Raw genomic sequence first — 53343 nt, forward strand, 5'->3', positions numbered from 1 at the left:
CCCGCAAGGCGCAGGTAACGGCGATGATTCGCTTCGGCGGCGGCCTGAGACTCGTACAGCGGCAGATCATCGTGCAGGCGCAGTTCGATTCGCTGGAAGCGGCGAAGTGGCTTCAGGACAACATCAGGGATCTGTACGGCCACGAGGCCGCGCTGACGCAGGTCCCCCGCCAGACCCCGAGCGGCACCGTCCAGCGGTACCTGATCCACGTCGACCGCGGCGGCGCGGCGCTCGCCCTGCAGACCGGCCTGCTCGACCGGCGCAAGCAGCTGGTTCGTGGCCTGCCGGCGGAGATCATCAACGGCAACATCGCGCAGGTGAAGGCCGCGTGGCGCGGCGCGTTCCTCGCTCACGGCGGACTGTCCGATCCGGGCAAGGCCAGCTATCTGGAAATCACCTGCCCGTGCAACGAAGCGGCCCTGGCCCTGGCCGGCGCCGCGCGTCGTCTGGGCATCAGCGCCAAGCCGCGCCAGCTGCGCAGCTCCGAGCGCGTCACCCTCAAGGACCCCGACGCGATCGAGCGCATGCTCAACCTGATGGGCGCCCCGCGCTCCGCACGCGAATGGACCGGCAAGCGTTCCGACGGTGAGGCGCGCGGCAAGGCGAACCGCCTGGCCAACTTCGACGACGCCAACATGCGCCGCAGCGCCAAGGCGGCCGCCGAGGCCAGCGAGAAGGTCCGCAAGGCGTTCGAGATCCTGGGCGACGATGTTCCCGACAATCTCAAGGCCGCAGGCCAGTTGCGCCTCGACCACGGCGACGCCAGCCTCGAGGAGCTCGGCCGTCTCGCCGATCCGCCCATCACCAAGGACGCGATCGCCGGGCGCATCCGCCGTCTTCTGCAGCTTGCGGAGAAGACCGCCAAGTCCCGCGGCCAGAGCTTCTGACCGTTGTGCGGCGGGTCGTCGGCATCAGGCGACGGCCCGCCGCTTTCGCATGCCAGCAACGCATGCGCCCGAATACGAAACACACCGCCTCGCGAACAGCGAATGGCGGTGTTTTTGTTCGTTCGGCCTTGTATCATCGCTAATGGCGTATCCACGTCACCACTCTTCCCGCGGAACGGGACGCGAGCCCCGCGACGCGCGGTTAGGAAAGGATATTCATGAAGACACTCAAGGATCTTGGAGATCTCAAGGGCAAGCGCGTTCTGGTGCGCGCCGATTTCAACGTCCCGCTGGACGGCACCACGATCACCGACGACGGCCGTATCAAGGCCGCCCTGCCGACCATCAAGACGCTGCGCGAAGAAGGCGCGAAGGTCATCCTGATGGCCCACCTCGGCCGTCCGAAGGGCAAGGTCGTTCCCGAGCTGTCTCTGGCTCCGGTCGCCGCCCGCCTCGGCGAGCTGCTCGGCATCACCGTGCCGCTGGCCAAGGACACCTACGGCGAGGACGCGCAGGCCAAGGTCGCCGCGATGAACGATGGTGACGTGGTGCTGCTCGAGAACGTGCGCTTCAACCCGGAGGAGACCAGCAAGGACCCGGCCGAGCGCGCCGCCTACGCCAAGAAGATCGCCGCCCTCGGCGAGGCTTTCGTCTCCGACGGCTTCGGCGTCGTGCACCGCGCGCAGGGCTCCAACTACGACGTGGCCGCCGATCTGCCGGCCGCCGCCGGCCTGCTGGTCGAGAAGGAAGTCAAGGCCCTGTCCAAGGCCACCGAGAACCCGGAGCGTCCGTTCACCGTCGTGCTCGGCGGCTCCAAGGTCTCCGACAAGCTCGGCGTCATCGAGAACCTGCTTGACAAGGCCAACCGCCTCGTCATCGGCGGCGGCATGGTGTTCACCTTCCTCAAGGCCAAGGGCTACGAGGTCGGCACCTCCCTGCTCGAGGAGGATCAGCTCGACAAGGTCAAGGGCTACATCGAGACCGCCGAGAAGAACGGCGTCGAGCTCGTGCTGCCGACCGACATCGTCGTGAACCCGGGCTTCCCGAAGTCCGACGCCGACGTCGCCCCGGAGGTCGTTCCGGCCGACGCCATCCCGGCCGACAAGATGGGCCTCGACATCGGCCCGGAGTCCCAGAAGCTGTTCCACGACAAGATCGTCGACTCCAAGACCGTCGTGTGGAACGGCCCGATGGGCGTGTTCGAGATCGCGGCCTTCGCCGACGGCACCAAGGCCGTGGCCCAGGGGCTGGTCGACGCGACCAAGGCCGGCGCGTTCACCATCGTCGGCGGTGGCGACTCCGCCTCCGCGGTGCGTAACCTCGGCTTCCCGGAGGACGGCTTCTCGCACATCTCCACCGGCGGCGGCGCCTCCCTCGAGTTCCTTGAGGGCAAGGAGCTGCCGGGCCTGAAGGTGCTCGAGTAGTCTTTCCCGACAAACATGACGAACGGCTCCCTGATCCGGGGAGCCGTTCGGCTTTTGACCGTGCCCGGAAGGGCGCACAACCGAAAGGAACGCATATGGCGTCACGCGTCCCGCTGGTGGCCGGCAACTGGAAGATGAATTTCAACCATCTGGAAGCCACCTATTTCGTGCAGAAGCTCGTCTGGCTGCTGCGCGACGCGCATTTCGACTACCGGCGCTGCGAGATCGCCCTCATGCCGTCCTTCACGTCCATCCGCAGCGTGCAGGTGCTGGTGGAGGCGGACGACCTGAAGATCCGCTACGGCGCGCAGTCGGTGTCCGTCACCACGCAGGGCGCGTTCACCGGCGACGTGTCCGCCGACATGCTCGCCGCGCTCGGCTGCACCTATGTGATCGTCGGCCATTCCGAACGGCGCAAATACCATCCCGAGGACGACGCGAACATCGTCGACCAGGTGCGCGCCGTGCTCGCCGCCGGCATGCGGCCGATCCTGTGCGTCGGCGAAAGCTACGAGGAGCGTCGCCAGGGCATCGAACTCGACTTCGCCGTCGGCCAGGTGCACGACGTCACCCGCGACCTGTCGCGCGATCAGGCCGCCAAACTCATCATCGCCTACGAGCCGGTGTGGGCCATCGGCACCGGCATGGTCGCCACGCCCGACTCCGCGCAGGACGCGGCCCGCGCCATCCGCGAGGACCTCGCCACGACCTTCGACGAGACGGTCGCCGACGCCGTGCGCATCCTGTACGGCGGGTCGGTCACCTCGAAGAACGCGGTCGAGCTCATCGGCGAGCCCGACGTGGACGGATTCCTCATCGGCGGGGCCGCGCTGGATGCCGACGAACTCGCCACCATCGCACGGCTCACCGCGCGGGCGACCTCCGCACGATAGACGTTCGGGCCGTCGGCGGGGACAGCCGGCCAACCGCCGGCTGTGATACGGCATTGTTCAGCACCTTGCGCTATGGTATAGGGCAGTGTGATTTTGAACTGGAGGTTCTCATATGTCCGCTTGGGCCATCGTCAAGCTCGTGCTGCAGATCATTCTCGTCGTCTTCAGCCTGCTGCTCACCCTGCTTATCCTCATGCATAAGGGCAAGGGCGGCGGCCTGTCCGACATGTTCGGCGGCGGCCTGACCCAGAACGCCGGCTCTTCGGGCGTCGCCGAGAAGAACCTGAACCGTTGGACCGTCGTCATCGCGCTGCTGTGGGTGGCGATCATCATCGCCCTCGGCCTGATGACGAAGTTCAACCTCGTCTGATAGTCGCATATGCATCGTCATGAGCCATGATCCGTTCGATCATGGCTCATTTTCATGAAGGAAAGGATTCGCTTATGGTTACCGCAAACCGCAACCGCGTCGTCATCGTCGGCACCGGACAGGTCGGATCGACCGCCGCGTTCTCGATCGTCACGCACGGTCTGTGCAACGAACTCGTGCTCATCGACCACTTCGCGCCGAAGGCGCTGGGGGAGGCGCGCGACCTCGACGACGGCAGCGAGTTCCAGGACCGTCACGTCAAGGTGCGCGTCGGCGACTACGCCGACTGCAAGGACGCGGACATCGTCGTCATCACCGTCGGCCGCAAGCCGCCGGCGAACTCCAACCGCATGGCCGAACTCGGCTTCACGGTCGGTCTGGTCGGCGACGTGGTCGACCAGGTCATGGCCTCCGGCTTCAACGGCGTGATCGTCATGGTCTCCAACCCGGTCGACGTGATGGCATGGTACGCGTGGAAGCGCTCCGGCCTGCCGCGCACGCAGGTGCTCGGCACCGGCACCGCGCTCGACACCTCGCGTCTCAAGACCATCATCGGCGAGGAGACCGGCCTCGACCCGCGCAACGTGGGCGGCTTCGTCATGGGCGAGCACGGCAATTCGCAGTTCGCCGCATGGTCCACCGTCTCGCTCGGCGGCAAGCCGTTCGCGAAGTTCCTCGCCGACAACCAGAGCCGCTTCTCGTCCGTCTCCACCGCCGAGGTCGAGGAGAAGACGCGTCGCCGCGGCGATGATATCGTCAAGGCCAAGGGCGGCACCAACTTCGGCATCGCCTCCACCGTCGCCGGCATCGTGCAGACGATCCTGTGGGACGAACGCCGTATCGTGCCCGTCTCCACGCTGCTCGACGGCGAATACGGCGAACACGACGTGTTCCTCGGCGTGCCCACCGAACTGCGCGCCAACGGCGCGAACGAGATCGTCGAACTCGACCTGACCGACGACGAGCTCGCCAAGCTGCACCGGTCGGCCGAGATCGTCCGCGAACACTGCGAGGGCCTGCTGTGACGGGCGTGACCGCACGTGACGGCGACATCCGTATGGTCGTCGCCGACCTCGACGGCACGCTGCTGCACGGCGGCGCGACGTTCGAGGAACGCTACCTCAGCGACCGTTCCGTCGACGCCGTCCGCCGGCTGCACGACGCCGGCTACCGGTTCGCGATCGCCACGGCCCGCCCGGTCAGCACCGGACTCGCGTTCGCCGAAAAGCTGCCGGCCGATGCGGTCATCTATCTGAACGGCGCGCTCATCGACTTCGGCCCGGCGCATTCCGACTTCGATCTGCTCACCGGCAAGCGCCCGGCCCCCGACGGCCACCTGACGAAGATCGGCTTCCCGTCCGCCCGCGCCTGCGAGGTGTGCCGGGGCTTCCTGCGCGAGCTGCCGGGCCTCAAGGTCGGCATCGTCATGGACGACGTGCGGTACACGAACTTCGACGTCAGCGTCTACTGGAAGACACAGACGTGGCGGTACACCGACTTCTCGGACGGCGACGTGCCCACCGGCGTCGCCGACAAGCTGATCGTGTTCCCCGACGCCGAACAGTGGACGCGACTGGAGACGCTGGTGCCGGACGACTTCGACGTGCACGTTTCCGAAGGCACGATGTGGATGCTCATGAGTCCGCAAGCCAACAAGGAGCATGCGCTGCGGATCGTCTGCGACCGGCTGGACGTGCCGTTGGCGCGGACCGTCACGTTCGGCGACGATGTGATCGACATCGCGATGATGCGCGAGTCCGGACTCGGCGTGGCCGTCGCGAACGCGAATCCTGACGTGCTCGCGATCGCTGACGAGACCTGCCCGGCGAACGACGACGACGGCGTCGCGCAGTGGATCGAGACACATCTGCTGTGATCCGCGGCCGTCACGCGGCCCATGCGATCGATAAGGATGCGTGACCGAGCCGAGGTCGATCCGTCCGTCTGTACCGTGTCGTCGCGGCCGGAGTGCGCATTCCACGTAACGGAATCGCGCGCGCCGGCTGTAACGGCTGCACGCTAACCTGTTGTGCGGTAACGAAACATGCGAAACAGGAGTGAATATGTCGCTGGCCATCCGAGTCATCCCATGTCTGGACGTCGATGCGGGGCGCGTGGTCAAAGGCGTGCATTTCGAAAACCTGCGCGACGCCGGCGACCCGGTCGAACTGGCCGCCGAATACTACCGTCAGGGCGCCGACGAACTGACGTTCCTCGACGTGACCGCCTCCAGCTCGCATCGGCAGACCATGATCGACGTGGTGGCCCGCACCGCCGAACAGATCTTCATCCCGCTCACCGTCGGCGGCGGCGTGCGCACGCCCGAGGACGTGGATTCGCTGCTGCGCTGCGGCGCGGACAAGGTGGGCGTGAACACCGCCGCGATCAACGATCCGACGCTGATCAGCCGTGTCGCCGACCGCTTCGGCAATCAGGTGCTCGTGCTGTCGGTCGACGCACGGCGCGAACGGGGCGAGCAGCACACGCAGTCCGGGTTCGAGGTGACCACGATGGGTGGTCGCAAGTCGACCGGCATCGACGCGATCTGGTGGGTCAAACGCGCCGAGGAGCTCGGCGCGGGGGAGATCCTGCTCAATTCGATGGATGCGGACGGCACGCAGCAGGGCTTCGATCTTGAGATGATCCGCGCCGTGCGCAAGGAAGTGAAGATTCCGATCATCGCCTCCGGCGGCGCCGGCAAGGCCGCCGACTTCCCGCCCGCGATCGAGGCCGGCGCCGACGCGGTGCTCGCAGCATCGATCTTCCACTACGGCAAGGTCACCATCGGCGAGGTCAAGGACGAGCTGCGCCGCGCCGGCTACACCGTGCGCTGAACGGCGTCCGCCCGCCGGCGGCATGCACCGCCCGTCATCGCGTCCGCCGATACGCGGATCGTTGCACATACAGATCATCCAACACATGAGGATCACCAACACAGAGGAACAGTCAGGTCATGGAATACGACAACAGCACGACGCTCGACCCACGCATCGCCGAGCGGCTCAAGCACGACGCCAAGGGATTGGTCGCGGCCGTCATCCAACAGTACGACACGCATGAGGTGCTCATGGTCGGCTATATGAACGACGAGGCGCTACGCCGTACGCTCACCACCGGCAGGGTCACGTTCTGGTCACGTTCGCGGCAGGAATACTGGCGCAAGGGCGACACCTCCGGGCACGTGCAATACGTGAAGTCCGTGTCGCTCGACTGCGATGGCGACGCGCTGCTCGTCAAGGTCGATCAGGTGGGCGCCGCCTGCCATACCGGCAAACGCAGCTGTTTCCTCGAAGGCGGCCCGCTGCCATGCATCGAAGGACATCGCACGCCGGAACAGACGAATGACGAGAACGGTACGGCAGAACAGGAGGAACAGGCATGAGCGAATGCAGCGTCGAACATCTGACATGGGGCGCGACCTGGCCGAGCCGTGAGCAGTTCCACGAACTGGCCAACGAAGGTTATCGCGTGATCCCGATCGTGCGCCGGCTGCTCGCCGACTCGCTCACTCCGGTCGGGTTCTATGAGCGTCTCGCCGGCGGCCGCAGCGGTACGTTCATCCTCGAATCGGCCGAATACGGCGGCACGTGGAGCCGGTACAGCTTCATCGGCGTACGGTCGATGGCCCAGCTGCGGTCGAACGGCGGCAAAGCGGACTGGCTGGGCACCGTGCCGGCCGGTGTGCCGACCAGCGGCGATGTGATCGCCGTTGCGCATGCCGCGTTGAAGACGCTCAAGGCGCCGCATGTGGACGGCCTGCCGAATCTGACCAGCGGTCTGGTCGGCACGGTCGGCTGGGATGCGATCCGCCACTGGGAGCCGACGCTGCGCGCCGAGGCACCGAACGAGACCGGTCAGCCGGAGACGGTGCTTGCGTTGGCCACCGACATCGCCGTGGTCGACCACGTGTCCGGTTCGGTGTGGCTCATCGCGAACGCGGTGAACGTGGACGACAAGCCGACCCGTGCCGACGCCGCGTACAACGAGGCCGTCGCACGACTCGACCAGATGCAGCGCGACGCGGCCACGCCGGTCGAGGGCGAGTCGCGCGTCAACGTCCTCGACGCCGCCGCACCGCAGCCCGAACTGCGGTTCCGCACCGAGAAAAGCCACTACGAGCAGGCCGTCGAAGCCGCCAAGAAGCACATCGTCGACGGCGACGTGTTCCAGGTCGTCATCTCGCAGCGGCTCGACATCGACTCGCCCGCCGACCCGTTCGACGTGTACCGCGTACTACGCACGCTCAACCCGAGCCCGTACATGTACTTCATGGCGCTCACCGATGCCGAGGGACGCGACTTCACCGTGATCGGCTCCAGCCCGGAGACGCTCATCAAGGTCGACAACGGCCATGCGATGACGTTCCCGATCGCCGGCTCCCGCCCGCGCGGCAAGACCCCGGAGGAGGACGCGCGGCTCGCCAAGGAGCTGCTCGCCGATCCGAAGGAACGCAGCGAGCACATCATGCTCGTCGACCTCGCCCGCAACGACCTGAGCCGTGTGTGCGACCCGACCACTGTCGAAGTCGTCTCGCTCATGGACATCAAACGGTTCAGCCACATCATGCACATCTGCTCGACCGTCACCGGCCGCGTGGATCCGCATCTGACCGCGTTCGATGTGTTCACATCCGCGTTCCCGGCCGGCACGCTGTCCGGCGCGCCCAAGCCGCGCGCGATCGAGATCATCGACGAGCTGGAACCGGCCGACCGCGGCATCTACGGTGGCACAGTCGGCTACTTCGACTTCTCCGGCAACCTCGACATGGCCATCGCGATCCGCACCGCGTTCATCCGCGACCATGAGGCCAGCGTGCAGGCGGGCGCCGGCATCGTGCTCGACTCCGTGCCCGCGACCGAATGGCAGGAGACGCGCAACAAGGCCGAGGCCAGCGTCGAGGCGGTGAAGATCGCCGCGCAGCTGCGCGAGCTCTAGGGCTATTAGGCCACGGCCCTCACCGCCGCGTGCGCGTGCGCAGCTCCGGCAGCATCGTCACGAACAGCACGACCGCGAGCGCGGCGGTGAGCAGATCGGCCAGCGCCTGCGCGGCGATCACGCCGTCATAGCCGGCCACGCGTGAACCGACGAACAACGTGAGCGCCAGCATCACACCCTGCCGGCTGATCGACAGCAGGAACGCGCCGAGCGCCTTGCCGGTCGACTGGAACGCGCACGTTGTGACCATGACGATGGCCACGCACACGAGGCTGAGCAGCTGTATGCGCAGCATACCCGCGCCCAGCGCGACGATCGTCTCGTCGGCGATGAAGAACCGCATGAGCATCCGGTCGGCAAGACTCAGCACGACGGTCATGACCAATGCGAACGAGCACAGGAACACATAGGCGAATCGCATGACGCCGTGCAGCCGCCGCATGTTGCGCGCGCCGTAGTTGTAGCCGATGAGCGGCTGCGCGCCGAACGCGAACCCCACGAAGATCAGCACCGCGATCATCACGATCTTGAGCGCGATGCCCATCGCCGCGACCGCATCGGTGCCGTACGGCAGCAGGAACAGGTTCATCATGACGATGCCGACGCTCTGCGTGAGATTGGTGATGGCCGACGGGATGCCGATGGCGAGGATGTCCCTGACCTCGGCCGCGGCGATGGCGAGCGCATGTCGGGCGCGGTCGATCATGAGCCGTGGGTCGATGGACAGGTATTCGCTGCGGCGCAACAGGAACCAGACGAAATACACGTCGGTGAGGATGTTCGCGATGACCGTCGCGCCGGCCGAGCCGGCCGCGCCCCAGCCGAACACGTGGATGAACAGGGGATTGAGCACGACGTTGATCGCGGTGCCGGCGACCGAGCCGATCATCGACTGCACGGCGTGGCCTTCGGAGCGCAGCAGGTTGGTCGGCGTCATGGAGACGATGATGAACGGCGAGCCGATGATGATAAGCGTGTAGAACGCGGACGCATGCCGCCACGTGTCGTCGGTCGCGCCGAGCAGTGCGAGCATCGGATCGCGGAAGACGAGACCGAGCACGACGATGAGCAGGCCGGTGGCGATGGCCGCGTAGAAACAGAACACGCTCAGCCGTTTGCCGTCCGCATACCGGTGCTGGCCGAACAGGCGGGAGATGACCGACGCGCCGCCAAGGCCGAAGATGTCACCGAGCGCGATCATCACCGTGAACACCGGCGCGGTCAGCGACACGCCGGCCACCATGCCCGTGTCGCCCGTGTGCGCGATGAAATACGTGTCGACCAGATTATAGACGAGCGTGACCAGCATGCTCAGCACCACGGGCATCGCCAGTGAGAAATACGCCTTCGGGATCGGTGCCCGTTCAAACAGCTCGTTGTCCATGTCGTGTCCACTTCCGCATTGGTCGGCCGCGTTGGCGGCCGGTTGTGCAATCGTGAGGCATGATAACAACCACAGTGTGGACAACGACACGCGCGGGCGGCATGGCTACGCGCGTCATGCCGCCCGCGCCGAGGCGATTCAGGGATGCCGTATCGGTGATGCGATGAGTCACCGTTCCAGCGTCACGGTGTCGGGCACCGCGACGCCATGATCGCGGAACACCTGCACGGCCGCCATATACGCGTCGCTCGGCGTATCGGGGTCGGCAAGGGCGCGTTGCGCCGCATCCGTGGCCGCACTCGACGTCGTCGCCGCGCCCGTTGTTTGTGCGGGGAACAGCAGGGCGACGATCAGCCGTGCGATCGACGGCGCGTGGGTCTTGTCGGTATCGGCCGTGGCGTCGGCCGTGTCATCGGTCGCATCCGTGCCGCCGTCGTGCGTGACCGCCCGTTCCAGCGTTGCACGCAGCCGCTCCGTGCCGCCCTTGGTGGCCTCCTCGATGTCGTCCGACTGGTCGTACAGCGCGAACAGCCATGCGCGACGGACGTCGGCCGCGCCGGCGAGTCGCGTCGCGGTCTCGTCCGCCACGGCGTCGACCGGCACGGCCGGCGTCGCGTCCGGGTCACGATGCTCGCGGTTGTCGGCGATGTCGCCGATGAGATGCTGGATCGTGGCCTCGTCCCGCAACACCGTGGACTGCGCGAACGCGGTGGCGATCGCATCCGCGTCGAGGAATGTACCGCCCTCCGACTGGAACCGCACGCGTTTCGGCTCGTTGTAGTAGTGCGTCATCGCATACGTCGCATACTGCGGGAACTCGTCCTGCAGCTGTTTGACCGCGTCGGCGACCTTGCGCATGTCGGCGAGCGGCTGATGCACGGCGATCATCGCCAACGCCGTCTTCGCGTCGCGCAGCGACAACGGTTGGCCGATCCGCACCGTATGCCCGTCGTCGTGCCTGAACAGATGCTCCACCAGATCCATGAACCCCATCGTCGTGTCCTTTCCAAATCATAAGACCGATGCCGCACGACAGCATAGTCGCTTTGCGCCGGTGACGTCATGCGGCGGCCGCCATGCGTTACCTTGTTCGCCGCCCTGTTCCGTCGATCCCGCGCGTGTTCCTCCATGCCGGAGCGTGTCACGGCGTGTCACGGCACCACCGTCGCGGGCATGGCCGGGCATAGGATATTGACGTTCATTGACGTTGCGCAACCGATGAGGGGAGCGGGAAGAACCATGCCGACGACGACCACGACGAACGCGCTGGATGCCGGACTGGGCACGAAACCGGTGCCGCGCCTCGCCCTGACGATGTCGATCCCGACGATCGTCGCGCAGGGGGCGAACGCGTCGTACACGATCATCGACCGGCTGTTCATCGGCCACATTCCCGGCGTGGGCAACGAAGCCATGACCGGCGTGGGCGTCTGCTTCCCGATCCTGCTGGCCGTCACCGCGTTCGCGTCCCTGATCGGCGCCGGCGGCGCGCCACGTGCGTCCATCGAACTCGGCCGTGGCAACTTCCGCAAGGCCGAACGCATCCTCGGCACCAGCGCGGTGTTCCTCGTCGCCGTCGCCGTCACGCTCACCATCGTCCTGCAACTGGCGAAGCGACCCATCCTCGTCGCATTCGGCGCCAGCGACGCGACCATCGACTACGCCGTCGATTTCATCACCGTGTACCTCGTCGGCACGGTATTCGTGCAGCTCACGCTCGGACTCAACAACTTCATCGCGGCCCAAGGCAAGACGACCGTCGCCATGGTGTCCGTGCTCATCGGCACCGGCACCAGCATCGCCCTCGACCCGCTGTTCATCTTCGTGGCCGGATGGGGCGTGCGCGGCGCCGCGCTGGCGAACGTGCTCGCGCAGATGATCTCCACGATCTGGATCGTATGGTTCCTGTCCTCCGGCCGCAGCGCGATCCGCCTGCGACCGCGCAACATCCGTTTCGATCGGCTGATCCTGCCCGTGCTGTCGCTCGGCCTCGCGCCGTTCATCATGCAGATCACCGAATGCCTGATCAACGTGGTGTTCAACGTCGGCCTGCAACGCTACGGCGGCGACGACTACGTCACGTCGATCACCATCATCACATCGCTCATGCAGATCGTCAGCGTGCTCACCGCCGGATTCCAGCAGGGCATCCAGCCGATCATCGGCTTCAATTTCGGCGCGCGCGACATGGATCGCGTGCGGCAGGCGATCCGCATGGCGTTCGTCACGCAGATCGCGTCGGCGACGGCGCTCGTCTCGATACTCGCCGCGTTCCCGGGCTTCTTCGCCGGCTGGTTCACCGACAAGCCGGACGTGATCGCGATCGTCACGACCATGATGCCGGTCTTCGTCTGCGGTTGGGGCATCTTCGGTATCCAGATGGGCGTGCAGTGCGCGCTGGTCGGCATGGGACAGGCGAAACTGTCGATCTTCCTCGCGATCCTGCGCAAGATCATCCTGCTCGTGCCGCTCGCGCTGATCCTGCCGCACTGGCTCGGCGTCAACGGCATCTTCATCGCCGAGCCGATCTCCGACGCGACGTCCGGCATCGTGGCCGGCGTCCTGTTCTGCTTCGCCTATCGCCGGATCCGTGCGTCCCTGACGGAATCGATCACACCGACGATCACGCCGACCGCCGCCGGCACCAGCCAGCCTAGCTGATACCGCTGCAACGGTAGCATGGCGAGCGCGGCATCCAGCCACGGCAGCGATCCGCCGAACACCACGGCCAGACTGGCGACGCACGTCGCGAACGACGCGACGGCGACAAACAGCACCGTCCACCGATACACACGCACGAACCACGCGGCAAACACGCGATGGGCGAGCGCCAGCAGCACCAGCACGATCGCGATCGGATACAACGCCGCCAATACCGGCACCGACACCTTGATGATCGCGCTCAGCCCGGCGTTCGACACGACGACGCTGAACACGGTGAACAGGATCTGCCACATGCGATAGGACACCGCATGGCCGGCTACCGTGCGGAACCGTTCATGGAAATACGTGGCGCACGTGCAGATCAGGCCGGTGCACACGTTCAGACACGCGATGACGAACACCACACCCAGGAACGTCGTGCCCACCGGGCCGAACACCGACGACGTGAGATTGGTGAGCACGGTCGCGCCGGTGTCCTTCGACGCGTCGATACCGCGGATCGCACCGGACACCACGCCGACATAGCCCAGCACGCCGTAGATCACGACGAGCAGCACGCCGGTGCCCAGGCCGGCGACGGCGGTCTCGCGACGCACCTGCGCCTCGTCGTCGACGTGCTGCGCACGGATGTTCGCCGAGATCACGATGCCGAAATACAGGGCGGCGAGCAGATCCATCGTCTGATATCCGTCGAGGAAACCGCGCGCCAGCTGGTTCGCCGCATAATCGCCGGACGGGGCGGCCGGCGCGCCGACGCCGTGCACGAGGCAGGCGACGAACAGCACCGCGATCAACGCCAGCAGCAGCGGTCCCATGAACCGGCCCAACACCTTCGACAGCTTGTCCGGATGCTGCGCGAACACGAACGACGCGGCGAAGAACACGAGAGAATACAACAACTGGGCGAGCGAGCGGCCCGAACCGTCCGGCACGAGCGGGGCGACCATCATCTCGAACGACGTGGTGGCCGTGCGCGGGATCGCGAAGCACGGGCCGATGGTCAGAATGATCGCCAGGCCCAGCGGCAGGGCGAACCGCGGCGAGACACGGCCGGCCAGCGTGTCGAAGCCGCCGGCGAACGTGACCGCCAGCACGCCGAGGATCGGCAGGCCCACTGCGGAGACGATGAAGCCGATCAGGGCCGGCACCGCGGCAGCGCCGGCCTGCGCGCCGACGAACGGCGGGAAGATCAGGTTGCCCGCGCCGAAGAACATCGAAAAGAACGTGAACGTCATCACCAGACGCTGGCGCGCGGTCAACTGCATGGCTGTCTCCTTCAACTCCTGCGCGGCTCGCGGATGCGATGCCGGATGCGCAGGATCTCCACCTTACCGGGACCCGCGGGAACAACGGAGCGGCCACGTGGCACGTTCCAAGATGGTAACGAAAAGCTCCCGATCCGCGAGACGACGCGGATCGGGAGCTTTTCTCCGGGTTTACCTAGTCAGCGATGAATGCCGAAGGCAATCAGCCGTTGACGCGGTCGATGCCGGACTGCACGTCGGCGATGACCGAATCCCAGGACTTGATGAAGGCGGCGACGCCGTCGGCCTCGAGCTTGTCGGTGACGGCCTTGAAGTCGATGCCCAGCTCGGCGAGCTTGTTGATGATGGCGTGGGACTCCTCGTAGGTGCCCTCGATGGACGGGGCGCCGTTGCCGTGATCGGCCAGAGCGTTCAGGGTCTTCTCCGGCATGGTGTTGACGATGTGCTTCGCGACGAGCTCATCGACGTACTTGCAGTCGGAGTAGGCCGGGTTCTTGGTGCCGGTGGAGGCCCACAGCGGACGCTGGACCTTGGCGCCCTTGGCGGCCAGGTCGGCCCAGCGCGGATCCTCGGCGAACTTCTTCTCGAACAGCTCGTAGGCGAGGCGAGCGTTGGCGACGGCGGCCTTGCCCTCAAGGGCCTTGGCCTCGTCGGTGCCGATCTCCTCGAGCTTCTTGTCGACCGCGGTGTCCACGCGGGAGACGAAGAAGGAGGCGACGGAGCCGATGTGCTTGAGGTCGTGGCCGTTGGCGGCGGCCTGGGCGATGCCCTCGATGTAGGCGTCGATGACCTGCTCGTAGCGCTCGAGCGAGAAGATCAGGGTGACGTTGACGGAGATGCCCTTGGCCAAGGTGGCGGTGATGGCCGGCAGGCCCTCGAGGGTCGCCGGGATCTTGATCATCGCGTTCGGACGGTTGACCTTCTCCCACAGCTCGACGGCCTGCTTCTCGGTGGCTTCGGTCTCGTGGGCGAGGCGCGGGTCCACCTCGATGGAGACACGGCCGTCGACGAAGTCGGTCTTCTCGGCGATCTCACGGAAGATGTCGGTGGCGTTGCGCACATCGGTGGTGGTGAGCTCGCGGATGGCGGTCTCGACATCGACCTTGCCGAGCTCCTTGAGCTGCTCGTCGTACGGACCGACCTGGCTCAGGGCCTTCTGGAAGATGGACGGGTTGGTGGTGACACCGACCACGTTCTTGTTGGCGATGAGGTCCTGCAGGGAGCCGGACTCGATGCGGGAGCGGGACAGGTCGTCCAGCCAGATGGACACGCCGTTGTCGGACGTACGCTGAGTTGCTTCAGTCATATTGTTTTCTCCTTGATACCTTATTGGATCAAATCTTTGTGGTGTAGGGGAGGAACCCTTCGCATTTGGCGAGGTTCCCTCCCGAACCGTCTGACGGGAATCAGGCGTTGGCCTCGGCGATGGACGCCTCGGCGGCCTCGACCACGTGCTCGGCGGTGATGCCGAGGTCGATCATGTTCTGCGCGCCGTTGCCCTGCAGGCCGAACTGCTCGATGGAGACCGGCTTGCCGTAGGAGCCGAGGTACTTGTACCACGGCATGGCCACACCGGCCTCGACGGAGACACGGGCCTTGACGGAAGCCGGAAGCACGGCCTCCTTGTACTCGGCGTCCTGCTCCTCGAACCATTCCATGGACGGGAAGGAGACCACGCGGGCCTTGACGCCCTTGTCGGCGAGGGTCTTGGCGGCGGCCACGGCCCACTGGACCTCGGAACCGGAGGCCATGATGATGACGTCCGGGGTGCCCTCGGTGTCGACGAGCACGTAGGCGCCCTTCTTGACACCGTCCTTGGCCTTGGCGGCGGTCTCGGCGAGCGTCGGCACGCCCTGACGGGTCAGGACCATCGCGGTCGGCAGCGTGTTCTTCTTCTCGAAGAAGTAGCGGTAGGCCTCGGCGGTCTCGAAGGCGTCGGCCGGGCGGACGACCTCGAGCTGCGGGATCGCGCGGAAGGAGGCCAGATGCTCGATCGGCTGGTGGGTCGGGCCATCCTCGCCGACGGCGACGGAGTCGTGGGACCAGATGTACAGGTTCGGGATCTCCATGAGGGCGGCCAGACGGACGGCGGCGCGCTCGTAGTCGGAGAACATGAAGAAGGTACCGCCGAACGGACGGGTGTAGGAGCCCAGCAGGATGCCGTTGGTGATGCAGCCCATGGTGAACTCGCGCACGCCGAAGTGCAGCTGACGGCCGAACTCGTTGCACACCGGCCACTGCTTGGTGGCGCACTCCGCCGGGGCGAAGGTGGCGGCACCCTTGAGGTCGGTCTTGTTGGAGCCGCCGAGGTCGGCGGAGCCGCCCCACAGTTCCGGCATGACGGCCGCGATGGCGTTGAGGACGGAGCCGGAGGCGCCACGGGTGGCGACGCCCTTGCCGACCTCGAAGGTGGCCTCGAGATCATCGAGGGCCTTGTCGAAGCCTTCCGGCAGCTTGCCTTCCTTCAGACGGTCGTACAGGGCGGCCTTGTCCGGGTTGGCCTTGCGCCATGCCTCGAACTTCTCGTCCCAGGCCTTGTGGGCCTCGAGACCGCGGTCGGCGACCTTGCGGGCGTGGGCGAGGGCCTCCTCGTCGATCTGGAAGGACTGCTCCGGATCGTAGCCGAGGACCTTCTTGAGGCCGGCGACGGCCTCGGCGCCCAGCTTGGAGCCGTGCGAGGACGGATCGTTGGTCTTGCCCGGGGTCGGCCACGCGATGAGGGTGTCGACCTTGATGAGCTTCGGCTGGTCCGGGGCGGCGGCCTCGGCCTTGGCGATCACGTCGGCCAGACCCTCGACGTCCTCCTTGTAGGAGCCGTCGGGCTGGACGAAGCTGAACTCGTCGGTGTACCAGCCGTAGGCCTGGAAGCGCTTGAGCACGTCCTCGGCCAGCACCAGATTGGTGTCGCCTTCGATCTGGATGCGGTTGGCGTCGAAGATCACGGTGATGTTGCCGAGCTTCTGGTTGGCGGCCAGGGAGGCGGCCTCGCCGGAGATGCCTTCCTCGATGTCGCCTTCACCGCAGATGACCCAGATCTTGTGGTAGAACGGGGAGTCTTCCTTCGGGGTCTCCGGGTCGAGCAGGCCGCGCTGGAAACGCTCGCCGTAGGCGAAGCCGATGGCCGAGGCGAAGCCCTGGCCCAGCGGGCCGGTGGTCATTTCGATGCCCGGGGTCAGGCCGTACTCCGGGTGGCCCGGGGTGTGGGTGTCCGCGCCGCCGCGGAAGTGCTTGAGATCGTCCAGGGTCAGGCCGTAGCCGGAGAAGTACAGCTGGACGTACTGGGTGAGGGAGGCGTGGCCACCGGAAAGGATGAAGCGATCGCGACCTTCCCACTTGGGGTCGTTCGGATCATGCTTGATGAAGTGCTGGTAGAGAGTGTAGGCGATCGGCGCCAGCGAGACGGGGGAACCGGGGTGGCCGCTTCCTGCCTTCTCGACCGCATCAGCCGAAAGGACCTTGGCCATCTTGATGGCGCGCTCGTCCAGTTCGGTTTCCTTGAATTCGGTCATGTCTGTAATTTTCCTTCCAATACTTCGGGCACCACGCGCCCGGCTTATGCCGGGTCATGCGTACCCTCACATTGCTCTTACATAGTAACCGCGTGAACCGACTTCACGGTGCGATTTTGGCGTGTTTTTGTGACGTTGTGTGCTGTTAGCGTTCACAATGAACGTAAACGATACGTTGCGTGAACAAACGCACAACACGGCGTAACCGCAGTCCTCCGTAGCCGTGTCGCGACGGGGTGCAGGGTGGTGAACGAAACGAATACTCTGAGAACGAACGCATTAGCACTCGACACGCGCGAGTGCTAATACAATAGTCACCGAACATCCCGAACGGGACCATTCGTATCACGTACCCATCACGTACATAAGGAGGCGCGTATGACGCAGTCACGTCGCATGCTGGTGCTGCGCGCCGTGGTCGAGGATTACATCCGTTCGCAGGAGCCGATCGGCTCGTCGGCGCTCACCAAAACACATGACCTCGGCGTCAGCTCGGCGACGGTCCGTAACGATATGGCCGCACTCGAGGACGAGGGTTACCTGATTCAGCCGCATACCTCCGCGGGCCGCATCCCGACGGAAAAGGGGTACCGCTATTTCGTGGACCGGCTGGCCACCGTCATGCCGCTGTCCACGGCCCAACGCAACGGCATCGCCACGTTTCTGTCCGGATCGGTGAGCCTGCAGGACACCCTGCAGCGCGCCGCCCGACTGCTCGCGCAGATCACCGGCCAGATCGCGGTCGTCGCATCGCCGGCGCTGTCCAAGGCCACGTTGCGGCACGTCGAAATCGTGCCGGTCGGCATGACCATGCTGCTCGCCGTCGTCATCACCGACACCGGACGCGTCGCCCAGCACACGCTCGCCGTACGCACGATGCCGGCCACGGACGACTTGTCGCGATTCTGCGATGCGGTCAACCGCGAGTGCTCGGCGCAGTCGTTCACGACGGCCGCCGAACGGGTGCGCGCCCTCGCCGACATTCCGCAGTGGCGTGAGACGGCCGCCGTGGCGGAGGCCCTGGCCGGCGCGTTCGAAGGCATGGCCGACGACGACCGCGCCAGCGAGCTGTACATGGCCGGCGCATCCAAACTGGCGCACCAGCGCACGGCCGCCGATCTGGCGCCGCTGTTCGATGCGCTCGAGGAACAGGTCGTGCTCATGCGCCTGATGAGCAACCTGAGCGAAGAGGCCGACCACGACGGCGTGGGCGTCGCCATCGGTTCGGAGACCCACACGCCCGGACTGCTGCACGCCTCCGTGGTGACCAGCGGGTACGGGCAGTCGCCGCAGAGGACGGACGGCGGTGATCCGACCGCTGACCGTGCGGATCATGCGGATAGCGACGGCGAATCGGACATCGTGACGACGCGCGGCGGGGGTACGCCCGTCGCCTTCGTCGGATCGATCGGACCGACGCACATGGACTACGCCGCGACCATCGCGGCGGTGCGCGCGGTGGCGCGCTACCTGACCGTCTCCCTCGCGCAGGGCGGCGATCCGGACGACGGCTGACCCAGCCTTATGGCACAATAACTCGCGACCAACAGAATAAAAGGACGGACAGTGGCAGACTACTACGAGGTGCTCGGCATCGAGCGCACGGCGACCGAGGACGAGATCAAGAAGGCCTATCGCAAGATGAGCCGCAAATACCATCCCGACATCGCCGGCCAGGAATTCGAGGAGAAATTCAAGGAGGTCAACAGCGCGTACGAGGTGCTGTCCGACCCCGACAAGCGCCGCATGTACGATTCGGGCGTCGACCCGAACGATCCGAACGCCGGCGCCGGCGGATTCCCGGGCGGCTTCTCCGGCATGGGAGACATGGGCGACATCTTCGGCCAGTTCTTCGGCGGGGCGTTCGGCGGCGGGCAGGGCCCCACGCCGCGCACCCAGCCCGGCCGCGACGCGCTGGCATCCACGTCCATCGATCTCAAGACCGCCGTGTTCGGTGGCACCGCTCACGTCAAGATCAACACATTTGGCCTGTGCCAGCAGTGCAGCGGATCGGGCGCGCAGAACGGCTCGCAGCCCGTCACCTGCCCGCAGTGCCACGGCCAGGGATTCACGCAGAAGGTCGTGCGCACGATGCTCGGCCAGATGATGACCTCCGCCCCGTGCGACCGCTGCGAAGGTCATGGCACGATCATCGAGAATCCGTGCCCGGCGTGCCTCGGCCACGGCCGCGTACGCACCACGCGCTCCGTGGGCGTGACGATCCCGGCCGGCATCGGCGACAACACCCGTCTGCGCCTCGCCAACCAGGGCGAGGTCGGCGAAGGCGGCGGCGCGGCCGGCGACCTCTACATCGACGTGCGCATCAAGCCCGACAAGCAGTTCACCCGCGAGGGCGACGACCTGCACTGCTGGGTGCAGGTACCGATGAGTTGGGCGGTGCTCGGCCACGACCTCGACATCGAGACGTTCGACGGCCCGCGCACCGTGACCATTCCCGAAGGATGTCAGCAGGAGGACACGGTCACGCTCAAGGGCCTCGGCGTGGCGCGCATGCGCCAGGCGGGGGAGCGCGGTGATCTCATCGCCCACGTGGCGGTGCGCGTGCCCACCAAGCTCAGCGAGCGCGAACGCCGGCTCATGGAGGAGTTCGCCGACCTGCACGACGGCGACGCCTCCCACGTGGCGCAAAGCGCCAAGCCCGCGGCCGGCGGACGTGGCAAGGGCTTCTTCTCGAAGCTCAAGGACGCACTGAGCTGAGAACATGTTGGGAAATGGCCGCTTTGCCTTACGGGAGTAGGGTTGAGCGGCTTTTTCCTATTTCGGGGAATTACGTCGGATTACGCTGTTTTTCGAAAAAATGTGGGCAAAATGTGGGCAAAATGTGGGCACGGAATCGGCCCAGAAACCATTGCCATATAACGCGAAAAGGCCGCCCGCATCTCCCATGATAGGGGAGTGCGGGCGGCCTTGTCGTCTACTGGTTGGCGATGGTGGCGATGTCCTTGCCGTCGGCGACCTCGGGGATGCCGGCCACGCTGGTCAGCAGCGAGAGCACCGCGGACAGACCGGCGGTGCCGGCGATGATGCGCCAGTCCACCTGTCCGATCGTGATCGCGCTGGTGCCGACCGCCGCGACCGCGGACTGGGCCGCGGTCTTGACCGCGCGCACCGCGGCGGCCTTGACCCACAGGATCAGGTTCTCCGCCTCCCGCTGGTCGATGAGGTCGTCGAGGTCGGGCTTGCCGTCGTTCTTGGTCATGGTCAGGCCTCCTTGTCGTTGGTGGTGGATGTCTGGCTGATCCGTGTGGTCTTGTCCGGTGTGATGCCGGGCGCAGACTGGGCGGAATAGAGTGTGACGGCCATTACTGCTCCTTCATGGCGTTGAGTTTTTCGGCGACGCGGTCGGCGATGAGGTCGAGCTGCGTGTCCGAGAGGGTGACGGTGTCGGGCAGGTCGGTCGCGTCGTCCGGGATGCCGGTCAAACGCTTGAGCAGGAGCGTGATCCGGTAGACGCGCTTGTCGAGCCACGACTGGGTCAGGTCCGGGACAGAGGTCGTGTCGTCGTCGGGGATGCCGGTGAAGCGTTTGAGGGACTGGAGGAGGCGGTAAACGCGCTTGTCGTTGCGCTCCACGCTGGTCTTGATCTCCCTGGTCGTGGTACGCGTGGTGTTGGCCGCGGTGTCGATGCCGATGATCCTGTCCCTGAGTTTGACGCCGTTGAGGTCGATGTTGACGACCGCCTCGGCGATCTGCTGGATGTCCTGTTTGGTTACCATGTCGTTGTCTCCTTTCGCGAGCCGCGTCCACTCGTCGCGGTCTCCATAGAACTTGTCGAGATCGAGGTCGCCGTTCCAGCCGGACAGCCGTCCGGTGCCTGAATACTGGCGCATGACGCACGAATATGCGCCCTCGTTCCATGGGCTGTCTTGGTAGCCCGTCTGCTGCATGCTTGCGTATTGGGCGATCCAGAGCGGGCAGTGCGCACGCACGTCGCCGGGGATCTGGCCAATCGCCGAGGCCTGCACGTACACGAGCGGCCACACGCCGGTCCGGTCGTGCACGCGGGTGACGAACCGGCGCACCCAGCCGCCGTCCCCCCATGCCTTGTTGCTGCCGGATTCCCAGTCGAGGACGAGGATCGCGCGGCTGATCCAATCGCCGGCCACGGCGAGGTAATGGTCGGCCTCCATGACGGGATCCGCTCCGGTCGCGTAATGGTACGTGCCGACGAGCCGGCCCGCGGCCGCGGCTCGGGCGAGGAACCCCTGCATGGTCGGATCCGCGAATCCGACGCCCTCGGACGCCTTCGCGATCACGAAGTCCGACGGGACGGCGGCGGTATCGAGCCCGGCCTGCCAGTTGCTGATGTCGATGCCTTGCAAAGCCATTCATTCTCCTTTCCACCCGGATCCCCCGGGCATGAGAAAAGCCCGGAGGCGTCGTGCCTTCGGACTGTTTGCTGTTTGGTTATTGCTGGTATGTCCAGTCGCATTCGGCCTCGCGGCGCAGGTAGTCGCGGTGCAAGGCCTCGTACCGGGCGTGCCCGTGCCCGTTGCCGCCGAGCGCGATGTACTCCTTGCCTGCCTCGAGCTGGCGCTCGTGCTGGGTGCGCGAGCGGGTGTGGTTGAACAGTTCGATGCGCAGCACATCGAGACGCAGCGCCCTGCGGTCGCGTTCGCTGGCCTCCAATCGCTCGTAGTCGCGGTCGAGCTTGGCCTGCAGGTCGCGGATGGTGCCCGAGTCGGCCAACGCGCGGTCGAGGTCGCTTCGGGTGAGCGTGTCGCTCATCCTGTCGATGCGGCGCAGCGCCCATCCGGCGACCGTGCCGCCGCACGTGGTGATCACGGCGATCAGGATGGTCGCCCACACGGGAATGGAATCGGTCAACGCATGATCCTCCTTGAATGTTGTGGGTATGGGAACGCCCCGGCCGGCGTGGGCCGGGGCGTGTGGTGTCAGGCGAGTCTGTCGAGTCTGGGGCGGATCGTCACGTCGAACGCGGTGGGGGTGCGGATCACGATCTGCAACGGATAATTGCCGCCCTTCAGCGCGAATTGCGGGTTGGCGTTCGTGGCGAGCTTGTCGGCCGTGCCGCTTGGGAACTCGTTGGGCGCGGATAGTTGCACGTATGTCTGGTCCGGCATGGGTGCCGGCAGGCTGTTCGCGAGAGTGTACGTGCCGGCCGGCAGGCTGACCAGACCGCATCTGAGCACGCAGTACCGGTCCTGTCCCGCGACGGGGGTGATTTTGCCGGCGACGTGGATCGCACGCCCCTTATCCGTGAGCGTGGCGGTGACCTCGTCGGCGGCCGGGCCGATCTTCTCGATGCCGGTGATGGCGGGCAGCCACGGGACCACGCTCACCGGCACGTCGAGCGTGACGCCTCCCGCGCTGATCGTGACCAGGGTCGCGCCTTCCGTGAGGCCGCGGACGCTAGCCCCCCCCTAAATGTCTGCGTCATGATTGTGTCTCCTTGCGTTTAGCTGATCCTGTAGAGTCGTGGGGTGACGACGGCGTCGTAGTCGGCGGGGTCCCGGCTGGTGTTGGCGATGCGCGGGTACACGCTTCGCGTGTCGTCCGGCGGGATCGTGAAGCCCTTGCCCGCGCCCGTGTATTCCACGGTGCTGTCCGGTTTCATGAACTTGGCCTGTATCTTCAACGGGCCCGTGCCGTCGATCTCGCCGCCGAGGTAGTACGTGCCGGGGTCGAGTTCTACTTGTTTGGCGAACTCGAACCAGCCGGAGGCGGTGGCGTTGCTCTTGACCGTGTACGAGCCGTTCCCGACCGGCGTGCACGTCACGCCACTGCGCGTCGTCTCGCCGAGCGCGGGCCACAGGTTCACCGGCTCATACCCCCCCCAATCGCTTCCACGTTGTCGGGGCGCATCCATTCGGCCGGCGTGCCGCCGAGATTGAGGATGGGCTTGAACGAGGGAAGGTCGACCGGCGTGTCGGGCGTGTAGTTGTCGCCGGCGAGCAGGCGCAGGACGATGTGGGTGGCGTCCTCGGGTATGGGCGCGCTCTTGCCGCCGGTGAGGATCGGCGGATGCCCGCCGGACGCCAGATCGAACGTGACGTACGAGTACAGGCCGGCGTTGTCGGCCCACACGCTCGAGTACGTGACCGTCTTGCCCTTGAGACCGTCGGGGACGGTCACGGCCCATTCGAGGCCGTGGTGGCGTTCTGCGACGCTGCCGGTGACATGCAACGAGCCGTCGGGGTTCACCGTGGCGGTCAATCCGTCGCCGGTGCCGGGCCCGTACGAGAGCAGGTTACGGCTTCTGACCGTGACGGGCGTGTCGGTGGTGATGCCTCCGGCCTTGACCGTCAGCCGTGTGGTGCCTCGTGTCTTGCCGGTGAGTGTTATCGTCCCCATGCGGGGCCTCCTTGCGATGATGATGGAAGCCCCGCATGGGGCTTAGTTGTTGTTGGCTGGCGGCTGCCAGTTGTGCGCGGTGCCGCCGGATTCGAGCATCGGATGCAGCGTGTGATCGACGGTCACACCTCCGTTGACGCCGACCACGGTCGCATACGTCCAGTCGTCGCCCTCGACCGTGAAGGTACGCGACGCCACATCGGGCGTCAGCGTCTCGTACCAGTACTTGACGCTCGTGCTGCGCATCGACACGAACACGAGCGAACCGGCGGGCTGGTCGTGGCAGGAGAGCGTGTACGTTCCGGCCGGCAGCGGCTTGTACACGTCGTTCGCGGGGTAGAAGTCGACGCGGTAGTCCGGCCCGTCGCCGCGCGTGTTCGTGCCCGTCAGTCGGATGCCCTTGTCGGGTTCGATGGAGCATGCGACCCCGTACGCGGAGCGCGCTTCGGGCTGCATCCACAGGTTGACGGGAGCCGGCAGCGAGGTGACGGGGATCTCCGTTGTGAGCGTTCCGGTTTGGATGCTGATCGTGGTCGTGCCGGCCGCGAGGGCGGTCAGCCTACACCGCCCCCCCCTACTGCTTGGATGGTTGCGATGGCGGGGTCCTTGATGGTGGCGGTGAACTCCTGGCTGGCGGTCGCGGGCAGGATCTGCACGCTGATCTGCACGGGGTCGTCGCCGACACGCGTCTCGATGCTCGTGGGCGTGACCTTGATGGATTCGGGCGCGTACGCGCATGTAATCGACAACGCCGCGCTCGTGAAGCCTCCGATGGTCGCGGTGATGAGCGCCGTGCCCCCGTGCTTCCACGTGACGGTGTTGCCGCTGACGGTCGCCACGCTCGTGTCGAGCGACTTGAACGTCACGTCCTTCGAGGTGAGCAGGTCACCGACATGCCCGTCCGCATACGTGGCACGCGCGGCGAGTTTGACCGTGCCGTTGATCGCGAGGCTCTTCGGCGGCGCGCCGCCGTTCTCGGCGAGGATTGCGATCGACGTGACCGTGTCCCTGTCGAGCGGCCACAGGAGCCGGCCGGCGGCGTACGCGTTGTACCGGTGGCCGCCGACCATGGGCTTGCCGACGAGTTGGCCGTTGTACATGACCGGCATGGCTCACTCCTCTTCGGTTTCGGGGATGACGGTGGGGGTGTCCGGCTGGGCGGCCGCGATCTCGTCGGACTTCGCCATGGCCGCGGACTCCACGCCCGCGACGAGCTCGTCCATGCGCAGGGTCGCGCTCACGGCGTGCTCGTCCACGGACGCGGTGTGCAGGCTGATCTGCGCGGCCGCGTCCTCGCCCAATGCGGTCACGTCCGACACCGTCGACTCCACCGACGCGCGCAACGCGCTGGCCTTCGCTGCCTCGGTCTTCGCGTCCTCGCCCGCCTGGTAGACCGCCGCCAGCGCGGCCGACGCGGACTGCGCGGCCGTGGTCTCGTCGAACCAGTAGACGAAGGAGGCCGGATACTGGTTCGACATCTCCTCGGCCTCCGCCATGCCGGCCGCGAACCGGTACTCGGCCACATGCCCGCCGGTCATGTCCACGGGGACGAAGCTCGTCGGGTCCACGTCGGTCAGGTCCGCGTACTCCACCTGCGTCGTGCTGTCGGGCACCTGCACGTAGCGCGAATAGGACACGTCTCGTCCTCCGACCGTGTAGATCTCCGTGACCATCCATACGAACGCGCCGTCGGTCGCGGCGAGCTGGACGGTCACGTCGCCCTTCTGGTCGAGCCCGACCTCGAACGGCGAGGGGATGAGCAGGTGCTTCTCCTTGTCGAAATGACGCGACGCCGGGGAGAACAAGAGACGGCCGACCGCCGGCTGCTCCCCGTTCTCCGCGTTGTCCGCGAACCGCGCCTGAATGTGAACGCTCGTCATGATTCCTCCTTGCTATGGGTGCCGATGGTCTCGGGCGCGATGTCGGGCCGCAGATCGTCTGGCAGGCTCGGTTTGGGATGCGATGCGATCCAGTCCGGCTCCGCGATCTCGCAGAAGTCCTGCAGCCAGTGGAACAGGCGGCGTGTGTACGCGGTTGCCTTGAAGTACTTCTCCTGCACCTCTTCGAGGTGCTTGATCTGTCTGGCCTGGTAGTCGACGTGCTCGCGCAGGTCGTCCACGGTCGCGCCCAGCGTCTCGCGGACCTTGCTCGCGGCCTCGGCCGCGATGTTGTCGATGTCGGCCTCGGTCTTGTTACGGGTCGACCACGCGCCGATCAGGCCGCCGAGACCGCCGCCGCCGACGAGCGCGAGGATCAACGCGGTCCAGAACTCGGTGCTGGCGAATAATTGCTGCAATGGCGGCATCACACCGCTCCTTCCGTGGTCTGGCCGGAGCGCCATGTGATGATCTCGGTGATTTGCGGGAGGTCCTTGGCGGGGATGTCGCGGCCGAGGCGGGTGGTCATGTCCGTGAACGTGACCGTGTCCGCGTCCGTGGATGTGAAGTCGCATCGCAGCTGCTTGCCGTAGTCGCACCAGGTCTGCGCGGTGCCGTCGTCCGAGTGGTCGAACTGCAGGCCGAGGCGGAGCATCTGGTGCAGGATCCCGCCGGCCGGCGGGCGCAGGTCGAGCGCTCCCGCCACGCCCGCGTCGGTGTCGTCGGTGGTGTTGGTTGTGTCGGTCATGGGTCTGGCTCCTTTGCTTGGTATGGGTCATTGGGGTATGGTCAGCCCGTCGAGCGCGACCCAGTCGCACACGACGGACACGACCACGTCGGTGGTCTTCGCGGGTATGTACACGTTGATCGGGGTGAGCTGGTTGTTCTTCCATCCCCAGCACACGAAGTTGCGGTTGTCGGGGCGGGCCGTCAGCCAGAACTCGCCCGTGTTCCGGTTGACGCGCGCGTCGGCCTTGGCGGCCTTGACGCGGCCGCGGAAGCATATCAGCCCGCCGCGGTACGTGTAGCCCACGTCGGTGACCCGGGTCACGTCGCCCGACAGCGCCAGGGCGTTCCATCCGGTCTGCCAGCGTTGGGTCGGTTCGCTGCTGATCATCGGGTACAGGTTCACGCCGAAGTGGTCGGAGTCGTCTCGCGTGCATCCCATGGACAGCTTGCCGTCGATGTCGGAGATCTCCAGCGTGTTGCCGCCGGCCCTGAACACGTCCTTGCCGTTGGCGGTTTTGACGTGGAAGTAGCCGTCCGAGCCGACGAGCGTGCTGTACCCGGTCCACGCGCCGTTCTGGATCCTGCCGACCCTGACTCCGTCAGCGGTCATCTTGATGCACGTCTCCAACGCGCCGACCCGGTTCTGCGCGTTCGTCGCGTTCGTGTTCGCGGTGGACGCCGTCTTCGCGGCGTTGTCCGCGCCGGTCTTCGCCGTGTTCGCGGTGGATTGGGCCGCGGCCACGTTCGCGTCGAGGGTCTTGAAGTGCGCGGTCCAGCTGGTCGAGTTCTGCTCGATCGTGCCGACGCGCTGCTCGAGCCTGCCGTTCGCGGTGGTCACGTCCTGCACGCTGGCGGTGATCCTGTCCTTCTCGGCCTTGAAGTCGGCCTTCGTGGTGTAGGTCGCGGCGGCGTCCGTGTTGCTGACGTACGTCTGCTTGACGGTGAGCCTGAACCCCTCGAGCGACTGGCTGAGCTCGCTCGCGCGTTCGAGCGCGCCGTCGGCCGACGTCTGGGCCTTTTTGAGGTCGGTCACGTCGGTCACGCTCACGTTGTCGATGCCGATGTTCCAGGTCATGTCCTCGGTCGCGGCCGGGCCGGTCAGGAAAGCGATCGTGGTGAGCACGCGTCCCGCGGGCAGGGTCAGGTCCACGGCGTACGACGTCCACCCGTACGTCGTGGCGCACGACACGAGCTCGCGCCACTCGTACCACGATCCCTTGTCGTCCTTGAGGGTCACGCCGTACTTCAGCGCGCACGCGACCGCGCTGGCGGCCTCGAACCTGACGCGCATCGTGCGCTGCCGGTTCTCGGCCTTCATGCGCTTGTCGAGCCCGGTCTGGGTCAGGAAGAACGTCTTGTCGCCCACGCCCGCGACCGTGCCGGTCTTCTGCCATTGCACGAGGTTGCCGTGCGCGCTCGACCCCCATCCGCCCGCGTTGATCGTGGAGTGCCGGTGGCCCCATGACGCGAACCCGTTCATGAACCCGCCGTCGAGCACGGCCTCGCCCGTGCCCGACGCCAGCGCGTCGACGGTCGCGTTGGTCTGCGTGATCGTCGAGGTGAGCGTGTCCGCGGTCTGCTGGAGCGTGCTGATGGTCGCGGCCTGCCCGTCGATCGTCTTCGCCTGCTCCTCGATCCTCGAGGTCAGGCTCCTCGACGTCTGGGTCAGCTCGCTTTTCGTCGCGTACGAGGTCAGGCCGTCCTTGGTCGCGTACGTGTCCGCGACCGACTGCTTGAACCCGTCGATGGTCTGCTCGAGACGTGTCTGGCGGGCGAGCGCGTCGGTCTTCGTCTCGTACGATTGGGCCACGGTCTGCCTGAACCCGTCGAGCGACTGCTCGCTCCTGGCGACGCGGGTGACGGCGTCGTCGGCCGCGGCCTGGGCCTTGCGCGCGTCGGTCGCGTCGGTCACGCTCAGGAGCGTGTAGTACCAGCCGTCGAGGTTGCCGGCCGTCGTGGTGCCGTCGACCTGCAGCCACAGGCGGGGGTCCTCGTCGAGGCCCTGGGGGATCGTCTGGTACGCCTCGTACAGGCGCCACGTGCCGGCGGGCAGGTCGAGCGTGGCCTTGAACGCCGTGACCCATCTGCCCGCGCCGTCGACGGCGCCGGCGTAGCCGAGCCCGGTCGTGGTCTTGGCGGCCGTGGTGCGCGCGATCCACGCGGCGATCCGGTAGGTGCGGCCGCGTCTGAGCCTGACCGCGCACGTCTGGTCTCGGCCGGTCGGGTGGCCCGTGGTCGCGGCCGGCGCGCCTGCGGGGGCGCCGGTGGCGGACAGGAGCATGTTCGAGCCCCATTGGTCGAGGTTGCCGAGGGTCTTGTCGAGGTAGGGGTCGAGGACCAGGTCGCCGCCGGCCGCGGCGGCCGCGTCGGTCCTGCGCGCGTTCTGCGTGATCGTCGTGGCGAGCGTGTCCGTGGTCTGTTTGAGCGTGCTGATGGTCGTGGCCTGCCCTTTGAGCGTGTCGGCCTGTTCCTTGACCGTGGAGGTCAGGCCCTCCGCGGTCAGTTCGACCTGCGTGGACTTCGCCATCGCGCCGTCGGCGGTCCTGGCGACCGCGTCCACGCGCGCGCCGATCGACTCGGCCGTCGCCGTCAGCTCGCTTTTCGCGCTGTAGGTCTTGGACGCGTCCGTCTTGGACACGTACTCCTTCTCGACGGTCTGTCTGAACGCGTCGACGCTCTGCTGGAGGTCGCTGTGCTTCTTGAGGCTGTCCGTCTTGGTCTCGTAGTCCGCCGCGACCGACGAGCGCAGCGACTCGGCCGTCTGCGTGAGCTCGCTTTTCGTCGTGTACGTCTTGGACGCGTCCGATTTGGACACGTACTCCTTCTCGACGGTGGCCTTGAACCCGTCGGCGGTCTGCTGCGCGGCGGTCGCCTTCGACAATGCGTCGGACGCGGTCCTCGCGGTCTGGGACACGGTCGATTCCAGCCCGTTCGCGGTCAGCTCGACCTTCGATACCCGGTCGAGCGTCGCCTGCTGCTCGCTGTAATGGGATTCGACGGTCGCGGACAGTGCCGTGACCGTCTGCCTGACCTCGCTCGACGCGCTCACGGCCGCGTCCGCGTTCCTCGCGACGCCGTCCAGGCGCACGCCCTGGTCCGTGACGGTCCTCTTCACGTCCGTGATCGACGTGGCGAGCTCGTCGGCCTTACCGGCGATCTCGCCGGCCTTCGCGTCCGCGGCGTCGGCCGCGGCCTTGGCCTCGCCGGCCTTGGCCTCGGCCTGCGCGGCCGCGTCCTTCGCGGACTGGACGGCCGTCTGCGCGTCCCTGCGCACCTGCTCGACGCTTTCGACGGCCTGGTCCGCCCTCGCCTTCGCGTCGTCCGCGGCCGCGGCGGCGTCCTCGCGCACCTTCTCGATGCGTTGGACGGCCTCGTCGGCCTTTTTGCGCAGCTCGTCGCGGTCGGCCTCGAGCTGCGAGGTCACGTCGTCCAGGCTCGCGCCCGTGTCGGTCACCACGTTGCCCGCGGGGATGTCGCCCGGCACGGCCGTCTGATGCAACGACGCGCGGCCGTACGCGTTCAGGGCGACGCGCAGGGGGATCTCCCGGTCGGGGTAGACGATGATGTCGTGCGAAGGCAAGACGCACCTCCTAAACGTGTTTAGAGCATGGGATCGGCCATCACGTCGAACGTGAGCTGTGCCTTGCCGGATTCGTCGCCGTCCATCTGCATGAGACGGGTGATGTACATGCCGTCCGCGAGCGTGGGGAACCCGTTGGCCCACAGGTGGACGCGTTCTCCGGTATGGAAGCTGCCCGGCGGATGCAATAGGTGGCCGGCCTGGTCTCGGTCGGTGAAATAGACGCTGCCCTTGATCTGCATGATGGGCGCGTCCAAGCCGGCGAGACGGCCGGCCGCGGCCCGTTGCAGCAGGCTCGTGTCGTCGATGTCGTTGTCGGATTCGACTGCCTCCCGCAGCGGCCACGGGTCCGTCTGTTGCACGAGCGTCAGGTTCTCGCTCATCGCGCATTTCATCTTGTCGCCCGCGCCGGCACCGGTCATGTACACGCGGTGCGTGGGGCCGGCGTGGTCGATCGACAGGTCCTCGATCGTGCCGCCCAACGGGCTGTAGTGGAATTCGACGACGCTGGACTGTTCGAGGTAGACGTCTGCATCGGACGCGGCGAGGAAGTCCCAGCGGAAATGCGAGCCGTCGCTCAGCTTCGGCCGGAACTGGCAGTCCGGTCCGTTCTCCAAGTTGGTCAGACGGGTCAGGAAGCTTTTGAAGTCGAGGTTCTGGATGTCGTACCCGTGGTAGTCGCGGTTCTCCGTACCCCGTTCGCCCAAGTAGTTCCAGTCGATGGGCAGGATCCCGCCGGCCTTGCCGCCGGTGACGCGAGCGCCGAACTCGGCCGCCAGCCCGCGCCGCGACAGACCCCGGTAGCTGATCACGCTGCTTGTGGTGCCCTTCGCGGCCGTGCCGAACCGGCGTTCGTCGATCAGGTACCGGTCCGCGAGCAGCGACAGGGGACTCGCCAGCGTGAAGCTCGTGTCGGACGCGGTGTCGGTGCGCGGCGTGATCGACCCGCCCACGATCGGCGTGCCGATCTCCGACGGATCATCGGCCGTTTTCCAGCACAGCATGATCGACCGTTTGTCGGGACACAGCAGATCCGCGCGAGCAGCCGCCGAGCGGGCGGGCACCGCACCCCACGGCAGCCTCAAACCGGTCGCGTCCTGCTCGCCCGCGTTCTTGTCACGCGTGGTCGCCATCGCCGAATCGGACACGCTTACCGACCAGCTGAAGCTCGGCAGATCGATCGGGCAGCGGATCAGACCGGTCATCGTGTCGAACACGTAGGCGCGCCAGCTCACTTCGCCGCTCCCATGTCACGCAGACGGAACACACGGCCCACGTATTTGTCATCGCCCATGTCGTGGTTTGACTGGACGCCATAGTGTGCCACGTAGTCGGTGCCGGCCTGTTTGAACATGACGAGCTCGTACGTGTGCCAGCCGGCGCTCACGGTGGCCTCGGTGCCGAACTCGTACGTTACCCAGTTCTCCGTGTATTCGATCTTGCGGCTCGTATACAGTTTCCCGTCGATGAGGAAACGGCAGGTCGCCACTCCTGACTGGTTCTTACCCTTCTCAGGCGTGCTGATGCACATGAACACCTTCAATTCCACGTTGCGGTCCGTGGGGAAGAACCAGGATTGTTTCGCGAAGCTGCCGCGATTCGTGTTGGACACCGTTCCGTCGATGTTCTCCGCCCATCGGAACTGGACGCCCATGGAGGCGCCGTGCACGAGTGCATACCTCAAATCGCCGGCGGCGGTGGCGCTCTGCGTGTTGCGGGCGCCTGCCGGCAGTCTCATGTATCCGACTGCGGTCGCACCCTCCGGCAACGCGGGCACTACGGGTGACGAGCTCGGCGTGCCCTGCGTGACGCCCAATACCACATGATTGTCCGTATCGGAATCGGAATGGGCCATGACCCAGATCGCGTCGATTCGCGGATTCGTGCCGTCGCCGACGCCCACTTCCGGCGTCAGCGCGGCATCCCACCAAGCGACGCTCATACCATCCTGCCCATTACGCTGGCATACGGCCGCGCCCTCCGCGACTGCGTACCTCATGTCCGTGCGTCCTGTCACGGTGCCTCCGGACAGGATGCCCGTGGATTGCCATTCGCGTTCGATGATCTTGCGCAATACGCGCGCGGTAGTGCCTTCGCCGGCCGCGTTCTGCGCGACACCGAACGCCGTCGTGCCCAAATCGGTCGTAGCCATTTCCAGTCTCCTTACATGTATGTGTCGCGGCAGAGCACGCTCACTCCCGCGTTCACGCCGCCCGCGCTCAGCAACGTGCACTGCAGTTCCCCGAACGGGGGCACCGTGGGGAAATCGCGCTTCGCGAGGTACTGGCTCACGTCCACGCCGTCCAGCGTGGCCGTGCGCGCCCTCGAGTCCAATACGACGGGGTGCCCGACCTGCACCGATCCCGTGTAGGTCAGGGACCGATCGCCGTTGAACACGAGGGCGACGCCGTTGGGCCAATCCCCGCCCAACGTGTACACGGGATAGGCGCGCGAACTTCCGGCGTTCGATATCACGCAACGATTCGACGCGTCCGGATTCCGCTCCCCGTATCGCAGGGGGAACACGAGCCCCTTGCTGATCTCCGCGAAGTACATGCCGCCGTCCGCGCGCAGCGCGGGCGACAGCATGTACCGGCACGGACTCCACCCCAGCCGTTCCGGACGCGGGCATACAAGCGTGGTACGGCAGTCCACGGCGAGACGGTCGTGACGTTTCGCGTCGATCGTGTGCGTGGCGTACCCCTCCACGTATGTATCCATGTCCGCGTCGACCACGCGCAGTTTGACCAACCGGTGCGCGGTCTGCGTGACGGCCATGAGATAGTCGAGCGTTTCGGCCCGGCCGGTGTCCGACGTAATGGACCAGTACATGGTGACGGTGCGTGCCGCATACAGGATGTCCTGCTCGTCGATGTCATGCGCGCCGTCTCCCTGACCTCGTTCCGTCATGCTCACCTTCGCGTCCGGCGTCCCGTACCACCCTTCGATGCCGTCGGGGGAGAGCAGGAGGCCCGCGCCGCGTGCGGAGCCCTCGAACTGTATCGTGTCGTCGTCGGTAACGAGCTGCGCATAGTAGACGCTCATCGGGTTCCCGCCTCCCTCATCGCGTTGCGGTACAGGATGCTCGCGGCCGTATGCAGATCCTCATCGGCGCGGATCACCTTGATCGGCATGTTCTGCGTCACGTTCACGACCTTGCCCGGCATACTGCGAGAGACGGGCGAATACCCGGAGCGATCCACGCCGTTCATGCCGTACGCGTAATTGAATGCCACGCCGGGCTTGAGGGTCGAGCTCAAACGGTCCATGCGCTTGCGCACGAACGCCGTCGAGTCGGCGATGCCCAATCCCATGCCTTTGCCGATCATGAGACCGACCTGGTCGCGGAACACTCGCGATGGCGAATGGATGTGGAGCACGCTTTTGGCCCAGTCGAGCACGCTGCTGCCGAGACCGCTGATCGTGTCCCTGAGCCATCCCATCGCGCCGCCGACGCCCTCGATGAGACCGCTGATGATCTGCCGGCCGGTGTCGTACAGCCATGTTCCCGCGCCGCTGACCGCGCCGAGCACGACACCACGGATACGGCCGACCGTGTTTGCGACGTTCTGGATGCCGTTGGACACGGCTCGCGTGATGCCGTTCCAGATGCCGGAGAGGAACGAGCTTACACCCGACCACACGGACCGCCATACGCCGCTGATCACGTTCAGCACGCTGCGGATCACACCGCTCACGGCGTTGACCGCCGTGGCCACGACGGAACGTATCGCGTTCCACACTCCGACGGCGAACGAACCGACCGCACTCCACACGCTCACCCAAACGCCGCGGATCACTCCGAGCGTTTCGGAGATCACGCCGGAGACGGCGATGATAGCCGCGCCGATGGCTGTTTTGATCGCGTTCCACACGGCCGATGCGAACGAGCCGACCGAAGTCCACACGTTCTCCCATACGTTTTTGATGCCTTGCAACACGTTGCCGATGAAGTCGGCGATGGCCTGCACGATCGGCTTGAGGAAGCCGCTGATCGCGTCCCACGCGGTCACGGCCACCGAGGAGATGCCGTTCCATATCGTGACCAGCACGGCCGCCAGCACGATGAACACGTTCTTGATGAACTCGCCGATTCCGGTGACGATCGGCATGAGGAACCCTCTGATAGCGGTCCACACGCTCGTGAAGGCGTTCGAAATGGTCGTAAGAATGCCGGTGAAGAACGATACGACGCCGTTCCATGCATCCTGTATGCCGCCGGTGATAGACGCCCACAGGTCGGTGAGGAACCGGCTCACGTCGTCCCATGCCGACGTGACGCCATCGGACATCGACTGCCACAGGCCTGTGAACCAGTCGGACAGCCCCTGCCACAGACCTTTGGCCGTGTCCACAATCGAGCTCCACGTATCCGACAGCCACGACGTGAACGAGCTCCATGCCTTGCGGCCGGTCTCGGTCTGGGTGAAGAACCATGCGAGTCCGGCGACGACCGCGGCGATCGCGGCTGCGATCAGTCCCCATGGGCCGAGGCCCAAGGCGGTGGACAGGCCCTTGATGCCGCCGCCCGCGAGTTTCGCGGCCTTCTGCAGGCCGCCGATTTTACCTGCGATCTTGCCGAGGTTGGACAGCAGGCCGCCGGCCTTCGGGTCGAGCAGGCCGATCGCGTCGGAGATGGACGAGAACACTCCGTCGCCGGATTTGACCGCGTCGAATGCGATGGACGCGGCCGCTTCGAGATCCTTGAACGTCTTGACGCCCGAGGACACCGACTGGCCGATCTTGAGCGTCGCGAACGCGCCGCCCAGACCGGCGACGATCGACGTGACGAGAGCGCCGTTGTCAAGGAACCATTTCAAGGCGTTGGCCGTGAGCTTGACCGCGTTCGCGAACACGGTCAGGTCGATCTTGGCGAGACCGGCCAACGCGTCGACGAGCGGCTGCACCCAGCCGGACGCGGATTGACCAAGGCCGGACAGCTTCTCCCTGACGGTGTTCCATAGGTCGATGACCGCGTCACGCGCCTTGAGGATCGCGTCGACGAGCGGCGAATCCTCCTCCACGTCGAACGCGTTGCGCAGCGCTCCGGTGAAGTCGCCGTTCATGATCAGGTCACGAAGACCGGTGAACGCGTCGCCCACCCATGAGACGGCCGCCTTGACGCGGGTCTTCATGTCGTTCAACGTCCCGCCGACCGATTCGACGGCCTGACGCATCGGTTCGGGCAGTTGCTGCGCCACGCTGCCCACCGCGTCCATGATGCCGGGCACGAGCCCCCTGGCGATCTGGATGACGCGTGGCACGACGTTCTTGACGACCGTGACGGCCGACGTGACCAGTTCGGACGTGAGCCCCGTCATGTCGGCGTTGTCCTTGCCGAGCTCCGCGAGCCAGTTGCCCCACGCGGCCTTCATCGACCCGACGGAACCCTCGATGGTGGTCGCGGCCTCCTTGGCGGTGGTGCCGCTGATGTCGAGTTTTTTCTGCACTCGGCTGATGGCCTCGACCACGTCCGCGAACGAGTCGATCGACAGGTCGTTGCCCTGCTTCATGACCGCGGGCAGCTTGTTCGCGTCGGAGATGAGCCTCTTCATCTCCTCCTGTGTGCCGCCATACCCCAGTTTGAGGTTGTCGAGCATCGTGTAGTTCTGCTTCGCGAACCCCTGATACGCCCATTGCAGGCTTTCGAGGTCGGTGCCCATCTTGTTGGCGTTGTCCGCCATGTCCACGAGCGCCTGGTTGCCCATTCTGGCGGCCTCGGCGGTGTTCCCGCCGAGCGAGCTGACCAATGAGGCGGCGAAGCTCGTGACCTGGTTCATGTAGTCGTTCGCGGAGACGCCCGCGGTCCGGTACGCCTGGGCGGCGTACTCCTGCACGGTCTTGGACGCGTCCTTGAACAGCGTGTCGACGCCGCCGACGGCCTGCTCCCATGTGGCGTACGCATCCAACGCGCTCTTGCCGATCATCCCGATCGCGGGTATCGCGGCCGCGCTTGCCGCCAGACCGGCCTTGCCGATGCCGGCAAGCACCTTGCCCGCGCCGGACGCGATCTTCGACACTGCGCCGCCGAGCGTGGACGACAGACGGCCGGCGAAACCGTTACCGGCCGCCTCGCCGGCTCTCTGGCCGGTCGTTTTCGCCGGCCCTTCGAACGCGGCCTCGATCGCGCGGCCGACGCCCTTCATGCTGGGCACGATCGCCACGTACGCCTGCGCGAGCTGGTATGCCATCAGCGGTGCTCCTCTGTTCTGTTATCCGTCCGCGCCGTCCGGAGTGCCGGACCGGTATGGTTCCGCTCCGATGTCGACGAACCGTTGGCTGCGGTATTCCTCGAATTCCTCGAGGGTCATCGCCACCGGCTTGATGGCGCGCCCCCGAGACTCCGGCACGGTCCGGCCGGGCTGCCGTTCCGTTTTCTTCGTTCCCGGACGCGGCAGCGGCTCGGGCCGTGGCCCGCGTTTCTTCGGGTCGGCGTTGCCCCACATCCACATGTTCATCTGGTCGGCCTGCAGGGCGAGCAGATGTTCGACGGGCGTCCATGCGTCCGGCACGTCGAGCCGGCGCCACACGAGGGAGCCGGGAGGCAGGTTCGCCGCGAGGTCCGCGCACGTGCCGACGCGGATCCCGCCATCCCATAGGTCGTCGAGGTCGAGCCCGTATGTTCGCCGCATGTCGGCCCGCAGCAGGTCCGGGCATTCATGCAGCAGGCATACGAGCGTCAGGAGTTTGGGGCGCTCTTCTCCAGCAGCTCGCCCATGAACTCCGTCACGGCCTTCATGGGGATGCGTCCGGTGGCGGGATCGCGCAATGCGGCCTTGACCTTCGGATAGGCGTCGCCGCACATCCTGCGCAGGAACGGGATGAGCTGGAACGCGCCTTCGGGGTTCTCCGCGGCGTTCTGCAGGTCGTACAGGTCCTCGAGCATGTCGAGGTCGTCGAAGATCGACGGGTCGACTCGCAGCGCGACGCCCTGCACGGTGATGGTCCTCGCCGGCCCTGCGGGCTTGTGGTCCCGAGGCGCGCCGGCGGGCTCGTTGTTCGGGATGAGGCTGTTGCTATGGCGTTTGCGTGACATTCGCTTCTCCGATCACAAAAGGGCCCGCTTCTCATGGATGATCTCAAAAAAGGGGAAGGGGTTCCGCATGCGGCGAAGAAGCGGGGAAGAAGCCGCATGCGGAAGAATTCGGGGCGTCGCCGCGTCACTTGCCGGCGGACGCCGGCTTGCTGATGTACTCGATGCTGGTGACGCCGTTGCCCATGTCGTTGAACGCGCAGGTAACGTCGTAGACGCTCGCGTCGCCGGCGTGCTCCTGACGTTCGCCGAACTCGGCGCGGGACGAGGCGCCGGCCACGAGACGGTCCAGCACTCCGCCGGTCTTGATCATCTCGAACACGAGGGGGAAGTCCTCGTCGGACGGCATCGCGTGCTTGATGGTCATGTTCTTGTCCATGCCGGTCACGTTCTCTCCGCCGTAGCGCAGCTTCGCGGCCTCGAGGCGGAGCACTTCGAGGAGCTTGAACTGCGCGGACTCCGCGTACGAGCTGATGACCTTCATGACGGTGTTGCCGTTCGCGTCCTTGACCTCGGTCGTGTCGGTGTCGGACGCGATCGTCAGACCGTCCTCGTCGAGGTAGCCGAGCAGCTTGTAGGCCGCCGGCAGCGGGGTCGTCGCGTCGGTCGGCAGCGGGGAGCCGTGCGGCGCCCAGTAGATGTATCCGCCGATCTTGAACTTTCCGAGCGACACGTTGGTCGCGTCATTCGCTTCGGCCATGATGTTTCCTTTCGCGATGGTTCAGCCCACCTGGATGGTGGGCTGGATGAGTATCTGGTAACGGGCCCGCCCGTCCGGGGCGGGGAAGTCGGACATTCCGGTCACGTCCACGCAGGCGACCATGTCGAGCAGGGGGAGGCGTTGGAGACGAGGCAGCACGAGGCTTGAGGCGGCGTCGGCGACCTGGTACGAGGATCGTCCCCACACCTGCACGGCGACCAGCGGGCGAGACCGGAACCATTCCTCGACGCCGCCGACGCGTTCCACGGTGACGAACGTCGACGGGTCGGCGGAATCGGAGTCGAACGGCACATCCATCGACGCCGGCCAGTCCGCGAGAGCCGGATCCGCGTTCAACCAGGCGACGACGGTTTTCTCGACCGGGGCCATCAGCCGCCTCCCAACGCCTTGACGAGCGTGTTGTGCTTCGCGTTGTGCTTCCAGCATCCGGGGTCGCCGCTGCTGGTGGCGATGGCGACCGCGCCCGGTTCGGTGGGGATCGGACCCAACGCGCGGAACTGCGCGTGCTCTGGATGCGAGCATTCGCTCAGGGCGCGCTGGTTCGCACGGTCGGCGAGCTTCTCGGCCTCGGATTTGATCGCGCCCAACACGGCCGGCGACTGGCGGAACGCGGTGAAGCCGGCGAGGTTCAGTTTCACGTGAGCGCTCATGACTTATCCTTTCGAATCGGTCAGTTCGACGGTGAGGTTCCACCGGGTGGGTGTGATCCCGCCGTCGACCGGCAGCGGATCACCCACCACCCGATAGCCGTGGTCGCGCACGGTGACGATCGCGCCCCTGAGACTGCGGTACGTCCACGTGCGCGGGAACGCCAGGGTGAGCGCGACGGTGATGCCCTCGGGGCGGGTGGAGTCCGTGGCGTTCGAGTCCGCGCCCGGTTTGACGAGCACGTCGTCGACCGTCTCGGATTCGGTTCGCCATATGGGATTGTTGCCGCCGTCACGTTCACCGCTGTCCGCACGCCACGTGACGGTCACCCGTTCGCCATGCAACCGGCTCATGCTGATGCCTCCCCGTTCGACAAATCGATCGACCACATGCGCTGCACGCCGCAGCCCAACGACCGCAGTTCCGATTTCGTCAGGTACAGGTCGCCGTCGGGGTTGCTGTACGAGTACGATTCGGTGAACCCGTTCGCGGTCTGCGTGCCCTGCGTCACCCCGGCCAGATCCCGGTTGAGCATGGCCCGTTTGACCATCGCGCAGCAGACGCGCCGCAACGTGGCCTCGGAGGATTCACGCCAGCGTGGGCAGTCGGTCATGATCTTGTCCGACGCGTCCGCGAGCAGCGTCTCCGCGGTCTCCCGTTCGTCCGGAGTCAATGCACGCCAGCGTTTGACGAGATCATCGGCCACCGCGAACGGTGGATGCGGTGTCGCGTCGTTGTTGCCGTCGGCCATGCGCGCACCTCCTGCTAGGCGGCGATCACGCCGGACGTGCGCAACTGGGCGAGCAGCGCGTTGACCGTGGTCACGATCGCCGGAGCGGTCGCGTCGGCGGCGAGGTTCGCGACGGCCGCGCCCTTCTTCACGCCGCCCAACGCGGTGCCGGCCGCGGGCAGCGTGTACGGCGTGCCCGCGCCGATCGCGGTGCGGGCCGCGGCCGCGTCGGTCGCCTTCATCACGGCCCGGCCGGTCACGGTTACACCCGTCAGCGTGTCCGCGGTCGGAGCTGTAGGAACGGCGGGGATGACGCCTTTGGCGAGCTTGTCGGCGGTGATGCCGCCCGCGAGCATCGCGTTCGTGACCGAACCCGCCGCGGGAGCGCCGCCGATGTCGACCGGATTGCCGTCAGCGTCGAATGCGGCGACCTGTTCGATGAGCTGCCCGGGTTCGGGCTTGTCCTGGTGCACGAACTGCACCTGAGCGTTCAATCCCATGACGATCACGCTCCCGTGGTGCCGGCCGGCTGGATCACGTACGCCGGGAAGCGCTTGGTCTTGTCCGGCTGCACGTCGTTGATTGGGTTCGCGATCTGGAAGCCGACGCGGAACACGACGCGCATGGCCACGCAGTCCTGCTGCGCAAGGTTGAGCACGACCTTGCCGTCGTCGTCGGTGATGACCGCCTGGTCAAGCATCTTGTACGTGATGTCCTGACGGATACCGACCACGAAGTTCGACCAGTCGGCGCCGAGCAGCAAGGCCTTGGTGGTGTCCCACGCGCCGTTCGTGACCTCGTTGAGACCAAATCCGTACAGGGTGGAAGGGGTGCCGGACGCGAGCGACGGCACGTAGATCGGCGAACCGTTCGCGTTACGCAGACCGATCAGCTGCCAGTTGAGGCCTGGCTGCGAGGCGAAACCGTTCATCGCGAAACCCTGCTCCGCGAGCTTCTGGCCCATCGACGCGACGTCCTTGGCGAGATCCTTGCCCTGCGTGAGCGTATTGCCCGCGGCGATGGCCTGCGGGATGATGCCGTCGGGGAACGAAGCGGGCTTGTCCACGCCGAACAGGGTCGCCTGATCCAGCTTGTAGCCGAGAGCCGCCGCCAGACGAGGCTGCACCTCGCTCCACAGCGGGATGCCGGAATCGGCGATGACGGCCTCCGGAATCGGTACGATCGCGGCCATCTCCTCGGCCGTGATGCTCAGGCCGCTCCACTTCATCTTCGTGGTCTGCTTGAGACCGGTGTCGCCGCCGACCCAGTAGGCGAGCGGCTTGGAATCCAGCACCGGCTGAACGCGCGTACGCGTCGACATGCGGATCTGACGCATACGGGTCAGGGACACGGACGACTTCGGCGCATCCTGGATGATCTGGTTGGCGTACTCGGTGGGGATGAGACCACCGCCGAGATCACCGCTGGTGATGATGGAATTCACGTTGGAAGCCATCACTAGTCCTTTCTAATCAATGAAAATCGTTCTATTTGTTTTGGAGGATCGAGTCACGGAGCCAATCGCCGGACGAACCGCCACCGTCGGGCAATGGTTTCGAAGGAGCGGCATGCACGACAGGCCGGGTTCTCTCCGCGATGTACTCGTTGATGGCCTTCGCATGCGCCTGCATCGCTTCGAGCGAATCACCGACGATGAGATTCGCCGGCAAGCCGGATTCCTCCGCCACCTGCGAGCGCCATGCGGATGTCTGTTTTTCGGCCTTCAGCGTGTCGAGTTCCTTTTGGAGTTTCGCGGTGCGAGCTTCGGCCTTTTGGGCTTCGCTCATCTGCGATTCTTTGAGCTGTTGCAGTTCGTCGGCGGCTGCCTTGTTGTCCTTGGCGCGTTTCTCCCATTCGCGTGAGTGGGAGACGGCTTCGCGGTATTTGGCCTCCCAGTCCGTGGGCTTGGTCTCGCCGTGCGGTTCGGCCGTGTCCTGCGGCTGTTCGGTGGTGTTGGCTTCCTCTGCCATGGGTTCCTCCTGTTGGGTGTATGGGCCCGTTGCGGGCGTGAAAGAGGCCGCCCGTGCGAGCGGCGGGATGAGTGGTGGGTGCAGGATTCGAACCTGCGTGGCGTGTGCGGCCGCTTTACAGGCGGCTCCATTCGGCCTCTCTGGCAACCCACCGGGGATTGGGGTATGATCGAAGATGTAAGCGCCCCCGGCATCGCCCTTTTTGGTGAAGCCCGAGGCGCTTACTTGATTCGCAGCAGCTTGCCGCTCTTGGTGATGACGTATACGGCTCCGCGGCGGAAGCGATGGCTCCGGTTGATGAATTCGACGAGTTGCTCATCGGTTAGGTAGAGGCTCTCCGTATTGTCGAATATCAGTCTTGTCGCATCAGCTTTCTTGCTGGTGTTGCCGAGGTAGGAGTCTATGGTTCTGGCGGTTTTGGCGGTGTCCAGGGTTTTGATCTCCGTGCCGCCTCTCCAATCCGCGAGCCCGGCTCTTTCCATGACATGCGTCCGGGGGTTCTCGATTTCCTTGTAATCCACTTGGAAGTACGGTTTGATGCCGTGCATGCGGGCCCGTTCGGCGGTGCGTATCTCCTGCGCGCGGTTCTCCTCGGTCTCCTTTCTCAGGGCTTCGTTGGCGAACTCTATTGCCGGTTGTGTGCCGTCGTACAGCCATTGGCGGTCGCGCCAGTCCATTTCGTGAAGGATCTCCCTTGTGATCCATTGGTCGAACGTCAATGGCGTGGCCTTGTCGTTCTCCTTGGCGAGTGGATCCAGATAGGTCTGCTGGTATCTGTCCTGTGTGAGGAGATCCTCGACCGTGCTGCGGCATGCCGTATAGCGTTTGTAGAGCGCTTCGGGGTCGTATCCCTCGATTTTCGGGTTCTTTTTGTCCCAGTTGGGGATGATCTCGCAGTCGCAGTCGGCGTGGTAGTCGTTCATGTCGCCGCCGGCGGATTCCGCCGACGCGTACACGAAGCCACGGGAGGCGAGCATGATGCAGAACGCGCAGGTCGGCCCCTGCGGCACGCGCGCATAGCGTGGCTTGCGTGGATCCTTCCTCGCGTTGGCGTGGATCGTGTCCCGTCCGGACTGTTTGACCCACCGGTCGAGCGCGGAGTTGGCCCAGGGAAGGAACTCCTCGGGGTCGTCACCGAAGAGCACCCCCGCCTTCCACCGGATGCTCTTGCGCATGGCGGTGTCGTCGAACGGAGCCGCCGCCTGGGCGTCGTATTCCTCGTCGAACCATTTGCGGCGCGTCCGTTCGTACCATTCGGCGGCGGCCGTGCTGGACTGGTCGCCGTACTTCGCGGCGACCGCCGGCAACAAGTCCAGCAGCGCGTCACGTTGCAGGCTGGGCGGCAGATCCTGTATCTGCTGCCAGATCCTGCCCAGTTCCAGCCGGGCGAGCCTGACCGCCTCCGACTGCGCGGTCTGCAGCGCCGTCAGATCCGTCCGGGTTATTTGCGGCATTGCCTGCGCTCCTTAACAGATCGTTCAACACGCTCGACGCGGCCGCCTTGCGCTTGTCCGACAACAGGCGGGTGATGTCCGCGTCGGGGAAATTGAGTTTTTCAAGGATGACGCGACTGTTCGCGAGCCATGGAATCGCCTGCACCATCTTGAGCACCGCGTCGGCCATCGCCGCCTGCGAAGGCCGTTCAGGATCCCGCCAGTTGACCTTGAGATGTTTCAATGCCTCGTCATCCGGACTCGTACCGTTCAATACGGCCATGTCACGGGCGGCGCAGCATAATTGGCCGCCGAACGCGTCACAGGTGTTGCGAGCCTCGATGACCAATTCCGTCTCCGCGGCAGCGATCGCATCAGCACTGGACGGGCCTGAATCGGTCATGACGCCCAGCTGGGCCATCGGCACGCCGGTGGCGCCGCTGAACCTGCCGGCCAAGGTGCGCAGCATGTCGGAATGCGGCTGCATCGTCATCTGCGAGAACTGGCCGATCGAAGGCATCTGGCCGTCCTCGTCTCGGCCTATGACCAGCATCTTCGACAATGCGGCCTGCCATCCCGTCAAGGTCTTGCCGCTCACGCCGGCTGGCGGCTCGGCGCCGAGCAGGTAACGCTGCGGACTCGAATAGAATTCCGCGCTGACCTCCATGCGCAGCATCGTACGCACCGCCGTATCGGTCAGACTCATGACCTCGCGGTTGATACGGCTGCGGCCGAATGGCCTGTGCAGATCCTGATGGTAGGGCAGCACATACACGGGAACATGCCCCATGTTCGTCTCGCGCGGCTCGTCGGCAATATAACGGCCATTGGACAGCCTATGGATACGCACCGTGAACCCGGGCTCGTACAGCATGATCTCCGAGGGAACCAGCGTATGGGTATCGGCGTAAATTCGCTGATCAATATCCAATATGGTCATTGCGGCCGTGAGCCCATGGCGCTCCCAACTCCACAGGCCGGTCGCGTACAGAGCGGAATGGAATGACACGACTACTTTGGAGTCGATGCCATCCTCCGGCGTTGCGGATCGTACCGCGAGGAACGAGCATGAGTGGGTAAGGCCGGAGCGGGTCGCCTGAGGCAGCATGCCTATGAAATCGTTCGCCTGCAGTACCTCGTCCAAACCAAGCGGGTCCAAGTCGTCGCCGGTGGTCACGAACCCATCGAAGCGTACACGGTTGGCGAGCACGTCCACGGCCTTCGCGGGCCAGCCGACCACCTCGTCCAGTTTCGCGCTTTCCAGACTGTCGGGCACCGCTATGCCCAGATTCTTCAGCCGGTTGCGCCCGTCGTAATAGGTGGAGCGCAGCATGTTGCGATCCACCCTCATGGACCATTGCCGGCACATTGCCGTCCAATCCGCCTGAAAACCAGAGGGAAGATCATCGACGTCGGACATCATCTGCCACAACAGCGGGATAGGTTCGCTCATAACGCCACCGCCTTCGCTTTACGTCCCGGACGCCTTTTCGATGTGAACGCGCCGTGCAATGCCAACGTGACTGCCTGCAACGGGCTGATGTCGATGTCCGAGCCTTTCTTGTTCCATGCGCGCATGCCGTTGGGACCCATGTCGCGCAGCGTGACGTTGCGGGCGGCCGAGTCGAGCTGGGGCTGCTGGTCGGCGGGCAGGTGCCACAGTGTTCCCGCGTGGATCATGTCGAGCATCCTTCCCGTGGCCGCTCCCAGGTCGCGCGTCTGCGTGACCGTGACCCTGACGTGTCGTTTCTGCAGGTCGGGCACGAGGCTCATGGCGGGCGACTGCGTGTCGACCACGACCGCGCAGGTCTTCGGCCAGCGTTCCGCGAGCCATTCGACCGCCCATGCGATCCCGTTGCGTTTCACGTCCACGTACTCCTGCAGGTTCACCAGCGCGGTATCGTCCCCGTGGCGGACGGCGACGCCGATCGCCAACGCCGACCGGTCGGGCGGCATGTCGAGCCCGTAGGCGACGCGCCCGTCGAGGTCGGGTTCCCTGACGACGCCGGCGTCCCATTGTTTCGGGTCGATCGCGTTCGCGGTGGCGTCCTCGTCCCAGATACCGAGGCATTCGCGGCGGAAGTTGTCGGCGGTGAACTGTCCGTACAGATTGAGGATGGATTCGTCGCTCGTGTGGTTCGGGTATGAGGGATTGGCCTTGCGCCATTGGCTGCGGTCGAGGGGGTCGCAGTCGCGGTCGGCGCTGAACTCCACGTACATCGTGTTCCTGACCTTGTGCGCGAGTGCTTCACTGCGGTGTCTGGCGAAGACCTCGCCTTCCATGTCGGGGGCGGGCGGCGTGCCCATGTAGATCGTCTGCGGGTTGTCGGCACGGTTCTGCGTCGGCAGCACGGCCGCGAGCGCGGAGTCGGACAGTTGCTGGGCCTCGTCCAGGACGATCAGGCCGACCTTCTTGAAGCCGCGGATCGCACCGTTCTCGCGGGCCTTGAACGCGAGCGTGCTGCCGTTGCGGAATTCGAAGCGCTCCTGCCCGGCGGCGGAGTGCACGCCCTTGACGGGGTCGATGTAGGGCAGCATCAGATCGTTGTACACGATCTCGTCGCGCATCGTCAGGAACGTGTCATGCGTGACGGAGAAGTGGTGCGTGGTCCAGATTGCCGTGAATCGCGGCTGCTGGATGCATCGCTGGAACGGAATGAACCCGATGTCGTACGTTTTTCCCGCCTGCCGGGGGATGGAGATGTCGCCGTTGCGCGCGGCCCATTTGCCGTCGGCGCGTTTGGCGAGCAGCAGGCGGTTGATGTCGCGCTGCCAGTCGTCCAGGTCGAAGCCCAGGGAGCGGACGAACGCGTACAGAGCTGGTTCGGCGGTGCTCACGATGCCGTCAGGGATGATCGTCTGCGCCGATCCGGTCACCCAGAGGCTCGTCGGCGACGTTGAGTGCTGTTGCAACCGGGTTCTCCTTCTCCGCTTCGGCCATGTCGATGGCCTCGATCTGCTCGGTGATGTCCACGATCCGTTTCGTCAACGCCGCCAGATCGCGTGGCGAAACCTTGCCGGAATCCAACTGGTCTGCGATCAGGTTGCGCAGGCTCACCAATAGTCGGCGGCGATCCCCGGAATTGGCGGCGTTCCTTACCGTCGCCTGTCTTTTCGAAGCACGTCCAGCCATCCGAAGACACCTCCTGACGGTCGGATTCCTCCTTCCGGAACCTGTGGAAAAACACGTGTAAAAAAATAGGCGCTATGCGCCGGGGGAGCCGAAGCCGGGTGGGGAGGGGATACCGGGGTGGGTCACAGGTCGAGTCGTTGGAATGGGATCGCGGTCGGTTTGGTCTGGGTGTTCGTGCCGTTGCCGTTGAGGATGTTGGAGACTTCTCGCCTTGCCCATTGCAATGTGTGCGTTCCTTTGACTTGGTTGCACCATCGGTGCGCGGCTCCGCTGTTGGCGTAGGTGAGCGTGCCGCCTCTCGCCAATGGGATCGTCTCGTCGACGACGTAGCTCCATGGGTGCGGTGGTTTGAGCGTGTAGTCGATGGGCCGTCCGCAGATGTAGCAGCATGTGTTCGCGGCCTTGACGCGGGCTCGCATGAGGCGTCGCCTGTGACCGTTGGCATACCGTGGGTTGTGCTTGTGCGCCATGGTGTTCACCGCCTTGGGATCGTTGGAATGTGTCGGCGTGTCGCGTGTTCCCGGCTTGCATATCTCTCATTATTAAGATATGATAGTTATGTCGATCAAGGAAAGGAGGTGAGCATGGAACTCAAGGATTGGCTTCAACTGATCACCAGCTGGATCGCCATCGGCGTGACCATCTGGGTGGAGCTGCGCAAGGACGGCAACCCCAAGAAGGGAACCAAGCGCAAGCGCCGCAAGAAGTAAACAGGGTTCCGGCTACTCCACTTAGCCGGAACCCCTCCCGCCAATCCTAGAACACCATGAACACCATGAACAAATCAAGAACACTCGCCACAATGAGCATGCTCTTCGCCGTCATATCCGCCATGTTCGCCGCATCCGACCAGCGCATCGGAGCCATAGGCTTCGCCATCGCCGCCGGACTCGCCGGACTACTCGCCGGATGGAAACACGATGACGACTGAATACCTCGGCGTCAAACAGGTCGCCGAACACCTCGGCATCACCCAAGGCGCACTCCTGACACTCAAACTACCCGAACCCGACGCAATGATCGGCCGCACCCGCGGCTGGTCAGCCAAAACCATCGACCAATGGAACGCGCAACGTCCCGGCCGAGGCGTCGGCGGAGGCCGACCACGCAAACACCCCAAAACAACCGACTGACCAAGAACGGCGCTCGCGGATATACCGTGAACGCCGTTCTTTTGTCGGTGGTTTGTCCGGTATGCGAAAGCCCCGGAGGCTTGTCGCTGTCCGGGGCTTTGCACACTGATGCTGATACGCAGTATACCACGGGGTGGCGGCAGCCTACTGCCGCTTGGGTTGCGTTTTTCGGAAGATCAGCTGTAGCGTTCGTCGTCGAGCAGGGCTTCGAGTCGTTCGCGTAGGATCGTCGAGTAGTCGATCCCATGCTTGTTGGCCCATGTGATGAGCCATTTCGGCAGTTCGATTTCCACCGTGTCGATGTGGTTGCCGTATTGTTTGGCGTATTCGTCGGGGTCTACGAGGACGAGGGTCACGATGGCGTCCGCGGTGTCGGGGTGGATGTCCGCCATGTTCGATGCCCGTGGGGCTTTTCGTCCTTCCTCGAGTTCGCCGAGTATCCAGCCGTTGGCGGCGTCCTGCGCCATGTAGAGCGCGTCTGCGAGGTCGTATCCTTCGGTGATGACGCCTTTCAGGTCCGGCAGCTCCGCCGTGTAGCCGCCCGTGCCGTCCCTGAACGGCGTGAGGATGGCCGGGTAGGCGAGTTTCATGCCTGCGCCGCCTGGATGCTGATGCGGCCGCCGAGCGCGTGGATGACCTTGAGGATGGTCGCGAAGCTGGGGTTGCCGTCCTTGCTCAGGCTCTTGTAGAGGCTTTCGCGGCCGACGCCGGCCTCCTTGGCGATCTGTCCCATGCCGCGGGCCTTGGCGACGTCGCCGATGGCGGCCTGCATGAGCGCGGGGTCGCCGGTTTCGGCGGCCGCGTCGAGGTAGTCGATGATGTCCTGTTCGGTTTTGAGGTATTCGCTGGCGTCCCAGGCTTTGACGTTTACCATTGGTGTTCCTCCTTGAGCTGCTTGAGCAGGCTGTGGGCGTGGTCGATGTCGGCCTGCTGTCCTCGTTTGGTGCCGCCGGCGAGCAGCAGCATGAGGATGTCGCCTTTCTGCGCGAAGTAGACGCGGTATCCGGGGCCGAAGTGGAAGCGGAGTTCCGCGACGCCTTCTCCTACGGTATTGATGTCGCCGACGGGCTTGCCGGCGATGTCGCACTGTCGGATGCGGGAGATGATCTTGGCGCGGTCCTTGCCGTTTTTCAGCTTGTCGAGCCATGCGTCGAATTCGTCGGTGGTTTCGATCCTCATGCCACTATTGTATCTTGTGGAATACGATATGTCAATCGTTGCGTGAGCCCATCGCCATCGCGAGCACCTCACGCACCGAGAACTCCCAGTAGCCGTCCGTCACCGGTTTGGACGAGGGGAGCTTGCCGCGGCGGATCCAGTCGGTGACCTGCTTGCGGCCGATCTCGTACCCGTACTCGTGTTTGAGCCATTCGGCCAGACCGGCGGGCGTGCGCGTCAGATGGCAGCGGTCGACCCGTTCGCCCATGTCCGTCCTGAGCGCGGGGACGTTGACCAGCGTGCCGCATCGTTCGCAGATTCGCCACGTCTCGCCGGGCGCGGCCGTGATCTCCGCGTCGCATCCGCCGGCGGGGCAGATGCCGACGATGCGCCGGCGTCGTGGTCTGCGGTCGACGAGCGGCTGGATCCGCAGATCATAGCGCGCCGTGAGCCGCAGGTAACGGCCGGCGTGCGGGGCCTTGCACAGGTCGGCCATATGGGTCATCATGCGCGGCAGCAGTTTCTGCCATGCGTCCGACCAGACGGCCCCGGCATCGGCCCATGCGGATTGGAGCATGTCCTCGGTCTCGGCGAGCAGGTCGTATCCGTGCAGGATGACCGGCGTCGGCGCCGAATCGCCCGAACCGCCGCCTGTCTCGCTCTCCGCGAGCCGGTATTCGCGACGGCTGACCGCCTGCAGCAGCAGCATGTCGCGGCGCAGCGAATGCAGCGCGGCCGCGTATTCGCGCCGGCACGACGGACACAGCGTCCATCGCCCGTCGACGGTGTTGGTGCAGTTCTGGCATGTGCGCATGGCGAAACCCCCTGTAAGCGGCTAGACTGGAACACGCGCTAACTACTCCAGCCCCCGGCCGCAGGACCGGGGGTTTCCTTATTCGCCGAAGTCGAACGACGGCGGTTCGATGAACTCGGGCCTGTACCGGTCGGATTTGCTTGCGGGCGGCTCCGGGTAGGTGAGCACGGCCCTCACCTCGTCGACGGTGAGGTTGAGGAGTTTCGCGGTGGTGGGGATGCCGTAGCCGCGTTCCGCCCAGTGATGGATCATCTCGCGTTTGGCCTTGCTGGTCATGGTTCCTCCGTTCCGGCGTCTTGGTTTTCCAACTGGTTGATGGCTTCGACGATGTCCTCGATGAGCAGGCGGCTTTCCTGCCATGCGAGCTCGTAGCCGAGGATGAACGTCTCGGGTTTGCTCAGCGCGTTCAGGTCGAGGTCAAGCGAGGTGAGCGCGTGCATGCTGCGCTGGCGTGGGGTGGGGAAGATCGTGGTCATTGCCGTTTCGCCTCCTCGACGAATCGTCGGTACAGTTCCGGGTCGAGCCTGCGCAGCGCCCGGCGGAAGCCGGGATCGCGGCAGAACAGCACGAACGGGCGCGTCCATGCCTCCCTGCGGGTCGTCATCGCGTCGCCTCCGCCTCGTCGATGATCCGTCGGGCGGCCTCGGCTGGCGGCGTGCCGTCGCGGACGAGCGCGATGAGCCGCCGGCGTGCGGTGAACGGGTCCACGCCGTCCGGGAGCCGTTCGAGCAGGTTGCGGCCGATCCACGCCTCGGACGGCAGCTCCGGCCTCGCCTCGGCGGGCTCGTGGTCGCGCCATTGGCCGTTCGTGAGCCAGTTCGCCGGCTGCGGGATGAACCGGTCGAGCTTGCCCTCGTCGCGGCATGCCTTCGCGAACGCGGCGGCCGAGGCCGTGAGGCGTGCGGGCGTGGCCCCGTCGACGAGCGCCAGCCGGTACGCGTCGAGCGTGCGCCGGCGGTTCCCGTGCTTCGGGTACGCCGCCTCGAACGCCCGGAACCCCTCGTCGTCGAAGCCGTTGTCGTCCGCCTTCGACCCCTCCGCGGAGGGGGTAGGGGGAGGATTTTGTTCTTGGTTATTGGTTATTGGTTCTTGGTTAAAAGACACGGGCGTGACAGTGTGGTTGTCACGGCGTGACACATGCGTGACGGTCGCGTGACCGTCATCGGACACGGGCGTGACGGTGTGGTCGTCGTCGGCTGGAACGGCGGTGTCACGGTCGCGTTCGCGCTTGCGGCGCTGGCGTTCCGTGGCCTTCTCCCGTGACTGCTCGATCTGCTCGCTGCTGTTCTGGTACTTGAGGTACGAGCGCAGCACGTACACGTCGCCGTCCCCGTCGGGCAGGGGCTGGAGCATGCCGGAGGCGATCAGGTCGTTCAGATCCTCCTCGGACGCGCCGAGCACGTAGAGCAGCGTGTCCTCGTCGATGCGGCCGTCGGTGGCGTGGTCGGAGCACCACGAGATCGCGAGCACGTGCAGCAGCGCCGAGGCCGGGTTGCGCCGGCGCAGCTTGAGCACGTCCTTGTCCTGCCAGTATCCGTTCGACAGTCGCGCGTATCCCTTGCTAGCCATGTCGTCCTCCGATCCATCCGATGAATATGGTGGCCGCCAGTATGGCGGCCGAGATGATCCAGTCCCTCACGATTCGCCCCCGTCGGCGTCGGGGCCGAGCGGCTGGCCGTAGTTGCACAGCAGCGCGAACTGGTGGACGGTGATCATGGTGACGTCCTTGTTGCGTCCGACCGCCTGCGAGCCTTCGGTCACCCGGTCGATCGTGCGGATGTCCACGTGGCCGAGCATCTGCTCGAGCACGTCGGTGTACGTGTACGCGAGCTGCATGCCCTGGCGTCGGATCGTGGACAGGCCCACGCCCGCCGCCTTCTGCAACACCCACGGATAGGGTGAGTCCTGGTTGCCGGCCTCGCGGTCGGCCTCGCGCATGTGCGGGCCGATGTTCGGCGCGCTCGTCCACTTGCATTCGATCGTGACCGGCTCGCCGAAGAAGAACACGTTGCCGATGTCGCCGAGATCCTTCGCCCCGTGCAGGCGCAGCCGTTGGATGCGCCGGTCGTCGAGCGCCCAACGCAGGTAGCCGGCCATCGCCGTCTCGAAGCGCGTGCCGTTCGTCCTCGCGGTCCGTCTGCTGCGTGTCATGTCATTCGTCCCTGTAGTAGTCGTATGGGTCATCGTGTCCGCGTTCGTCCATGCACCGTCCGGACGCGTTCATGGGGGCGCCGCACAGCGCGCAGCACGCGCACTCGTGCGGCGTCTCCCACACCAAGGGGTCGACCGGCCTGCTCACCGTCCGTCGTCCCCGTGGTTTTCGGGCGGGTCGAAGCTGCGCCGCAGGTCGGCGAGCATGACCATCTCCCGGCTCTTCAACGGCTTGGCGAGCATGTCGGGCGTCGCCTCGTCGGGGATGAGCGCCTCCTGCGACGCCTTCGCGTTGGATGCCATGATTCGTTCCCTTCCCGTTGCTAGATCTGCGGTTCGTATCCGCCGCCCCACGGATCCGTGGGCTGCTGCGTGTACCCCTGCTGCGGCGACTGCTGCGGCTGCTGGCCGCCGGCGAACCCGCCGGGCTGGATCGGTTTGCCGTCGCGGCCGCGTATGTTCGTGATGCACACGCCGGACGCGTTGACCGTGCAGCCCGCGGCGGGCTGTCCCTGCTTGTTCGTGTACGCGTTGAAGCCGCTGACCTCACCGACCACGAGCACATCCACGAACACGTCCGGGTCCTGCCTCAGCTGGCTGATCCGGTCGAACACGTCCATGACACGCGGCGCGTAGCCGGCGGGCCACACCGAATACGACTGCTCCGGCCGATCGTTCCACTGGCCGTTGCGGTCCCGGTAGCCGGGCGTGCACGAGACCCGCAGGAACCGTCTGCCGCCCTGCGTGTCCTGCACGCCCCACGCCGTGCCCTGGATGATGACCTGCGTCCGCCCGCTCACTGCTCGCCCTCCATGTCCGGTTCGTCGGGCAGGTCGTCATAGTCGAGAGGCGGAACGTCGGAGGACTGGGCGTCCGCGTCGTCGGCCGGAGTCTCGCCGGTGGACGGCACGTCGACCATGTCCGCATCGTCCGCGTCCATGTCGTCGACAGCGGGGATGACCGGTTTGAGCAGATCCGAATAGTCCGGCGTCTGCTCGTCCTGCGTGACCGCGGTCTTCGTCTCCACGCTCAACGGCAGGAAGGGCGCGGCGCGGCGGATCACGGTCTTCTTCGCCATCGCCTCGAAATCGCTCTTCCACGGACTCGTGCTCCGGTTGGCCGAGGGGCTGCGGCGCATCGCGGCGTTGATCTCGTCCAAATTCATGACCTGCATGAGGTGGCCGCCATCCTTGTAATGCGCGACCATGTACACGTGGGTCAGTTTGCCGGGCTTGTCGCACGGGATGTGGCGCAGATCCTCGTGCAGACCGTACTCGTAGGTGAACTCGTCTCCTTCGTGCACGGCGCGCGCCGAGATGTCCCTGATCTGTCCGGAGCGGCGGGCGAGTTCGATGATGCCCTTGTAGCCGAGGATGAACGTGGCCTCCTTCTGCCCGGTGCGCATGTTCTTGTTGCCGAACGGCAGGATGTACGCGTAGCCGAGCCCGTTCACGTTCGACGGCTCCAAGCCGAGCGACGTGCAGCGCATGAAGCAGGACAGCACGCTTTCCACCGAGCATTGCGCCAACGCGGGCTCCCGGTTGATCGTGCTCACGTACATCTGGTAGAGGCGCTGCTCCGACATCTCCCGCGGCATGACCGCGGCGATGCGCGACCAGCTTTTCTCCAATAGCCGTTTCATCTGCTGCGTCGGGTTCAGTTGGGTGAGCTGACGGCCTTGCGTGGCCTGTGCGATCTGTCCCATGATCTAGTTCCTTTCCTTGGTTTTCGGTTTGATGCCGCTGACGCGCAATACCCGGCTCGTGCTGGCCTTGACCAGATGCTCGGGGCGTGTCTGGGTCGTGTACGTGGCCTTCCAGTCCAGGCTCAGGACGCCTTTGTGTTCGCCGATCAACGGCTTCAACTGGTCGGCGATGAGGTCCTTGGCCTTCTTCTCCGCCGTCTCGGCCTCCGCATGCGCTTTGTACAGGGCGCACAGTCGGTCGAACTCCGAATCGTCGACCTGCACGAGGCTCCCGTCGTCCTGCGGGTACGCCTTCGCCACGTCCACGCCGGTCAACGCGGGCATCTCGTCGCGTTGGACGAATCCCCAGAACTCTTCCGCGGCCTTGACGACCGTCGCGCAGTCCTCGTCGTCGCGTTCGAACCTGACCTCGACCGGCTCGGATTCGCCGATGTCCGCATAGAAGTACCCCCATTGGAAGCCGGTCACGGCCATGTAGTGCGTGACCTGCGCCATGTAATAGTCCGGGGCGATCAGGTTCCCGTCCTCGTCGTGCCAGTCCGTGCGGCCGCGGCTCGCGTTCGCGGTCTTGATCTCCAACACGCCCCACGAGCCGGTCGCCGCGTCGTACAGGAACCCGTCAAGACTCGCATGCATGCACGGATGCGCCTTGGACACCAGACTGATGTCCGTGCCCTTGGTGACCAGCAGCTCGGGATGCAGCATGCGGAAGCGCGTGCGCAGCGCATCCTCCAACGCGTTGCCCTTGACGACCGCCCACCTGTCGCTGATGTCGTCCGGCTCCACTCGGCCCGTCTTCTCCAGCCACAGGTCGTACGGCGTCGCGTACTGGTTCAGCCCGAGGATCGTGCTCATGTCCGA

The 53343-nt window shown here is 65.6% G+C and carries 64 protein-coding genes and 1 tRNA gene (2 of these 65 running past the window's edge); 15 read left to right on the top strand and 50 right to left on the bottom strand.

Going from position 1 to position 53343, the window contains the following annotated elements; genetic code table 11:
- From whiA to DSM100688_RS01840, 9 genes are all read left to right on the top strand, one after another.
- Positions 1 to 887 carry the 3' portion of a DNA-binding protein WhiA gene (whiA, locus tag DSM100688_RS01800; protein WP_152357445.1) on the top strand. The gene continues 61 nt to the left of window position 1, outside the view, so the window shows 887 of its 948 coding nt (coding positions 62-948); its start codon lies beyond the left edge, outside the window; the stop codon is at positions 885 to 887.
- Between the two features lie 218 nt (positions 888 to 1105).
- Positions 1106 to 2311: a phosphoglycerate kinase gene (locus DSM100688_RS01805; RefSeq protein ID WP_125979068.1), complete on the top strand. Its 1206-nt coding sequence runs from the start codon at positions 1106 to 1108 to the stop codon at positions 2309 to 2311.
- Between the two features lie 95 nt (positions 2312 to 2406).
- Positions 2407 to 3204: a triose-phosphate isomerase gene (tpiA, locus tag DSM100688_RS01810; protein ID WP_152357446.1), complete on the top strand. Its 798-nt coding sequence runs from the start codon at positions 2407 to 2409 to the stop codon at positions 3202 to 3204.
- Between the two features lie 112 nt (positions 3205 to 3316).
- The gene (gene secG / locus DSM100688_RS01815; protein ID WP_152357447.1) at positions 3317 to 3574 is read left to right on the top strand and encodes a preprotein translocase subunit SecG; all 258 of its coding nucleotides are present in this window, start codon (positions 3317 to 3319) and stop codon (positions 3572 to 3574) included.
- Between the two features lie 74 nt (positions 3575 to 3648).
- Positions 3649 to 4599 (top strand): L-lactate dehydrogenase, encoded by a 951-nt coding sequence (locus tag DSM100688_RS01820; protein WP_152357448.1) that lies wholly within the window; start codon positions 3649 to 3651, stop codon positions 4597 to 4599.
- Positions 4600 to 4631: 32 nt separating this feature from the next.
- Positions 4632 to 5450: an HAD family hydrolase gene (locus DSM100688_RS01825; RefSeq protein ID WP_152357645.1), complete on the top strand. Its 819-nt coding sequence runs from the start codon at positions 4632 to 4634 to the stop codon at positions 5448 to 5450.
- 187 nt (positions 5451 to 5637) lie between these two features.
- Positions 5638 to 6408, top strand: coding sequence for an imidazole glycerol phosphate synthase subunit HisF (hisF, locus tag DSM100688_RS01830; protein ID WP_152357449.1), 771 nt, complete (start codon positions 5638 to 5640; stop codon positions 6406 to 6408).
- 119 nt (positions 6409 to 6527) lie between these two features.
- The gene (hisI, locus tag DSM100688_RS01835) at positions 6528 to 6956 is read left to right on the top strand and encodes a phosphoribosyl-AMP cyclohydrolase (RefSeq protein WP_152357450.1); all 429 of its coding nucleotides are present in this window, start codon (positions 6528 to 6530) and stop codon (positions 6954 to 6956) included.
- A complete protein-coding gene (locus DSM100688_RS01840) occupies positions 6953 to 8509 on the top strand; it encodes an anthranilate synthase component I (protein ID WP_152357451.1) in 1557 nt (518 codons plus the stop codon). Before hisI ends, DSM100688_RS01840 begins: the two co-directional genes overlap by 4 nt.
- Positions 8510 to 8528: 19 nt before the next feature.
- Here DSM100688_RS01840 and DSM100688_RS01845 read toward each other — a convergent pair whose 3' ends face one another.
- The gene (locus DSM100688_RS01845) at positions 8529 to 9893 is read right to left on the bottom strand and encodes an MATE family efflux transporter (protein WP_152357452.1); all 1365 of its coding nucleotides are present in this window, start codon (positions 9891 to 9893) and stop codon (positions 8529 to 8531) included.
- A gap of 168 nt (positions 9894 to 10061) precedes the next feature.
- Entirely contained in the window at positions 10062 to 10886 is an 825-nt protein-coding gene (locus tag DSM100688_RS01850) for a hypothetical protein (protein WP_152357453.1), read from the bottom strand.
- Positions 10887 to 11132: 246 nt separating this feature from the next.
- Here DSM100688_RS01850 and DSM100688_RS01855 point away from each other — a divergent pair, with 246 nt between their 5' ends.
- Positions 11133 to 12554, top strand: coding sequence for an MATE family efflux transporter (locus tag DSM100688_RS01855; RefSeq protein ID WP_152357454.1), 1422 nt, complete (start codon positions 11133 to 11135; stop codon positions 12552 to 12554).
- Here DSM100688_RS01855 and brnQ read toward each other — a convergent pair.
- The 3 genes from brnQ to tkt all read right to left on the bottom strand — a co-directional run bounded on the left by brnQ (position 12470) and on the right by tkt (position 17331).
- The gene (gene brnQ, locus DSM100688_RS01860) at positions 12470 to 13822 is read right to left on the bottom strand and encodes a branched-chain amino acid transport system II carrier protein (RefSeq protein ID WP_152357455.1); all 1353 of its coding nucleotides are present in this window, start codon (positions 13820 to 13822) and stop codon (positions 12470 to 12472) included. The two genes, DSM100688_RS01855 and brnQ, sit on opposite strands and share 85 nt — an antisense overlap.
- Before the next feature lie 202 nt (positions 13823 to 14024).
- Positions 14025 to 15128 carry a transaldolase gene (tal, locus tag DSM100688_RS01865; RefSeq protein ID WP_033492192.1) on the bottom strand — a complete coding sequence of 368 codons (1104 nt, stop codon included), beginning with the start codon at positions 15126 to 15128 and terminating at the stop codon, positions 14025 to 14027.
- A gap of 100 nt (positions 15129 to 15228) precedes the next feature.
- Positions 15229 to 17331: a transketolase gene (gene tkt, locus DSM100688_RS01870; protein WP_152357456.1), complete on the bottom strand. Its 2103-nt coding sequence runs from the start codon at positions 17329 to 17331 to the stop codon at positions 15229 to 15231.
- A gap of 378 nt (positions 17332 to 17709) precedes the next feature.
- On the opposite strand from tkt, the gene hrcA reads away from it, so the two are divergent.
- On the top strand, positions 17710 to 18846 hold the full coding sequence (gene hrcA, locus DSM100688_RS01875) for a heat-inducible transcriptional repressor HrcA (RefSeq protein ID WP_152357457.1): 1137 nt from the start codon (positions 17710 to 17712) through the stop codon (positions 18844 to 18846).
- 51 nt (positions 18847 to 18897) lie between these two features.
- Positions 18898 to 20049, top strand: coding sequence for a molecular chaperone DnaJ (gene dnaJ, locus DSM100688_RS01880; protein ID WP_152357458.1), 1152 nt, complete (start codon positions 18898 to 18900; stop codon positions 20047 to 20049).
- Positions 20050 to 20266: 217 nt separating this feature from the next.
- Here dnaJ and DSM100688_RS01885 read toward each other — a convergent pair whose 3' ends face one another.
- The 32 genes from DSM100688_RS01885 to DSM100688_RS02040 form a co-directional block, all read right to left on the bottom strand.
- Positions 20267 to 20551 (bottom strand): holin, encoded by a 285-nt coding sequence (locus tag DSM100688_RS01885; protein ID WP_152357459.1) that lies wholly within the window; start codon positions 20549 to 20551, stop codon positions 20267 to 20269.
- A 103-nt stretch (positions 20552 to 20654) separates the two neighbouring features.
- Positions 20655 to 21680: a GH25 family lysozyme gene (locus DSM100688_RS01890; protein WP_152357460.1), complete on the bottom strand. Its 1026-nt coding sequence runs from the start codon at positions 21678 to 21680 to the stop codon at positions 20655 to 20657.
- Positions 21681 to 21759: 79 nt separating this feature from the next.
- Entirely contained in the window at positions 21760 to 22179 is a 420-nt protein-coding gene (locus DSM100688_RS01895; protein ID WP_152357461.1) for a hypothetical protein, read from the bottom strand.
- 68 nt (positions 22180 to 22247) lie between these two features.
- Positions 22248 to 22655 carry a hypothetical protein gene (locus DSM100688_RS01900; RefSeq protein WP_152357462.1) on the bottom strand — a complete coding sequence of 136 codons (408 nt, stop codon included), beginning with the start codon at positions 22653 to 22655 and terminating at the stop codon, positions 22248 to 22250.
- Positions 22656 to 22771: 116 nt separating this feature from the next.
- Positions 22772 to 23134, bottom strand: a complete 363-nt coding sequence (locus DSM100688_RS01905; RefSeq protein ID WP_152357463.1) for a hypothetical protein — start codon at positions 23132 to 23134, stop codon at positions 22772 to 22774.
- Positions 23131 to 23667 carry a hypothetical protein gene (locus tag DSM100688_RS01910; protein ID WP_152357464.1) on the bottom strand — a complete coding sequence of 179 codons (537 nt, stop codon included), beginning with the start codon at positions 23665 to 23667 and terminating at the stop codon, positions 23131 to 23133. Before DSM100688_RS01910 ends, DSM100688_RS01905 begins: the two co-directional genes overlap by 4 nt.
- Positions 23668 to 23709: 42 nt before the next feature.
- On the bottom strand, positions 23710 to 24123 hold the full coding sequence (locus DSM100688_RS01915) for a hypothetical protein (RefSeq protein WP_152357465.1): 414 nt from the start codon (positions 24121 to 24123) through the stop codon (positions 23710 to 23712).
- 98 nt (positions 24124 to 24221) lie between these two features.
- On the bottom strand, positions 24222 to 24776 hold the full coding sequence (locus DSM100688_RS01920; RefSeq protein WP_152357466.1) for a hypothetical protein: 555 nt from the start codon (positions 24774 to 24776) through the stop codon (positions 24222 to 24224).
- Positions 24777 to 24779: 3 nt separating this feature from the next.
- Positions 24780 to 25547 (bottom strand): hypothetical protein, encoded by a 768-nt coding sequence (locus DSM100688_RS01925; protein WP_152357467.1) that lies wholly within the window; start codon positions 25545 to 25547, stop codon positions 24780 to 24782.
- Complete coding sequence (locus DSM100688_RS01930; protein ID WP_152357468.1) at positions 25544 to 25972, bottom strand: PRTRC system protein E; 429 nt, start codon at positions 25970 to 25972, stop codon at positions 25544 to 25546. Before DSM100688_RS01930 ends, DSM100688_RS01925 begins: the two co-directional genes overlap by 4 nt.
- Entirely contained in the window at positions 25972 to 26292 is a 321-nt protein-coding gene (locus DSM100688_RS01935) for a hypothetical protein (RefSeq protein WP_152357469.1), read from the bottom strand. Before DSM100688_RS01935 ends, DSM100688_RS01930 begins: the two co-directional genes overlap by 1 nt.
- A gap of 27 nt (positions 26293 to 26319) precedes the next feature.
- Complete coding sequence (locus DSM100688_RS01940) at positions 26320 to 29853, bottom strand: hypothetical protein (RefSeq protein ID WP_152357470.1); 3534 nt, start codon at positions 29851 to 29853, stop codon at positions 26320 to 26322.
- Between the two features lie 20 nt (positions 29854 to 29873).
- Complete coding sequence (locus DSM100688_RS01945) at positions 29874 to 31088, bottom strand: hypothetical protein (protein WP_152357471.1); 1215 nt, start codon at positions 31086 to 31088, stop codon at positions 29874 to 29876.
- Complete coding sequence (locus DSM100688_RS01950) at positions 31085 to 32005, bottom strand: hypothetical protein (protein ID WP_152357472.1); 921 nt, start codon at positions 32003 to 32005, stop codon at positions 31085 to 31087. The genes DSM100688_RS01945 and DSM100688_RS01950 overlap by 4 nt, the downstream gene beginning before the upstream one ends.
- A gap of 11 nt (positions 32006 to 32016) precedes the next feature.
- Positions 32017 to 32898: a hypothetical protein gene (locus DSM100688_RS01955; RefSeq protein ID WP_152357473.1), complete on the bottom strand. Its 882-nt coding sequence runs from the start codon at positions 32896 to 32898 to the stop codon at positions 32017 to 32019.
- Positions 32895 to 36044: a phage tail family protein gene (locus DSM100688_RS11860; RefSeq protein ID WP_204316615.1), complete on the bottom strand. Its 3150-nt coding sequence runs from the start codon at positions 36042 to 36044 to the stop codon at positions 32895 to 32897. The genes DSM100688_RS01955 and DSM100688_RS11860 overlap by 4 nt, the downstream gene beginning before the upstream one ends.
- A gap of 21 nt (positions 36045 to 36065) precedes the next feature.
- Complete coding sequence (locus tag DSM100688_RS01970) at positions 36066 to 36485, bottom strand: hypothetical protein (RefSeq protein WP_152357474.1); 420 nt, start codon at positions 36483 to 36485, stop codon at positions 36066 to 36068.
- A gap of 47 nt (positions 36486 to 36532) precedes the next feature.
- Positions 36533 to 36889, bottom strand: a complete 357-nt coding sequence (locus tag DSM100688_RS01975) for a hypothetical protein (protein WP_152357475.1) — start codon at positions 36887 to 36889, stop codon at positions 36533 to 36535.
- Positions 36890 to 37013: 124 nt separating this feature from the next.
- Positions 37014 to 37586, bottom strand: coding sequence for a phage tail tube protein (locus tag DSM100688_RS01980; RefSeq protein WP_152357476.1), 573 nt, complete (start codon positions 37584 to 37586; stop codon positions 37014 to 37016).
- A 21-nt stretch (positions 37587 to 37607) separates the two neighbouring features.
- The gene (locus DSM100688_RS01985) at positions 37608 to 37976 is read right to left on the bottom strand and encodes a hypothetical protein (protein ID WP_152357477.1); all 369 of its coding nucleotides are present in this window, start codon (positions 37974 to 37976) and stop codon (positions 37608 to 37610) included.
- Positions 37976 to 38257 (bottom strand): hypothetical protein, encoded by a 282-nt coding sequence (locus tag DSM100688_RS01990; RefSeq protein WP_152357478.1) that lies wholly within the window; start codon positions 38255 to 38257, stop codon positions 37976 to 37978. Before DSM100688_RS01990 ends, DSM100688_RS01985 begins: the two co-directional genes overlap by 1 nt.
- Before the next feature lie 3 nt (positions 38258 to 38260).
- Entirely contained in the window at positions 38261 to 38608 is a 348-nt protein-coding gene (locus DSM100688_RS01995; RefSeq protein WP_152357479.1) for a hypothetical protein, read from the bottom strand.
- The gene (locus DSM100688_RS02000; protein ID WP_152357480.1) at positions 38605 to 39006 is read right to left on the bottom strand and encodes a Gp19/Gp15/Gp42 family protein; all 402 of its coding nucleotides are present in this window, start codon (positions 39004 to 39006) and stop codon (positions 38605 to 38607) included. The genes DSM100688_RS01995 and DSM100688_RS02000 overlap by 4 nt, the downstream gene beginning before the upstream one ends.
- 14 nt (positions 39007 to 39020) lie before the next feature.
- Entirely contained in the window at positions 39021 to 39485 is a 465-nt protein-coding gene (locus tag DSM100688_RS02005; protein WP_204316616.1) for a head fiber protein, read from the bottom strand.
- A 5-nt stretch (positions 39486 to 39490) separates the two neighbouring features.
- Positions 39491 to 40441 carry a phage major capsid protein gene (locus tag DSM100688_RS02010; protein WP_152357481.1) on the bottom strand — a complete coding sequence of 317 codons (951 nt, stop codon included), beginning with the start codon at positions 40439 to 40441 and terminating at the stop codon, positions 39491 to 39493.
- Positions 40442 to 40472: 31 nt separating this feature from the next.
- Positions 40473 to 40955, bottom strand: a complete 483-nt coding sequence (locus DSM100688_RS02015; protein ID WP_152357482.1) for a helicase — start codon at positions 40953 to 40955, stop codon at positions 40473 to 40475.
- A gap of 72 nt (positions 40956 to 41027) precedes the next feature.
- Positions 41028 to 41108: transfer RNA gene (locus DSM100688_RS02020), tRNA-Tyr, on the bottom strand.
- A 68-nt stretch (positions 41109 to 41176) separates the two neighbouring features.
- Positions 41177 to 42385 (bottom strand): VG15 protein, encoded by a 1209-nt coding sequence (locus DSM100688_RS12410; protein WP_239519305.1) that lies wholly within the window; start codon positions 42383 to 42385, stop codon positions 41177 to 41179.
- A complete protein-coding gene (locus tag DSM100688_RS02025) occupies positions 42279 to 43841 on the bottom strand; it encodes a phage portal protein (RefSeq protein ID WP_152357483.1) in 1563 nt (520 codons plus the stop codon). The genes DSM100688_RS12410 and DSM100688_RS02025 overlap by 107 nt, the downstream gene beginning before the upstream one ends.
- Positions 43838 to 45301 carry a terminase large subunit gene (locus tag DSM100688_RS02030; RefSeq protein ID WP_204316617.1) on the bottom strand — a complete coding sequence of 488 codons (1464 nt, stop codon included), beginning with the start codon at positions 45299 to 45301 and terminating at the stop codon, positions 43838 to 43840. The genes DSM100688_RS02025 and DSM100688_RS02030 overlap by 4 nt, the downstream gene beginning before the upstream one ends.
- A complete protein-coding gene (locus DSM100688_RS02035; protein WP_152357485.1) occupies positions 45234 to 45521 on the bottom strand; it encodes a hypothetical protein in 288 nt (95 codons plus the stop codon). Before DSM100688_RS02035 ends, DSM100688_RS02030 begins: the two co-directional genes overlap by 68 nt.
- A gap of 122 nt (positions 45522 to 45643) precedes the next feature.
- The gene (locus tag DSM100688_RS02040) at positions 45644 to 45991 is read right to left on the bottom strand and encodes an HNH endonuclease (protein ID WP_239519275.1); all 348 of its coding nucleotides are present in this window, start codon (positions 45989 to 45991) and stop codon (positions 45644 to 45646) included.
- Positions 45992 to 46105: 114 nt separating this feature from the next.
- Between DSM100688_RS02040 and DSM100688_RS12180 the strand changes: the two genes are divergently transcribed.
- From DSM100688_RS12180 to DSM100688_RS02045, 3 genes are all read left to right on the top strand, one after another.
- Complete coding sequence (locus DSM100688_RS12180) at positions 46106 to 46231, top strand: hypothetical protein (protein ID WP_275575899.1); 126 nt, start codon at positions 46106 to 46108, stop codon at positions 46229 to 46231.
- Between the two features lie 65 nt (positions 46232 to 46296).
- A complete protein-coding gene (locus tag DSM100688_RS11725; RefSeq protein WP_170286264.1) occupies positions 46297 to 46452 on the top strand; it encodes a hypothetical protein in 156 nt (51 codons plus the stop codon).
- Positions 46442 to 46654, top strand: coding sequence for a hypothetical protein (locus tag DSM100688_RS02045; protein ID WP_152357486.1), 213 nt, complete (start codon positions 46442 to 46444; stop codon positions 46652 to 46654). The genes DSM100688_RS11725 and DSM100688_RS02045 overlap by 11 nt, the downstream gene beginning before the upstream one ends.
- A gap of 176 nt (positions 46655 to 46830) precedes the next feature.
- Here DSM100688_RS02045 and DSM100688_RS02050 read toward each other — a convergent pair whose 3' ends face one another.
- The 13 genes from DSM100688_RS02050 to DSM100688_RS02100 form a co-directional block, all read right to left on the bottom strand.
- Positions 46831 to 47244: a type II toxin-antitoxin system HicB family antitoxin gene (locus DSM100688_RS02050; protein WP_152357487.1), complete on the bottom strand. Its 414-nt coding sequence runs from the start codon at positions 47242 to 47244 to the stop codon at positions 46831 to 46833.
- Positions 47241 to 47528: an addiction module antidote protein gene (locus DSM100688_RS02055; RefSeq protein WP_152357488.1), complete on the bottom strand. Its 288-nt coding sequence runs from the start codon at positions 47526 to 47528 to the stop codon at positions 47241 to 47243. Before DSM100688_RS02055 ends, DSM100688_RS02050 begins: the two co-directional genes overlap by 4 nt.
- Positions 47522 to 47833: a type II toxin-antitoxin system RelE/ParE family toxin gene (locus DSM100688_RS02060; protein WP_152357489.1), complete on the bottom strand. Its 312-nt coding sequence runs from the start codon at positions 47831 to 47833 to the stop codon at positions 47522 to 47524. The genes DSM100688_RS02055 and DSM100688_RS02060 overlap by 7 nt, the downstream gene beginning before the upstream one ends.
- Before the next feature lie 31 nt (positions 47834 to 47864).
- Positions 47865 to 48626: a hypothetical protein gene (locus DSM100688_RS11985; RefSeq protein WP_239519276.1), complete on the bottom strand. Its 762-nt coding sequence runs from the start codon at positions 48624 to 48626 to the stop codon at positions 47865 to 47867.
- 78 nt (positions 48627 to 48704) lie between these two features.
- The gene (locus DSM100688_RS02070) at positions 48705 to 48902 is read right to left on the bottom strand and encodes a hypothetical protein (protein ID WP_152357490.1); all 198 of its coding nucleotides are present in this window, start codon (positions 48900 to 48902) and stop codon (positions 48705 to 48707) included.
- Positions 48899 to 49102, bottom strand: a complete 204-nt coding sequence (locus DSM100688_RS02075; RefSeq protein WP_152357491.1) for a hypothetical protein — start codon at positions 49100 to 49102, stop codon at positions 48899 to 48901. Before DSM100688_RS02075 ends, DSM100688_RS02070 begins: the two co-directional genes overlap by 4 nt.
- Entirely contained in the window at positions 49099 to 49230 is a 132-nt protein-coding gene (locus tag DSM100688_RS12185) for a hypothetical protein (protein ID WP_275575900.1), read from the bottom strand. Before DSM100688_RS12185 ends, DSM100688_RS02075 begins: the two co-directional genes overlap by 4 nt.
- Positions 49227 to 50195, bottom strand: coding sequence for a hypothetical protein (locus DSM100688_RS02080; protein ID WP_152357492.1), 969 nt, complete (start codon positions 50193 to 50195; stop codon positions 49227 to 49229). Before DSM100688_RS02080 ends, DSM100688_RS12185 begins: the two co-directional genes overlap by 4 nt.
- A 66-nt stretch (positions 50196 to 50261) precedes the next feature.
- On the bottom strand, positions 50262 to 50777 hold the full coding sequence (locus DSM100688_RS02085) for a hypothetical protein (RefSeq protein WP_152357493.1): 516 nt from the start codon (positions 50775 to 50777) through the stop codon (positions 50262 to 50264).
- A gap of 144 nt (positions 50778 to 50921) precedes the next feature.
- Positions 50922 to 51080: a hypothetical protein gene (locus tag DSM100688_RS11730; RefSeq protein ID WP_163146770.1), complete on the bottom strand. Its 159-nt coding sequence runs from the start codon at positions 51078 to 51080 to the stop codon at positions 50922 to 50924.
- Positions 51081 to 51100: 20 nt separating this feature from the next.
- Positions 51101 to 51577, bottom strand: coding sequence for a hypothetical protein (locus DSM100688_RS02090; protein WP_152357494.1), 477 nt, complete (start codon positions 51575 to 51577; stop codon positions 51101 to 51103).
- Entirely contained in the window at positions 51574 to 52482 is a 909-nt protein-coding gene (locus tag DSM100688_RS02095; protein ID WP_152357495.1) for a recombinase RecT, read from the bottom strand. The genes DSM100688_RS02090 and DSM100688_RS02095 overlap by 4 nt, the downstream gene beginning before the upstream one ends.
- A 3-nt stretch (positions 52483 to 52485) precedes the next feature.
- On the bottom strand, positions 52486 to 53343 hold the 3' portion of the coding sequence (locus tag DSM100688_RS02100) for a YqaJ viral recombinase family nuclease (RefSeq protein ID WP_152357496.1). The gene runs 135 nt beyond the window's last position; the window shows 858 of its 993 coding nt (coding positions 136-993); its start codon lies off the right edge, out of view; its stop codon occupies positions 52486 to 52488.

Source organism: Bifidobacterium ramosum (assembly GCF_009299505.1).
Classification (GTDB): domain Bacteria; phylum Actinomycetota; class Actinomycetes; order Actinomycetales; family Bifidobacteriaceae; genus Bifidobacterium; species Bifidobacterium ramosum.

Bases quoted from the DNA above. Each gene is read 5' to 3' on its own strand.
- DSM100688_RS01805 (WP_125979068.1), top strand. From the start codon at position 1,106: ATGAAGACACTCAAGGATCTTGGAGATCTCAAGGGCAAGCGCGTTCTG.
- tpiA (WP_152357446.1), top strand. From the start codon at position 2,407: ATGGCGTCACGCGTCCCGCTGGTGGCCGGCAACTGGAAGATGAATTTC.
- secG (WP_152357447.1), top strand. From the start codon at position 3,317: ATGTCCGCTTGGGCCATCGTCAAGCTCGTGCTGCAGATCATTCTCGTC.
- DSM100688_RS01820 (WP_152357448.1), top strand. From the start codon at position 3,649: ATGGTTACCGCAAACCGCAACCGCGTCGTCATCGTCGGCACCGGACAG.
- DSM100688_RS01825 (WP_152357645.1), top strand. From the start codon at position 4,632: ATGGTCGTCGCCGACCTCGACGGCACGCTGCTGCACGGCGGCGCGACG.
- hisF (WP_152357449.1), top strand. From the start codon at position 5,638: ATGTCGCTGGCCATCCGAGTCATCCCATGTCTGGACGTCGATGCGGGG.
- hisI (WP_152357450.1), top strand. From the start codon at position 6,528: ATGGAATACGACAACAGCACGACGCTCGACCCACGCATCGCCGAGCGG.
- DSM100688_RS01840 (WP_152357451.1), top strand. From the start codon at position 6,953: ATGAGCGAATGCAGCGTCGAACATCTGACATGGGGCGCGACCTGGCCG.
- DSM100688_RS01845 (WP_152357452.1), bottom strand. From the start codon at position 9,893: ATGGACAACGAGCTGTTTGAACGGGCACCGATCCCGAAGGCGTATTTC.
- DSM100688_RS01850 (WP_152357453.1), bottom strand. From the start codon at position 10,886: ATGGGGTTCATGGATCTGGTGGAGCATCTGTTCAGGCACGACGACGGG.
- DSM100688_RS01855 (WP_152357454.1), top strand. From the start codon at position 11,133: ATGCCGACGACGACCACGACGAACGCGCTGGATGCCGGACTGGGCACG.
- brnQ (WP_152357455.1), bottom strand. From the start codon at position 13,822: ATGCAGTTGACCGCGCGCCAGCGTCTGGTGATGACGTTCACGTTCTTT.
- tal (WP_033492192.1), bottom strand. From the start codon at position 15,128: ATGACTGAAGCAACTCAGCGTACGTCCGACAACGGCGTGTCCATCTGG.
- tkt (WP_152357456.1), bottom strand. From the start codon at position 17,331: ATGACCGAATTCAAGGAAACCGAACTGGACGAGCGCGCCATCAAGATG.
- hrcA (WP_152357457.1), top strand. From the start codon at position 17,710: ATGACGCAGTCACGTCGCATGCTGGTGCTGCGCGCCGTGGTCGAGGAT.
- DSM100688_RS01885 (WP_152357459.1), bottom strand. From the start codon at position 20,551: ATGACCAAGAACGACGGCAAGCCCGACCTCGACGACCTCATCGACCAG.
- DSM100688_RS01890 (WP_152357460.1), bottom strand. From the start codon at position 21,680: ATGGCTTTGCAAGGCATCGACATCAGCAACTGGCAGGCCGGGCTCGAT.
- DSM100688_RS01910 (WP_152357464.1), bottom strand. From the start codon at position 23,667: ATGGGGACGATAACACTCACCGGCAAGACACGAGGCACCACACGGCTG.
- DSM100688_RS01915 (WP_152357465.1), bottom strand. From the start codon at position 24,123: ATGCAGCCCGAAGCGCGCTCCGCGTACGGGGTCGCATGCTCCATCGAA.
- DSM100688_RS01920 (WP_152357466.1), bottom strand. From the start codon at position 24,776: ATGCCGGTCATGTACAACGGCCAACTCGTCGGCAAGCCCATGGTCGGC.
- DSM100688_RS01925 (WP_152357467.1), bottom strand. From the start codon at position 25,547: ATGACGAGCGTTCACATTCAGGCGCGGTTCGCGGACAACGCGGAGAAC.
- DSM100688_RS01930 (WP_152357468.1), bottom strand. From the start codon at position 25,972: ATGCCGCCATTGCAGCAATTATTCGCCAGCACCGAGTTCTGGACCGCG.
- DSM100688_RS01935 (WP_152357469.1), bottom strand. From the start codon at position 26,292: ATGACCGACACAACCAACACCACCGACGACACCGACGCGGGCGTGGCG.
- DSM100688_RS01950 (WP_152357472.1), bottom strand. From the start codon at position 32,005: ATGGCTACGACCGATTTGGGCACGACGGCGTTCGGTGTCGCGCAGAAC.
- DSM100688_RS01955 (WP_152357473.1), bottom strand. From the start codon at position 32,898: ATGAGCGTCTACTATGCGCAGCTCGTTACCGACGACGACACGATACAG.
- DSM100688_RS11860 (WP_204316615.1), bottom strand. From the start codon at position 36,044: ATGGCATACCAGCTCGCGCAGGCGTACGTGGCGATCGTGCCCAGCATG.
- DSM100688_RS01970 (WP_152357474.1), bottom strand. From the start codon at position 36,485: ATGCGGCGAACATACGGGCTCGACCTCGACGACCTATGGGATGGCGGG.
- DSM100688_RS01975 (WP_152357475.1), bottom strand. From the start codon at position 36,889: ATGTCACGCAAACGCCATAGCAACAGCCTCATCCCGAACAACGAGCCC.
- DSM100688_RS01980 (WP_152357476.1), bottom strand. From the start codon at position 37,586: ATGGCCGAAGCGAATGACGCGACCAACGTGTCGCTCGGAAAGTTCAAG.
- DSM100688_RS01985 (WP_152357477.1), bottom strand. From the start codon at position 37,976: ATGGCCCCGGTCGAGAAAACCGTCGTCGCCTGGTTGAACGCGGATCCG.
- DSM100688_RS01990 (WP_152357478.1), bottom strand. From the start codon at position 38,257: ATGAGCGCTCACGTGAAACTGAACCTCGCCGGCTTCACCGCGTTCCGC.
- DSM100688_RS01995 (WP_152357479.1), bottom strand. From the start codon at position 38,608: ATGAGCCGGTTGCATGGCGAACGGGTGACCGTCACGTGGCGTGCGGAC.
- DSM100688_RS02000 (WP_152357480.1), bottom strand. From the start codon at position 39,006: ATGGCCGACGGCAACAACGACGCGACACCGCATCCACCGTTCGCGGTG.
- DSM100688_RS02005 (WP_204316616.1), bottom strand. From the start codon at position 39,485: ATGGGATTGAACGCTCAGGTGCAGTTCGTGCACCAGGACAAGCCCGAA.
- DSM100688_RS02010 (WP_152357481.1), bottom strand. From the start codon at position 40,441: ATGGCTTCCAACGTGAATTCCATCATCACCAGCGGTGATCTCGGCGGT.
- DSM100688_RS02015 (WP_152357482.1), bottom strand. From the start codon at position 40,955: ATGGCAGAGGAAGCCAACACCACCGAACAGCCGCAGGACACGGCCGAA.
- DSM100688_RS02025 (WP_152357483.1), bottom strand. From the start codon at position 43,841: ATGAGCGAACCTATCCCGCTGTTGTGGCAGATGATGTCCGACGTCGAT.
- DSM100688_RS02035 (WP_152357485.1), bottom strand. From the start codon at position 45,521: ATGGCTGGACGTGCTTCGAAAAGACAGGCGACGGTAAGGAACGCCGCC.
- DSM100688_RS02040 (WP_239519275.1), bottom strand. From the start codon at position 45,991: ATGGCGCACAAGCACAACCCACGGTATGCCAACGGTCACAGGCGACGC.
- DSM100688_RS12180 (WP_275575899.1), top strand. From the start codon at position 46,106: ATGGAACTCAAGGATTGGCTTCAACTGATCACCAGCTGGATCGCCATC.
- DSM100688_RS11725 (WP_170286264.1), top strand. From the start codon at position 46,297: ATGAACAAATCAAGAACACTCGCCACAATGAGCATGCTCTTCGCCGTC.
- DSM100688_RS02045 (WP_152357486.1), top strand. From the start codon at position 46,442: ATGACGACTGAATACCTCGGCGTCAAACAGGTCGCCGAACACCTCGGC.
- DSM100688_RS02050 (WP_152357487.1), bottom strand. From the start codon at position 47,244: ATGAAACTCGCCTACCCGGCCATCCTCACGCCGTTCAGGGACGGCACG.
- DSM100688_RS02055 (WP_152357488.1), bottom strand. From the start codon at position 47,528: ATGGTAAACGTCAAAGCCTGGGACGCCAGCGAATACCTCAAAACCGAA.
- DSM100688_RS02060 (WP_152357489.1), bottom strand. From the start codon at position 47,833: ATGAGGATCGAAACCACCGACGAATTCGACGCATGGCTCGACAAGCTG.
- DSM100688_RS11985 (WP_239519276.1), bottom strand. From the start codon at position 48,626: ATGCGCACATGCCAGAACTGCACCAACACCGTCGACGGGCGATGGACG.
- DSM100688_RS02070 (WP_152357490.1), bottom strand. From the start codon at position 48,902: ATGACCAGCAAGGCCAAACGCGAGATGATCCATCACTGGGCGGAACGC.
- DSM100688_RS02075 (WP_152357491.1), bottom strand. From the start codon at position 49,102: ATGACCACGATCTTCCCCACCCCACGCCAGCGCAGCATGCACGCGCTC.
- DSM100688_RS12185 (WP_275575900.1), bottom strand. From the start codon at position 49,230: ATGACGACCCGCAGGGAGGCATGGACGCGCCCGTTCGTGCTGTTCTGC.
- DSM100688_RS02080 (WP_152357492.1), bottom strand. From the start codon at position 50,195: ATGGCTAGCAAGGGATACGCGCGACTGTCGAACGGATACTGGCAGGAC.
- DSM100688_RS02085 (WP_152357493.1), bottom strand. From the start codon at position 50,777: ATGACACGCAGCAGACGGACCGCGAGGACGAACGGCACGCGCTTCGAG.
- DSM100688_RS11730 (WP_163146770.1), bottom strand. From the start codon at position 51,080: ATGGCATCCAACGCGAAGGCGTCGCAGGAGGCGCTCATCCCCGACGAG.
- DSM100688_RS02095 (WP_152357495.1), bottom strand. From the start codon at position 52,482: ATGGGACAGATCGCACAGGCCACGCAAGGCCGTCAGCTCACCCAACTG.